Below are 55,690 nucleotides of genomic sequence, written 5' to 3'. Positions count from 1 at the left end.
GCGGCATCGCGTTCCGCTTCGACAAGACGCCAGAGAGCTACGAGGCCGGCCTGCATCTGTGTGGTGCGATGCTCTGGCTCCGCAGCATCGCACCACATTCATGATCTGAACTCCAGACAGGACCTAGTGCGGTGACCGGAAAGGTTCACCGGGTCGCGGCGCCCGGCACGGCACCTCGCGGCGTTGTCGGACCGGGCAAGTACGTCCAGTACGAGCCTCGGCCCTCCGCCTTGCGATGCACCGCAGCGGACACCGCGACCCGGCAAACCTTCCCGGCCACAGCACTAGCTGCCGGTGATGCTCGGCGCGCCCGTCTCGATGTGGCCCGTGTAGCGGCGCGACCAGCTGCCGTCGGAGTCGGCGAGGAGCGTGAAGTCGTACCAGCCGTTCTGGTAGGCGACGGCGTTGAAGTAGTCCTCGCGCGAGGAGTTCGCCGGCACGGTGTACGTCCACGGGCCGTCCGTGCGGTAGGCGTTCGCACGGATCGTGAAGGTGACCGGCGAGGCGGAGGTGTTCGTCATCTTGAGGTAGAGCGCCGTCTTGCCGGTGCCCGGCTCCACCGCGAAGCGGGCCGCGACCTCGATCGCCTTGCCCGCCTTCGAGGCGTCCCCGATGAAGCGCCGCAGGAAGCGGTTCGGCCCGTACATCGAGATGTCGTACTTGCCGGAGCCGCTGCCGGTGCCGATGTTGAAGTAGTCCGCCGAGGTGGCGCCGGCGTCCACCGTGTACTGCCAGGCGGCCGTGTCCCGGTACTGGTGCGGGTGGATCGAGAAGTGCGCCGCCCGCTTCGCCTCGGTGCCCGTGTTCGTCATCGAGAACCAGGCGAGGATCTTGCCGGCCGCCCCGAACTCGAAGCGGTCCAGGTTGCCGTTGACCTGGTACGGAAGGGCCCGCGCGGGCCGGTTCCCGGGCTCCTGCACCGGCTGCGCGTTGTCCTGCGGCACCGGGTTGGAGAGCGGGCCGCAGGTCGCCTGGCCGATGACCTTGGCCGTGGACGGGAGGCCGGCGGGAACCCCGTAGACCGGGTGCGCGAAGTCGAAGACGCCCGTCAGGTCGCCGGTGACCTTGCGGCGCCACGCGCTGATGTTCGGACAGGTGGCCGGGGTGCCGAGCGAGGCCGTCCACGTCTCCATGAAGCGCAGCACCGAGGTGTGGTCGAAGACCTCGGAGCTCACCCAGCCGCCGCGGGTCCACGGCGACATCACGATCATCGGGACGCGGAAGCCGAGCCCGATCGGGACGCCGTCGATGTACTCGCCGGGGGTGCCGGGCGGGGCGACCGGCGGCGGGACGTGGTCGAAGAAGCCGTCGTTCTCGTCGTAGTTGAGGAAGAGGACGGTGGAGTCGAAGACCTCCGGGTTCGCCGAGAGAGCGCGGTAGACCAGGTCGACGAAGTGCGCGCCGTCACCGGGCGGGGCGTACGGGTGCTCGGAGAAGGCCTCGTTCGCCACGACCCAGGAGACCTGGGGCAGGGTGCCCGCGACGACGTCCGCGCGGATGGCGGCGGCGATGTCGTCGGGGGTGGAGCCGGTGACCTTGGGGACGGAGCCCATGCCGCGGTCCCGCAGCGGGTTGCCGGGGGCGGCGTCCGTGAACTTCTTGAAGTAGGCGAGCCCGTTGTCCCCGTAGTTGTCCTGGGCGTTCTGGTACACCTTCCAGCTCATGCCGGCCCGCTGGAGGGCCTCGGCGTACGTCTCCCAGGTCAGCCCGGACTCGTCGCCGCCGTCCTTGCTGCCCGCGTCGACCTTGCCGCTCCACAGGAAGGTGCGGTTGGGGCCGGTCGCGCTCAGGGTGGAGCAGAAGTAGGCGTCGCAGACCGTGTAGTTGTCGGCGATGCCGTAGTGGAACGGTATGTCGCCGCGGTCGAGGTACCCGAGGGTGCGGGTGTTGCCGACGCCGGTGACGAAGTTGTCCAGGCGGCCCTTGTTCCAGGCCGCGTGCTGCGAGTTCCAGCTGTGCGGGAGGTCGCCGTTGCACTGGGCGAGGGTCTCGCCGTCCACCCCGCCCACCGGCGGGGTGGAGCTGAGCTTCCACGGGTACTGGCGGCCGCCCCAGTTGGGCTGGTTGAACATGCCCCAGCCGCCCGGGATGTTACCGGCGGCGCGGTCGCCGAAGCCGCGGACACCCTTCAGCTTGCCGAAGTAGTGGTCGAAGCTGCGGTTCTCCTGCATCAGGATCACCACGTGCTTCACGTCGGTGATCGTGCCGGACGCGGCCGCGGCGGCCGCCGAGGCCGGCGCGATCGCGGGCAGGGCGGCACCTGCCATCAGCCCGGCACCGATTCCCACGAATCCCCTGCGGCTGAGAGGTGTCACTGGCTACTCGCCTCCAACTCAAGTGCCCCGCTGGCACATTGACCGCAAGAGTGGCGGCAGCCGCGTCAAAGGTCTACATCCGTGCGGTAAGAACTCGGTGAACATCCGGTCGGCCGGATTCAGTCGTTGATTCGTACGAGCGCTTTGCCCAGGTTGTCCCCCCGGAGCATGCCCCGGAAGGCGTCCACCGTGTGAGCAAATCCCTGCACAACGGTGGTGTCGGTACCAATCCGGCCGCTGCGCAGGTGCGGGACGAGGAAGTCCTCCAGCTCGTCCTGCATATTGGTGTGATTGCGAACCAATACCCCTTCCAGGCGCGGCGACTTGCGTACGACCTCGAAGAGGTTGCGGGGCGCCGCGGGGAAGCGGTCGCCGTTGTACATCGAGATCTCGCCGACCCAGGCGATCCGCCCGTACTCGCGCAGCACGTCGATCGCGCCCTCCAGGTGGTCCCCGCCGACGCTGTCCACGTAGACGTCGATCCCGTCGGGCGCGGCCTGTGCGAGCTGCTCGCCGACCGGCCCGTCGGCGAGGCCCGGGTCGCGGGAGGCGCGGGACGACGGGATGGTGCTGACCATGGTCGGGCGCGGGCTCGGCATGGCGATTCTCCCGGAGCTGTCGCTGAGGGAGGCGCGAGCGGACGTCGAGATCACCGATCTGGGCCCCTCGGGGCCTGTGAGGCAGGTGGGATACGTCACCACGCCGGAATCGGCTGCCACCCTCGCCGTCAGGGCTCTGAGCAGGGAGCTTCGGTCCTCCAAGGCCTGAAGTGGAGCCACGAACGGAGGCCTTCCGAGGGGTTTCGCGTCTCAGATAGTAGGAAGTCCGAGTAATTGCGGAGACATACAGCGGGAGCTGGCTTACGTTGTAGAAGCCGAACGTCTCGCCGATCCGGCGAATGGCGGTCGAGAGCGCGCGCCCCATGGCAGGCAACCCCTGTCGCGCACCGCTCCCCGCCTCTTCCGGCGCCTTGAAGGAACCCCTCATCCGTGGCCCCGCCACGCCGTGATCTCAAGGAGTCGATCACCATGACGCACACCGCTTCCACCACCGCCCGCCGCGTCCGCCGCTCCGCCGCCGCGGACGTCGACCGGAAGAACGCCGCCGCCGCCCTGCAGCGTGCGCTGGACCGCCGCGACAACGGCGGCTCCACCGGGCACTGACCTGCCGCCACCTGCAGTTGAGCGCTCCCCGGCCCGGACATCTTGCGTCCACATGATGGACGCAAGATGTCTGAGGGGTGGGACAAGGAGTACGGTTCCACCATGTCGACCAGCATCAATCTCGCAGTGATCCCCGGTGATGGCATCGGCCAGGAAGTCGTGGCTCAGGGCCTCAAGGTCCTTACCGCGGTCCTGCCCCAGGATGTGAAGCTGGAGACCCAGGAATACGACCTCGGCGCCCAGCGCTGGCACCGCACCGGTGAAACCCTCCCGGAGGCGGAGCTCGAGGCCCTCAAGCACCACGACGCGATCCTGCTGGGCGCCATCGGCGACCCCTCGGTCCCGTCGGGCGTCCTGGAGCGCGGTCTGCTGCTGAAGCTCCGCTTCGCCTTCGACCACTTCATCAACCTGCGCCCGTCGAAGCTCTTCCCCAACACGGCCACCCCGCTCGCCGGCCGTCCGGAGATCGACTTCGTCGTGGTCCGCGAGGGCACCGAAGGCCCGTACACCGGCAACGGCGGCAGCCTGCGCACCGGTACCCCGGCCGAGGTGGCCACCGAGGTCAGCATCAACACGGCCTACGGTGTCGAGCGCGTGGTCCGCGACGCGTACGAGCGTGCCAACGGCCGCCCGCGCAAGAAGCTGACGCTGGTCCACAAGAACAACGTCCTCGTGTACGCCGGTCACCTGTGGAAGAACATCTTCGACAAGGTCGGCCAGGAGTACCCCGAGGTCACCACCGACTACCTGCACGTCGATGCCGCGACGATCTTCTTCGTCACCCAGCCCGAGCGCTTCGACGTCATCGTCACGGACAACCTCTTCGGTGACATCCTCACCGACCTGGCCGCCGCCGTGACCGGCGGAATCGGTCTGGCCGCCTCGGGCAACATCAACCCGACCGGCGCCTTCCCGTCCATGTTCGAGCCCGTCCACGGCTCGGCCCCGGACATCGCCGGCACCGGCAAGGCCGACCCGACCGCGACGATCCTCTCGGTCGCCCTCCTGCTGCGCCACCTCGGCTACGAGGACCAGGCCGTCCGCATCGAGGACGCGGTCTGCGCCGACCTGGCCGAGCGCGACGGCACCTTCCGCTCCACCGACGCGATCGGCGACGCCCTCGCCGCTCGAGTAGCCGGCTGACCCGGTAGCCCCAGTTCAAGGAAGCCGCCGGGTCGCGATCACCGCACCCGGCGGCTTTTCCTGTGCGGCCCCGGGTGTCACCATCTCTCCTGGGCCGCAATCACCCCGTTTCACCGAAGCCCCCTCCCGCGCGATAATCGAACGCGAGGCCGCGGAATACGGGGAAGCTCGGACGTCCTAGTACGCCGTGAGCGCGGTCCGCCATACACAACCGGTGAAGGACAAGCACTCATGACGACGCCCACGATCGAGCTGAAGCCCTCCTCGAACCCCCTGTCCGCCGCGGAGCGCGAAGCGATCCTGACGAACCCCGGTTTCGGCCGCCACTTCACGGACCACATGGTCACGGTCAAGTGGACCGAGGGCCGCGGTTGGCACGACGCCGAGCTGGTCCCCTACGCGCCCCTGTCGATGGACCCGGCGAACATGACCCTGCACTACGCGCAGACGATCTTCGAGGGGCTCAAGGCCTACAAGCAGCCCGACGGCACCGTCGCGACCTTCCGTCCGCAGGCGAACGCCGAGCGCTTCCAGGCCTCCGCCCGCCGCATGGCGATGCCGGAGCTGCCGACCGAGCTGTTCATCGAGGCCTGCGACGCGCTCATCAAGCAGGACCGCGCCTGGGTGCCGGACTCCGGCGAGGCCTCGCTCTACCTGCGGCCGTTCATGTTCGCCTCGGAGGTCGGCCTCGGCGTCCGCCCGGCCAACGAGTTCCTCTTCATCGTCATCGCCTCGCCCGCCGGCGCGTACTTCCCCGGCGGGGTCAAGCCCGTCTCCGTCTGGCTCTCCGAGGAGTACGTGCGCGCGGTCAAGGGCGGCACCGGCGCCGCGAAGACCGGCGGCAACTACGCCGCCTCGCTCGTCGCGCAGGCTCAGGCCGCCGAGCACGGCTGCGACCAGGTGGTCTGGCTCGACGCCGTCGAGCACCGCTGGATCGAGGAGATGGGCGGGATGAACCTCTACTTCGTCTACGGCCAGGAAGGCGAAGCGCAGCGGATCGTCACCCCCGAGCTCACCGGCTCGCTCCTCCCCGGCATCACCCGCGACTCCCTCCTCACCATCGCCCGCGACCTCGGCTACACCGCCGAGGAAGGCCGGATCACCACCGAGGACTGGAAGCGCGACAACGAGAACGGCACGCTGACCGAGGTCTTCGCCTGCGGTACCGCCGCCGTGATCACCCCCGTCGGCTCCGTCAAGTCGGAGCGCGCCAACTGGACCCAGGGCAACGGCGAGCCCGGCGAGGTCACCATGAAGCTCCGCAAGGCGCTGCTGGACCTCCAGACCGGCCACAACGCCGACACCCACGGCTGGATGCACCCGCTCGGCTAGAACCCGCAAGCCGTACGCACGAAGGCCCGCGCCCCTGCGAGGAGGGGGCGCGGGCCTTCGTGCGTACGGGGGAGTCCTACGCGGCGACCGGCTCCTCGGCGGCGGCGGGCGCCGGGGCGGGGGCGGTGCGGGCGGTCAGTGCCGTGTAGACCAGGCCGCCGGCGAGGCCGGACAGGACGAAGGAGCAGTCCACGCCACCGGTCAGGGCCAGCAGGGGGCCCTCGTAGAACGGGGTGGTCACGGCGAGCAGGCCGACGCCCGCGCCGATCACCCAGGAGAGGGTGGCGGCCACGTTCCAGCCGCCGCGGTACCAGTAGATCCCACCCACCGAGCGGCGGTTGAAGACCTGGAGGGCGTCGGCGTCGTACCGGCCGCGGCAGCGGACGTAGCCGATGAGGGTGACCACGGCCCACGGGGTGCCGATCGCGGTCAGCAGCAGCACGAACGAGGTCATCGCGGACTGCACGTCCCACGAGAAGGAGCCGATGAACACGAAGGCGGTGGCGACGGCCGCGGCGATCACGGTGGCCTTGGTCCGGGTGGCCTTGGGGATGATGGCGTCGAGGTCGAGGCCCATGGAGTAGAGCATCAGCCCGGCGTTGCCCACCGAACCGGCCGCGGCGGCGGCGAGCAGCGGGACCAGGTACCAGAACGGCGCGGCCTCGACCAGCGGCCCGGCGTACTCGGCGCCGGCTTTGGCGGCGAGCGCGGTGTAGGTGCCGAACAGCTGCGGGATCAGGAGGCCGATCAGCAGGCCGAAGCAGGTGGCCCAGAAGACCTTGCGGGAGCTGTGCTTCGTGGGGGAGACGTAGCGGGTGTAGTCGCCGAGCAGGGTGATGAAGGCGACGGGCCCGCTGAGCCCGGCTGCGACGGCGGCAAGCAGCCAGGTCGGCCAGAAGGAGCCCAGCAGATAGGTGTCCACGGGCGCGGCGGCGGTGAAGTCCGGGGCGTAGGCGTATATGCCGACGGCCAGCAGCACCACCATGCCGATGGAGAGCACCTTGCTCATGCGCAGCAGCAGTCGGTAGCCGAAGACGGCTCCGACGACGGTGCACGCGGCGAGTACGCCGTACATCACGGCCCGGGAGAGGCCGGTGTCCGGCAGTCCGGTGAGCCGGGACAGGGTGCCGACCATCACGTCGCCGCCTATCCACAGGGTCAGCGCGGTGTAGCCGAGCGAGAGCAGCAGGCCGACCACCGAGCCGACGAGCCGGCCGCGGACGCCGAACTGGGCGCCGCTGGAGGTGGACAGGTTGGTCCCCGTGCGCAGGGAGACGAGCGCCAGCGGCGCGGTGAAGGCGATGCCGACGAGGGTGCCGGTCACGATGGCGGTGACCGACGGCCACAGTCCCAGTCCGAAGGACGGGGGCAGCCAGCCGAAGACGATCACACCGAGGCAGAGATTGGAGCCGAGGAGGATCGAGATCAGGTCACGGGGACCGCTCGTCCGCTCCTCCTCCGGGATGGTGTCGACTCCGCGCTGTTCGATGGGCATAGGGGGACTCCCTTGGCAGGGCGGGGGGTGGCAATGCATTGTTTGAGCGACACTCAATGTGGCCTAAGCCCTGGTCTCAGGTCAATGCTTCATTGCCAGGAAATGAAGAGTTAGAGTGATGCTCTAACCCATCGACTCAAAGGGTGGTGGATCGGCGTGCGGCTGACCCCTACGGAGCGCGACCGGCTGCTTCTCCGCAGCGCTGCGGAACTGGCCAGGGCCCGGCGGGCCCGCGGACTGAGGCTCAACGTCCCGGAGGCCACCGCGCTCATCGCGGACACGGTCTGCGAGGCCGCCCGCGACGGCAAACGACTGGCCGAGGCCATCGAGGAGGCCAGCTCCGTGCTGGGCCCCGCCGATGTGCTGCCCGGCGTCAGTGATGTGGTCACCGAGGTGCACGTGGAGGCCGTCTTCGACGACGGATCCCGCCTCGCGGTGGTCTCGTCCCCGATCCGGGGCGCCGCCGGCCTGGGCGAGGACGCCCCGGGCGCGGTCGTACCCGGCCCCGGAGCGCCCCAGCCGGAGCCCACGGTCCACCTGCACGTGCGCAACACCGCCCCGGTCCCGGTGAGCGTCACCTCCCACTTCCACTTCTTCGAGGCCAACCCGCGCCTCGACTTCGACCGCGCGGCGGCGTACGGAATGCGCCTGTGCGTACCGGCCGGCTCGTCCGTCCGGTTCGACCCGCACGGCGAGGGGGAAGTCGGCCTCGTCCCCATCGGCGGGGACCGCATCGCGATCGGGTTCGCGGGGCTGGTCGACGGACCCCTGGACGCCCCGGGCGCCAAATCGCTCGCGCTGGAGCGGGCGGCGGCGTGCGGTTACCTGGGCGCCGCCCAGGACGGGCAGACCCCGGTCACTTCGGCCTCCCCCGTCACCCCGGCCTCCCCGGGCACCCCTGCGACCCCGGCCGGCCAGACCGACGCCAACGACCGCCCGGAAGGGACGACCGCATGAGCCGGCAGACCCCCCACACCGACCACAGCGCGCACTGCGCACCCGGCAGCCGGCACATCGACCCGCACGAGTACGCCTCCGTCTTCGGCCCCCGGGCCGGGGACCGGGTCCGGCTCGGCGACTCCGGGCTGACCGTCCGTGTGGAGTCGGACTCGCAGAAGCCCGGGGACGAGTTCCTGGCCGGTTTCGGCAAGACGGCGCGCGACGGACTGCACCTCAAAGCCGCCGCCGTCCGCGACACCTGCGACGTGGTGATCAGCAACGTGCTGGTCATCGACGCCGTCCTCGGCATCCGCAAGGTCTCCATCGGCATCCGTGAGGGCCGCATCCACGCGATCGGCCGGGCCGGCAACCCGGACACCCTCGACGGGGTCGACGTCGTGGTCGGCACGGGCACGAGCATCGTCTCCGGCGAGGGCATGATCGCCACCGCCGGCGCCGTGGACACCCACGTGCACCTGCTCTCCCCGCGCATCATGGAGGCTTCGCTGGCGTCCGGGGTCACCACGATCATCGGGCAGGAGTTCGGCCCGGTCTGGGGCGTCGGCGTCAACTCCCCGTGGGCGCTGAAGCACGCCTTCAACGCCTTCGACGCCTGGCCCGTCAACATCGGGTTCCTGGCCCGGGGTTCCTCCTCGGACCCGGCCCCGCTGATCGAGGCCCTCGCCGAGGGCGGCGCCTCGGGCTTCAAGGTCCACGAGGACATGGGCGCCCACACCCGTGCCCTGGACACCGCCCTGCGCGTGGCCGAGGAGTACGACGTACAGGTCGCCCTGCACAGCGACGGGCTCAACGAATGCCTCTCGGTCGAGGACACCCTGCGGGTGCTCGACGGCCGTACCATCCACGCCTTCCACATCGAGGGCTGCGGTGGCGGCCACGTCCCCAACGTCCTGAAGATGGCGGGCGTGCCGAACGTCATCGGCTCCTCCACCAACCCGACGCTGCCCTTCGGCCGCGACGCGGTCGCCGAGCACTACGGCATGATCGTCTCCGTCCACGACCTCAAGCCGGACCTGCCCGGAGACGCGGCCATGGCCCGCGACCGGATCCGCGCCGGCACGATGGGGGCCGAGGACGTCCTGCACGACCTCGGCGCGATCGGGATCACCTCCTCCGACGCCCAGGGCATGGGCCGCGCCGGCGAGACCATCCGCCGCACCTTCGCCATGGCCGCCAAGATGAAGGGCGAGCTGGGACCGCTGGCCGGCGACGGCGAGGGCGACGACAACGCCCGCGTGCTGCGCTACATGGCCAAGCTGACCATCAACCCGGCCATCGCCCACGGCCTGGCCCACGAGATCGGCTCCATCGAGGTCGGCAAGCTCGCCGACATCGTGCTCTGGCGCCCCCAGTTCTTCGGCGCCAAGCCGCAGCTGGTCCTCAAGTCCGGCTTCCCGGCCTACGGGGTCACCGGCGACCCCAACGCCGCCACCGACACCTGTGAACCGCTGGTCCTCGGACCGCAGTTCGGCTCCTACGGGGCCACGGCAGCCGATATCTCCGTCGCCTTCGTATCGGCCGCCGCGGCAGCCCTCGGCAGCGACGAGATGCCGACCCGCAGGCGCCGGGTCGCCGTCCGCGGCACCCGGGGCATCGGGCCGGGGGACCTCCTCCTGAACTCCCGGGTGGGCGCGGTCGATGTGGACGCGCGCAGCGGACTCGTCTCCCTCGACGGGGAGCCGCTGCGTTCCGAAGCCGCCGATTCGGTCTCCCTCAACCGCCTGTACTTCTTGTAAGTCAGCACAGCCCGTAAGGACCTCCTGCCATGACCGCACAGCCCGTGAACGCCGGATTCCGGATGCCCGCCGAGTGGATGCCCCACGAGCGCACCTGGATGGCCTGGCCCAGCCTGAACCCCACCTTCACCAACGAGCAGGAGCTCGCCGAAGCCCGCCAGGCCTGGGGCGCCGTCGCCCGCGCGGTCCGCGCGTACGAGCCCGTGACCCTCGTGGTCTCGCCCGGGGACGGGGACAGCGCCCGCGCGATCGTCGGCGAAGACGTAGAGCTGGTCGAGCGCGCGCTCGACGACGCCTGGATGCGTGACATCGGTCCGACCTTCGTCACCAACGACGCCGGCGAGCTGGCCGCCGTCGACTGGACCTTCAACGGCTGGGGCGCCCAGGACTGGGCCCGCTGGGACCACGACTCGCAGATCGCCCGGCAGATCTCCGGCATCCTCGGGACCCGCACCTACAGCACCCCGCTGGTCAACGAGGGCGGCGCCCTCCACGTCGACGGCGAGGGCACCGTGCTCCTCACCGACACCGTGCAGCTCGGAAAGGGCCGCAACCCCGACTGGTCGCGCGAGCAGGTCGAGGCCGAGATCCACGCCCACCTGGGCACCACCAAGGCGATCTGGCTCCCGTACGGCCTGGCCGGCGACTACGGCACCTACGGCACCCAGGGCCACGTGGACATCGTCGCCGCCTTCGCCCGGCCCGGCGTGGTCATGGTCCACAGCCAGCCCGACCCGGCCCACCCGGACCACGAGCGCGGCAGGACCATCGCCGCCATCCTGCGCGCGTCCACCGATGCCCGGGGCCGGCAGCTGGAGGTCGTGGAGATCCCGGCGCCGACCGTGCTGGAAGAGGACGGGGAGTGGGTGGACTACTCCTACATCAACCACTACCTGTGCAACGGCGGCGTGGTTCTGTGCGCCTTCGACGACCCGCGCGACGAGGAGGCGGCGGAGATCTTCCGCGGTCTGTTCCCCGAGCGGACCGTGACGCTCGTCGACGCACGTACGATTTTCGCCGGGGGTGGCGGTATCCACTGCATCACCCAGCAGCAGCCGAAGGTCTGAGCCCGCGAGGGCGGCCGGGACGAGGAGTGGGCCATGGTGGCGGGTGAAGTACGCGCCGCGCGCAAGAACGCGCCGCCGCGCGAGGACGTACTGGTCGCCGCCATGGCCACCATCGCCGAACGCGGCCTCGACGGCCTGACCATGGCGGGCCTGGGCCGCCAGGTCGGCATGAGCAGCGGCCACCTCCTCTACTACTTCCGCACCAAGGACGAGCTCCTGCTGCAGACCCTGGAGTGGAGCGAGGCGGCGCTCGGCACCCGGCGCCGCGCCCTGCTGTCCCGCCGGGGCCCGGCGCGCGAGCGGCTGCAGGCGTACGTGGACCTGTACGTGCCCGAGGGCCCCCGGGACCCGCACTGGACGCTGTGGCTGGAGGTCTGGAACCGCTCGCAGAACGCCGGACAGGGGGAGCGGGACCGGCAGGGGGCCATCGAGGGCGCCTGGCACCGTGACCTGGTGGCCCTGCTTGCCGAGGGCATCTCGCGCGGAGAGTTCCGCACGGTCGATCCGGACCGCTTCGCGGCGCGGCTGCGGGCGCTGCTCGACGGGTTCAGCATCCAGGTCGCCGTGGGCCTGCCCGGGATAGGGCGGGGCGACATCCTGGGGCACGTCTCGGAATTCCTCGACGAGGCGCTCGTATCGTGAGACGTGCGTCCACATCCGCGGCCCGCTGTGTCAGACTGCCGACGTGCCTGCTCAGCTCATGATTATGGACAGCAGCGCGCCGGTCCCCAGTGGCCGCTGAGCCGCGAAAGAACTTCGCGGAAGCGGCCACCGTGCCTCGGACCCGCGCGCAGACCTCTCGCACCCGCGAGAGGTTTTTTCGTTTTCCGGACCAGATCATGCCGGAGCGGACAGCGCGCGATGATGGGGGCAGTGACGGCGGCCTGCCCCTCGGGCGGGTATCCGGAACCATTCATCCGACAGGAGTCAGATCAGCATGACGACGACAGAGGCGACCGAGCCGACTGCGCCGGCTTCGGGCCCCGGCCCCGATGACGGGTTCCACGTCTTCGACACGACCCTGCGCGACGGCGCGCAGCGTGAGGGCATCAACCTCACGGTGGCGGACAAGCTGACGATCGCCCGGCACCTGGACGACTTCGGGGTGGGGTTCATCGAGGGCGGCTGGCCCGGCGCCAACCCCCGCGACACGGAGTTCTTCGCCCGTGCCCGCGCGGAGATCGACTTCAAGCACGCCCAGCTCGTGGCCTTCGGCGCCACCCGCCGGGCGAACGGTTCGGCCGCCACCGACCCGCAGGTCCGCGCACTGCTGGAGTCCGGCGCCCCGGTGATCACCCTGGTCGCCAAGTCGCACGACCGGCACGTCGAGCTCGCCCTGCGCACCACCCTCGAGGAGAACCTGGAGATGGTCCGCGACACCGTCGCGTACCTCGTCTCCCAGGGCCGCCGGGTCTTCGTCGACTGCGAGCACTTCTTCGACGGCTACCGGGCCAATGCCGAGTACGCGAAGTCCGTCGTACGCGCCGCCCACGAGGCCGGCGCCGACGTCGTGGTCCTCTGCGACACCAACGGCGGCATGCTGCCCGCGCAGATCACCGCGACCGTCGCGACCGTGCTGGCCGACACCGGTGCGCGCCTGGGCATCCACACCCAGGACGACACCGGCTGCGCCGTCGCCAACACGCTGGCCGCCGTCGACGCCGGCGCCACCCACGTCCAGTGCACCGCGAACGGCTACGGCGAGCGGGTCGGCAACGCCAACCTCTTCCCGGTCGTCGCCGCGCTGGAGATCAAGTACGGCCGCACGGTCCTCCCGGTGGGCGCCCTCGCCGAGATGACCCGGATCTCGCACGCCATCGCGGAGGTCGTCAACCTCACCCCCTCCACGCACCAGCCCTACGTCGGCGTCTCCGCCTTCGCGCACAAGGCGGGCCTGCACGCCTCGGCCATCAAGGTCGACCCGGACCTGTACCAGCACATCGACCCCGAGCGGGTCGGAAACACCATGCGGATGCTCGTCTCCGACATGGCCGGCCGGGCCTCCATCGAGCTCAAGGGCAAGGAGCTCGGGGTCGACCTCGGCGGGGACCGCGCGCTGGTCTCCCGGGTGGTGGAGCGGGTCAAGGAGCGGGAGCTCCAGGGCTACACGTACGAGGCCGCCGACGCCTCCTTCGAGCTGCTGCTGCGCGCCGAGGTGGAGGGCCGGGCGCGCAAGTACTTCCGCATCGAGTCCTGGCGGGCCATCGTCGAGGACCGCCCCGACGGCACGCACGCCAACGAGGCCACGGTGAAGCTGTGGGCCAAGGGTGAGCGGATCGTCGCCACGGCGGAGGGCAACGGCCCGGTCAACGCACTGGACCGCGCCCTGCGGGTCGCGCTCGAGGGCTTCTACCCCCAGCTCGCGAAGTTCGAGCTGATCGACTACAAGGTCCGCATCCTGGAGGGCAAGCACGGCACGGAGTCCACGACCCGCGTGCTGATCTCCACGACGGACGGCACCCGCGAATGGAACACGGTCGGCGTCGCCCAGAACGTCATCGCGGCCTCCTGGCAGGCGCTGGAAGACGCCTTCACCTTCGGCCTCCTGCGCGCGGGCGTGGAGCCGGCGGAGTAGGTCGCCGGCGCCGTCTCGCCGTGCTCCGGCGGGGTGAGACGGCGGGGGCATTGGCTCATTGGCCCTTATGTCCCACTCACACAGGATTCCACCCGTTCGGGTAGCGTCATGGATATGAGGACCAGGCTTATATCCATACGTTCTGGATCGCTGCTGGCCGCTCTGCTGCTGGCCCTGTCCGCGACCGCTCTGCTGGTCGCCCCGCAGGCGCCGGCGGCCGACGGGACCACCATCGTGGCCCAGGCCCTCAAGAAGGGCCCGGTCTACGTCGATCCGCGAGCCGAGGCGCAGCTGACACCCGCGCAGGCGCAGGCGCTCGCGAAGAAGATCACGGATGCCGGGAAACCGGTGTTCGTGGCCGTGCTGCCGGCCACCGCCGAGTTCCCGGCGGCCAGTGTGCTCAAGACGATCCGTACACAGACCGGCATCACCGGGCTCTACGCGATCCGGCTCGGGGACGGTTTCAACGCCGGCGCCGACCGGGCGGTCATGCCGAACAACGCGGTCCGCAACCTGGTCGACGCCGTCAAGGCGGGCGGCCCCGCCGACGCGAGCACCGAGCTCAACAACTTCGTGGACCAGGCCCTCGCCCAGGCCAAGGGCAAGGCACCGGCCTCCTGGGGCACCACGAGCGGGGACAGCGGCGCCCCGGTGGGCGCCCTGATCGGGCTCGGTGTGGTGGCCGCCGTCGGCGGGGGCGGGGCGTACGCACTGGTCAAGCGCAACCGCAAGAAGAAGGAAGAGCTGCGCCGGGAGTCCGTCGCGCGGCTGGGCGTGGTCGTCGACGAGGACATCACGGCCTTCGGCGAGGAGCTGGAGCGCCTCGACTTCCACCCCGGTGAGCCCGGCGCCGACGACGCCATGCGCGCGGACTACGAGCAGGGCCTCGACTCCTACGAGAAGGCCAAGCAGATCATGGCCTCCGTCCGGCATCCGGAGGAGGTCAAGGGAGTCACCCAGGCGCTGGAGGACGGCCGCTACGCGCTGGCCAGTCTGGACGCCCGCAGGCAGGGCCGGCCGCTGCCCGAGCGCCGCTCGCCCTGCTTCTTCGACCCGCGCCACGGGCCGAGCACCGAGGACGCCGCCTGGGCCCCGGCGGGCGGGGCCGCCCGTACCGTCCCGGTCTGCGCGGCGGACGCCGTCCGGCTGCGCGACGGCCAGGACCCGGCGGTCCGCACCGTCGACACCGAGCACGGTCCGCGCCCCTACTACGACGCCGGCCCGGCGTACGGTCCCTGGGCCGGCGGCTACTTCGGCGGCGGCATCCTGCCCGGCCTGCTCATGGGCACGATGCTCGGTTCGATGATGTCCAGCCCGGCCTACGCCTCGGACTTCGGCGGCGGCAACGGCTTCGACGGAGGCGGCTTCGACGGGGGCGACGTCTCCGGTGCCGACTTCAACCCCTCCGACTTCGGCGGCGGTGACTTCGGCGGCGGGGGTGGCGGAGGCTTCGACGGCGGCGGGTTCGGCGGGGGCGACTTCTGAGCCGCCCCCGGACCCGACCCCGGCGTCCGAACCCTTGTCAGGTCCCAGGTCCCAGGTCCCAGAACCCAGGCCCTGATTCGCCCTGAGCCCGACCTCGGCCCCGGCCGGGGTCAGGCCTGCTTGATCGCCGAGATGTCGAATGTCAGCTTCACCTTGTCGCTGACCATCACGCCGCCGGTCTCCAGGGCCGCGTTCCAGGTCAGACCCCAGTCGGAGCGCAGGATCTCGGCCGAGCCCTCGAACCCGACGCGCTCGTTGCCGTAGACGTCGGTGGCCGAACCGCCGAACTCCAGGTCGATGGAGAGCGGGCGCGTGACGGCCTTGATGGTCAGCTCGCCGGTGATGCGGTACTTGTCGCCGCCGAGCTGCTCCGCCTCGGTGGAGCGGAAGGTCATCAGCGGGAAGGTCTCGGTGTCGAAGAAGTCACCGGAGCGCAGGTGGCCGTCGCGGTCGCCGATGCCGGTGTCGACGGAGGCGATCTTCACGTCGATGGAGGCGGTGGAGCGGGACGGGTCCGCGCCGTCCAGGTGGAGGGTGCCCTCGTGGTCGGCGAAGGCGCCGCGCACGTTGGTGACCATCGCGTGGCGGACGGTGAAGCCGATGCTGCTGTGGGAGGCGTCGATGACGTAGTCACCGGTGAGCGCGGCGAGGGCGGGGTCCACGTCGAGCGTGGCGACGGCGGTCGCGGCGTCGGTGGTGTCCTGGGCACGGCGGGTGAAGAGACCCATGGCTTCTCCTTGGTAGGGGTGCCGCTCGATGTCCGGCACTCGTTGAACTTTCAACAAGAACGACGCTAGACCCATTCCGTTCAAATTTCAACCTCTGAGATTCTTGCGCCCGTCTTGGCGTGGCCTTGGCGGCGGCTTGGCGGGGGTTTTGTGGGATACCCACAAAGGACCATGGTCCTGGCTGGTGGTCCCGGCTACGCCCCCTGTGGTTCTGTCCGGCCCGGACAGCGGAACACACTCGACACTGTGTGGATTCGACGGAGGGTTTTTCCGGTCCGGCTTCGTAAGGTCATTACATGACCGTTGTGGACCAGATTCCGAGCGAGCCGACGGACGCCCGCGGGCGCGTGGCCGAGCTGCACGACCTGCGCGAGCAGGCGCGGCGCGGGCCGAGTGACCGGGCGACCGAAGCCCAGCACGCCAAGGGCAAGCTCACCGCCCGTGAGCGCATCGCGCTGCTGCTCGACGAAGGTTCCTTCAAGGAGGTCGAGCAGCTGCGGCGCCACCGTGCGACCGGCTTCGGCCTGGAGGCCAAGAAGCCCTACACCGACGGTGTCATCACCGGCTGGGGCACGGTCGAGGGCCGCACGGTCTTCGTCTACGCGCACGACTTCCGGATCTTCGGCGGTGCCCTGGGCGAGGCCCACGCCACGAAGATCCACAAGATCATGGACATGGCCATCGCGGCCGGTGCCCCGCTGGTCTCCCTCAACGACGGCGCGGGCGCCCGTATCCAGGAGGGCGTCTCCGCCCTCGCCGGCTACGGCGGCATCTTCCAGCGCAACACCAAGGCCTCGGGTGTCATCCCGCAGATCTCGGTGATGCTGGGCCCCTGCGCCGGCGGCGCCGCGTACTCGCCGGCGCTGACGGACTTCGTCTTCATGGTCCGTGAGACCTCGCAGATGTTCATCACCGGCCCGGACGTGGTCCGCGCGGTGACGGGCGAGGAGATCACCCAGAACGGCCTCGGCGGCGCCGACGTGCACGCCGAGACCTCGGGCGTCGCGCACTTCGCGTACGACGACGAGGAGACGTGCATCTCCGAGGTCCGCTACCTCATCACGATGCTCCCCTCCAACAACCGCGAGAACCCGCCGGTCCACGAGACCAGCGACCCCGCCGACCGCCGCTCCGACGTCCTGCTGGACCTCGTGCCGGCCGACGGCAACCGCCCGTACGACATGCTCAAGGTCATCGAGGAGCTCGTCGACGAAGGCGACGTCCTGGAGATCCACGAGCGTTGGGCCCGCAACATCATCTGCGCCCTCGCGCGGATGGACGGCCAGGTCGTGGGCATCGTCGCCAACCAGCCCGGGCACCTCGCCGGGGTCCTGGACATCCACGCCTCCGAGAAGGCGGCGCGCTTCGTCCAGCTGTGCGATGCCTTCAACATTCCGATCATCACGCTCCTGGACGTTCCCGGCTTCCTGCCGGGCGTCGACCAGGAGCACGGCGGCATCATCCGCCACGGCGCCAAGCTCCTGTACGCGTACTGCAACGCCACGGTCCCGCGGATCTCGCTGATCCTGCGCAAGGCCTACGGCGGCGCGTACATCGTCATGGACTCCCAGTCCATCGGCGCCGACCTCACCTACGCCTGGCCCACCAACGAGATCGCGGTGATGGGCGCCGAGGGCGCCGCCAACGTGATCTTCCGCAAGCAGATCGCGGACGCCGAGGACCCCGAGGCGATGCGCGCGCGCATGGTCAAGGAGTACAAGGCCGAGCTGATGCACCCGTACTACGCGGCCGAGCGGGGTCTCGTCGACGACGTCATCGACCCCGCCGAAACCCGAGAGGTGCTCGTCGCCGCCCTCTCGATGCTCCGCAACAAGCACGCCGATCTGCCGTCGCGCAAGCACGGCAACCCGCCGCAGTAGACGTCGAAGGAGAACTGCCACCGATGAGCAATGCCACTGCCACCCTGCTGAAGGTCGAGAAGGGCAACGCCGAGCCCGAGGAACTGGCCGCGATCACCGCGATCCTCCTCGCCCGCGCCGCCGCCACCCCCGAGGGCGTCACGGCCGTCGCCGTCCGCTCCCAGGCCGGCTGGCGCCGCCTCGAGCGCACCCCCGGCTTCCGCGGCCCCCGCAGCTGGCAGGGCTAGTACCCGAAGCCCCGTAGGCGCCACGCGAAAAGCCCCCCGCACTCCTTCGAGTGCGGGGGGCTTTTCGCGCAGAACGGGGACGGCTACCGCAGGCGGGCCATGAGGGCGTGCTCGACGAGCGTGATGAGCGCGCTCTTGGCGTCCGCGCGGTGGCGGGCGTCGGTGGTGATGATGGGTGCGTCGGGGCCGATCTGCAGGGCCTCGCGGACTTCCTCCGGGGTGTACGGCTGGTGCCCCTCGAAGCCGTTGAGCGCCACGACGAAGGGCAGGCCGCTGTTCTCGAAGTAGTCGACGGCGGGGAAGCAGTCGGCGAGACGGCGGGTGTCGACGAGCACCACGGCGCCGATGGCGCCGCGCACCAGGTCGTCCCACATGAACCAGAAGCGGTCCTGACCGGGGGTACCGAAGAGGTACAGGATCAGGTCCTGGTCCAGGGTGATGCGGCCGAAGTCCATGGCGACCGTGGTGGTCGTCTTGTCCCCCGTGTGGGTGAGGTCGTCGATGCCGGCGGAGGCGCTCGTCATGACGGCTTCGGTGCGCAGCGGGTTGATCTCGGAGACGGCGCCCACGAACGTGGTCTTGCCCACGCCGAAGCCGCCCGCCACCACGATCTTCGCGGAGGTGGTGGAGCGAGCAGGAGCCGCTCCGCCGTTAGAGCTTGCGAAGTCCACTGAGCACCCTTTCGAGCAGTGTCACATCTGGCTGGCCGCCGGCGGACTCGTCGCCGCCGGGCTGGTGGATGGCTACGAGGCCCGCCTCCGCCAGGTCGGCGACGAGGATGCGGGCGACGCCAAGAGGAATGGAGAGAAGTGCCGAGATCTCCGCGACGGATTTGATCTCCTGGCACAGGATGCAGATGCGCTGGTGCTCGGGCAACTGCCCTTGCAGGCGCGAGGGATCGGCCGTGGTGCTGACCAGTGCCTCGATGGCGAGCTGGTAGCGCGGCCGGGTCCGGCCGCCGGTCATCGCGTACGGGCGCACCAGCGGGTTGTGCGCCTGCGGAGCCGGCGGACGCCCGCCGCGCTGGGACTGCTGCGGGGACCGGTAGGACGACTGCCCGGTCTGCTGCGGCCGGTCGTACGGCTGCTGCGGCTGCTGCGGCTGCTGGTAGGGCTGCCGCTGGTAGGGCTGCCCGGCCGGGTCGTGCTCCGGCGAGGGCCGGTTGCTGGGAGTGGAAGGGAAGTTGAAGCGGTTCTGGTCGTGTCCACCCTGCGGCTGCTGCGCGCCGCCATAGGGATGTCCTCCGGGTGTTGTCACGTTTCCTCCTCCGACTCCAAGTACGCGGTACTCCCTGTGGAACCGCGCCACCGCACCCTATGGTGCAGTGACGCGAAACGCACTGCCTGTCTGCTAGTTGAGAAGTCCGCCCTGAAGTTCCGCGCGGAGGTCCGGGGTGAGGACGCTGCCGGCGCGGTCGACGAGGAGGGCCATCTCGTAACCCACGAGGCCGATGTCGCACTCGGGGTGTGCGAGGACCGCGAGGGAGGATCCGTCGGAGACGGACATGAGGAAGAGGAATCCGCGGTCCATCTCCACAACGGTCTGGTTGACGGCGCCGCCCTCGAAGATGCGGGAGGCACCCGCGGTGAGGGAGGTCAGGCCGGAGGCCACCGCGGCGAGCTGATCGGCCCGGTCGCGGGGGAAGCCTTCGGACATAGCCAGAAGGAGGCCGTCGGCGGATACCACCACCGTGTGGGACACCCCGGGGGTGTTGTCCACGAAGTTGGTGATCAACCAGTTCAGGTTTTGCGCCGCCTGGCTCATCGCGCTCACACTAACGCTCCTGGTCATAGCTGTTACTTGACTGCTCGGATCCCGCGTTGCGGCCCTGTTCGACACCGCGTCGCAGGTTGCTCAACCTGCCACGGACGTCCTCCGGAGCCCGGGAGACCTGGGGGCCGCCCTGCGGAGTCGTCTCCGCGGCGCCCTCGACCAGGTTGGCCTTGGGCACCCGCCGAGGGAGACCGGAAGTGGTGACCCCGCCCGCCTTCGGCTCGCGGAGTTTGGCGGCCTGCTGCCAGCGCTCGTCGTTGTTCGAGCGCCAGTCGTCAGGGCCTACCGGTTCCACGGGGGCCTGCTCCACTGCGGCGGGCTGCTGCTGACGCGGCGGCCGCTGCTCGAAGAGGGATCCGGTGGACTCCGTTTCCTGCTGTCCCGGCCGCTGCTGCGGCTGGCTGCCGCGTCGCGGCAGGCCCGCCCCGGTCACCTTGTGGCCAGCGTCGGCAGTGGCGCCCGGACGGTCGAAGCCTACGCGCTCCGGGGCCGGTTCGGGAGCGGCCGGTGATTCCGATTCGGTCCCGTAATCCTGCTGGTAGGAGCCCGTGTAGGTGTTCTGCTGGGGCCACTCGGCCGCTGTGGAACGGGAATCGTACCCGGTGTCGTAAGCCGGGAGATCTTGTCGCTGATCCGTGTACTCGGCTTCCGGATAGGCGTACTCCTGCTGGGTGTACGCGTCGTATCCCTGCCCGCTCTGAGCGGATTCGTAACCGGGGTCGTAGCTCTGCGCGGGCTGCTGCTCGTAGCCCTGGTAGGGCTGGTACGCGTGCTCCGGCTGCGGTTCCGGATACTCCGCCGCAGGCTCGTCGTACCCGGGCTGCGCCTGCGGGTAGCCGACCTGCGCCTCCAGCGCGGCCCGGCGCTCCTCGCGGCCCAGGGACCGCACTACCGGGTCGGCGGCGGGCTCGTCGTAGCCCGGCTGGTCGGCCCGGTGGACCTCGTAGCGGGAGTCGTCGAAGCCGAGCTCGGCGGCAGTGCGCAGCGGAGCCGGCTGCTGCGACTGCTGGCGCGGGATCATCGAGGAGACCGTGAAGTCGTCGGCGGGTACCACCTCGCCACCGCCACCGCGGGTGATGGCGTCCGGGAGCATGACCAGCGAGGTGGTGCCGGCCGCCTCGCCCGAGGGGCGGAGCTGGACGCGGATGCCGTGCCGGTCGGCCAGCCGGCCGACCACGAACAGACCCATGCGCTGGGAGATGGCCGCGTCCACGGTCGGCGGGTTGGCCAGCTTGTGGTTGATGTCCGCGAAGTCCTCGGCCGTCAGGCCGATTCCCTTGTCGTGGATCTCGACCATGACCCGGCCGTCGGGCAGACGCGTCGCGTTGACCCGGACCTTGGTCTGGGGGGAGGAGAAGGTGGTGGCGTTCTCCAGCAGCTCGGCGAGCAGGTGCACGAGGTCGGTCACGGCCTGGCCGTGGATCTCGGCCTCGGAGACGCCCGACATCTCGACGCGCTCGTACTGCTCCACCTCGGAGGAGGCGGCGCGCAGGACGTCGACGAGGGGGACCGGCTGGTCCCAGCGGCGGCCCGGTTCCTCACCCGCGAGGATGAGCAGGTTCTCGCCGTTGCGGCGCATACGGGTGGCGAGGTGGTCCAGCCGGAAGAGGTTCTCCAGCTGGTCCGGATCGGCCTCGTTGTTCTCCAGCTCGGTGATCAGGGTCAGCTGGCCCTCGATCAGCGACTGGTTGCGCATGGAGAGGTTCGTGAAGATCGCGTTGACGTTGCCTCGCAGGAGGGCCTGCTCGGCAGCGAGCCGGACGGCCTCCCGGTGGACCTGGTCGAAGGCGCGGGCGACCTCGCCGATCTCGTCCTGGGAGTCGATCGGGATCGGCACCACCCGGGTGTCGACCTTGCCCGGGTCGGTGCGCGAGAGCTGGTCGACGAGCATCGGCAGGCGCTGCTCGGCGATGTCGAAGGCGGCGCCGCGCAGGCGACGCATCGCCTTGCTCATCTGGCGGGCCATCATGCCGGCCAGGATGAAGGCGGCGAGCAGGGCCACGACCACGATGGCGCCGGTCAGGAAGGCGTCGTTGCGGGCCTCGTCGGAGACGGCACCGGCATCCTTGACGGCCTTGCCGAGGAGTTCCTTCTCGAGCTCGTTGTAGCCCTCGAACTTGGCGGTGGCCGCGGCCTGCCAGGCCTGCGGGGTGGTACCGCCCAGCGCGAGCTTGGCGGGCTTGTCGCCGCCGGCTATCGCCTCGGTCATACCGGTGAGCGCCGAGTTGTTGACCACGGGCGGGGCACGGAAGACGGTGCCCGCCTCCTCGGCCTCCTGCTTGGCGGTGACGAGCTTGTTGGCGCCCTCCTGCGACTTCACGCTCATGATGTCGCGCAGGCGGGCGACGTCCGCGTCGGTGCCGGCGGCGACGTACTCGCCGATGGCTATCTCTTCGAGGTACGCGTACGAGGAGAAGGCGACGAGCTGGGCCTTGCGGATGTCCTCGTTCTCGTTCGGCCGGACCAGCAGGTGCGTGCCGACGGAGCGCTGCAGCGAGTTCGCGGCCTTGGAGAGTTCGAGCGCGTAGACCATGCGGCCGTACGAGGTCACGTTGCCGGTGCCGAGACCCAGTTCGTTGGAGAACTGCATGAGGTAGTGCTGGACCAGCACATAGCCCTCTTCGGTCGGGATCGGGCCCAACGCCTTGGGGAGGGCCTTCTTCGGCGTCTCCAGCTGCGGCAGGTAGGCCGTCTTGCGGACCTGCTCCAGCTTCGGCTCCTCCTGGCGGAAGAGCTCCAGGCGGCGTTCCAGACCCTGGCCCGCGGGCAGGTCCTTCGTGGCCTCGGCGAACTTCGCCGCGGCCGCGTCGGTGACGGAGTACGCCTTCAGGACGGGCTCGGACTCCCGCTGGCCCTTGAGCAGGGGTTCGGCCGTCAGGTCGCGCTCGTTGAGGAGCGCCTGGCCGTACTCGGCGGCGGCCTGGACGATGCCGGCGGTCTTCTCGGCGTCCTTGGCCTCGTTCCAGGTGTCGATGGAGCCCTTCACCTGGAAGCCGCCCATCACCAGTCCGACGAGGACCGGGACGAGCAGGATGGCGTTCAGACGGGTCGGTACGCGCCAGTTGCGGGGCGAGAACCTGCTGGTGCTGCCGCTGCTCACGGGTGGGTCCACGGGTACGTCAAAGGATGACGCGGCCGCGCGCGGCGGCGGGGTGAAGTTGCCGCGCGCGGGTTCATCCGCGGGGCTCGAGTTGCTTCGCCTCACTCGACCAACAACCTCTCGGCGGTGCTACTAGCTAGTTCGTTGAATTCCAGCACGGTTAACGGCCGTGTTCCAAACAGTTGAAATCAGCCATTCCTAGAGCCTTATGCCCCACATAAAACGGACATAAAGAGCTTCCTGCGGCAAAAACGGGGCCAGTTGTGAGCGCAGCGGCACCGGACGAACGCACCGTGTCGCCAACTTCCGGCAATTCTCTGTCGAAACGTTATGAACGAAGGGGGCGGGCCGTGTCGCATGACACAGCCCGCCCCCCAAAAACCAGCCGGTGAAACCCCTGTTGCGCAGAGCCCCTACTTGAGTCGCGCCATGAGGGCGTGCTCGACGAGCGTGATGAGCGCGCTCTTGGCGTCCGCGCGGTGGCGGGCGTCGGTGGTGATGATGGGTGCGTCGGGGCCGATCTGCAGGGCCTCGCGGACTTCCTCCGGGGTGTACGGCTGGTGCCCCTCGAAGCCGTTGAGCGCCACGACGAAGGGCAGGCCGCTGTTCTCGAAGTAGTCCACGGCCGGGAAGCAGTCGGCCAGGCGCCGCGTGTCGACCAGGACGATCGCCCCGATCGCGCCGCGCACCAGGTCGTCCCACATGAACCAGAAGCGGTCCTGACCGGGGGTACCGAAGAGGTACAGGATCAGGTCCTGGTCCAGGGTGATGCGGCCGAAGTCCATGGCGACCGTGGTGGTCGTCTTGTCCCCGGTGTGGGTCAGGTCGTCGATGCCCGCGCTCGCGGACGTCATGACGGCTTCGGTGCGCAGCGGGTTGATCTCGGAGACGGCGCCCACGAACGTGGTCTTGCCCACGCCGAAGCCGCCCGCCACCACGATCTTCGCGGAGGTGGTGGAGCGAGCGGGAGCCGCCGCCCCACCGTTAGAGCTTGCGAAGTCCACTGAGAACCCTCTCGAGCAGCGTTACATCCGGCGTTCCGCCGGCCTCTCCATTGCCCGGCTGGTGGATGGCCACCATGCCGGCCTCCGCCAGGTCGGCGACGAGGATCCTGGCCACGCCGAGCGGCATGTTCAGTAGTGCGGAGACCTCCGCGACCGACTTGACCTCACGGCAGAGGGTGCAGATGCGCTGGTGCTCCGGGAGCAGCCCGGAGAGGTGCATCGGGTCGGCCGTGGTGCTGACCAGTGCCTCGATGGCGAGCTGGTAGCGCGGTCGGGTCCGGCCGCCGGTCATCGCGTACGGACGAACCAGCGGCTGGTCGCCTTCCGAGTACGAGTCTCCGTAATGATCGGAATAGGCGGGGGGCGGGGTCATTGATCCTCCGGGCTGGACAGCAAAGGTCAGCGTGCCGTCTGACGGGGCGGCCGGTGGGGGGACGGTATGACGGCCTGGCGGTGGTACTGGGTTCCGGGGCCGCGGCCCCGGTCCCCCGACCGGCAGTACCGTCCGGCCGGGAGAGCGGCAGTCAGATGAGCAGGCTTCCCTGAAGTTCCGCGCGGAGGTCCGGGGTGAGGACGCTGCCGGCGCGGTCGACGAGGAGGGCCATCTCGTAGCCCACGAGGCCGATGTCGCAGTCGGGGTGTGCGAGGACCGCGAGGGAGGATCCGTCGGAGACGGACATGAGGAAGAGGAATCCGCGGTCCATCTCCACAACGGTCTGGTTGACGGCGCCGCCCTCGAAGATGCGGGAGGCACCCGCGGTGAGGGAGGTCAGGCCGGAGGCCACCGCGGCGAGCTGGTCGGCCCGGTCGCGGGGGAAGCCTTCGGACATAGCCAGAAGGAGGCCGTCGGCGGATACCACCACCGTGTGGGACACCCCGGGGGTGTTGTCCACGAAGTTGGTGATCAACCAGTTCAGGTTCTGTGCAGCCTGGCTCATCGAACTCAACTATCGCTCCTGCTGGTATGTGGGGTCGACGGGGTAACTGCCGGTGGCCGGGCCGGTGGTGCCGGCCTGCCGACCCTGCTGGATACCGCGTCGGAGGTTGGTGAGACGGCCTCGGACGTCGTCCGGGGCTCGTGATACCTGGGGACCGGCCTGTGCTTCGGCCTGCTGCTGCGCGGTGCCGGCCACGAGGTTCGCCCGCGGGACCCGGCGGGGCAGACCCGACGTGGTGATGCCGCCGGCGGCGGGCTGGCGCACGCGCTCGGCCTGCCGCATCAGCTCGTCGTTCGGCGAGGAGCGCCAGCTGACGGTCGGCATGGCGCCGGTCGCCGTCGGCGCGGACTCGGCCGGAGCCTGCTCCTGGCCGCGCTGCGGCAGCTGGTGCTGCTGCGGGCGCTGCGGGGAGGGGGGAACCGGAGCGGGCGCCACCGGAGCGGACTGCTGCGCCTGCTGGGGTACGGCCGGTGCCTGCGAGGGGGGCTGGGCGCCCTCCTGGCGGAACCAGTTCGACTCCAGCGTGTCGAAGATCGGGCTGCGGCCCTCACCGGCGCTCGGACCGGCCGGCGGCAGGGCCTCCGGACGGGGCGCCTGCGGCAGCCGCGGAGCCTCCGAGCGCGCAGGCGGTACGGGGGCGTAGCCGCCCTGGGGCTGCGGGGCCTGGCCGGGCTGGGCGTAGCCGCCGACACCGGGGCCGCCGGGCCTCTGGGTCTGGAGGTCCTGGCGGGGGAACTGGCCCGTGGAGGCGGGGTCACCGAGATCGGGGCGGGGGAACTGGCCGGTGGCGCCGCTGTCGTAGCCGCCGCCGTTGCCGCCGGCCTGGGGGGCCGGGGCGTTGAAGTCGGGGCGGGGGAACTCGGACGTGGAACCGGGGCCCGACAGCTCGTCGTGGCCGCGCGGTACGTCGTGCCCGCGCTGGCCCGTGCCCCAGCTGGTGGTCTGCGGTATCGCGGCGGGTCCGCCACCCGCGCCCGGGAGCTCCGGACGGGGCGCGCCACCGCGCGGGGGAAGCTGCGGCCGGGGGCCGCGCGCGGCCGGAGGTCCGGCCTGCTGCTGTGCCTGCGGCTGCTGCGGAGCCTGCTGCTGGGGCTGCTGTGCCTGCTGCGGGCGCTCGAAGCCGTTGCCCTGGGGGAAGCCGCCGGGACCGGACGCCGTGGGGCCGCCGGCCGGGCGGCCCTGGGGGCCGCCGAAGCCGCCGGGAGCACCGGGACCGGAGACCGGACCGCGGCCCGGCAGCGGCGCACCCGAGCCGAAGGCGCTCTGGGTCTGGCCGCCGGGGGCACCCTGCTGCTGGGGCCGTCCGCCCTGTGGGCCGGGGCCCTGGGGCTGGCCGCCGGGGGCGCCGTCGCGGCCCGGCAGGGCCGCGCGCTGGCTGCCGGCGGAAACCTGGCCGCGCTGCGGGCCGGCGCCGACCGTAGGACGTGCGCCGGGAGCGGGGATCGAGCCCTGCGCCTGTGCGCCGGGACCACCCTGGCCGGGTGCGCCGGGGCCGCCGGGGGCACCCTGGCCGCCCTGGCCGGACATCGGGGCCGGCTTCTTGCCACCCTGGGCGACGTCCACCGGGAGCATGACCAGGGCCGTCGTACCGCCCGAGTCGGAGGGGCGCAGCTGGATGCGGATGCCGTGTCGCAGGGACAGGCGGCCGACCACGAACAGGCCCATGCGGCGGGAGACGGAGACGTCCACGGTCGGCGGCGCGGCGAGCCGCTCGTTGATCGCGGCGAGGTCCTCGGGGGAGAGGCCGATACCGGTGTCGTGGATCTCGACGAGCACGCGGCCGTCGGGCAGTGCGTGCCCGGTGACCTTGACCTTGGTCTGCGGGGAGGAGAACGAGGTGGCGTTCTCCAGCAGCTCGGCGAGCAGGTGCACGAGGTCGTTGACCACGCGGCCGGCCACGTCGGTGCCGGGCACCGAGGAGAGTTCGATGCGCTCGTACTGCTCCACCTCGGACGCGGCGGCACGGAGTACGTCGACGAGCGGGACGGGGCGGGTCCACCGGCGGCCCGGCTCCTCGCCCGCGAGGACGAGGAGGTTTTCGCCGTTACGGCGCATGCGGGTCGCGAGGTGGTCGAGCTTGAAGAGCGAGGAGAGCTGGTCCGGGTCGGCCTCGCGCGACTCCAGCTCGGAGATGAGCGAGAGCTGGCGCTGGATGAGGCCCTGCGAACGGCGCGAGAGGTTGGTGAACATCGCGTTGACGTTGCCTCGCAGGAGGGCCTGCTCGGCGGCGAGGCGGACGGCCTCGCGGTGCACGTCGTCGAAGGCCGCGGCCACCTGGCCGATCTCGTCGCGGGTGTGCAGGCCGACGGACTCCACCGTCGTGTCCACGTCCTGCGGGTCCGACTCGGACAGCTGCTTGACGAGCTCGGGCAGCCGGTCCTGGGCGACGCGGGTCGCGGTGTCCTGGAGGCGGCGCAGGGAGCGGATCATCGAGCGGGCCATGACGAAGGCGCCGACGAGGGAGACACCGAGGACGAGGAGGATCAGCGCACCGTTGATGATGGCGTCGCGCTGCGACTCGTTCTTGAGCTCGCGGGCCTTTTCTTCCATGTCCTCGAGCAGCGTGAGCTCGATGACCTTCATGGCCTGGAGCTTCTGGTCGTCCGAGTCGTACCAGTCCATCCAGGAGCGGTTCTTCTCCTTGGCGAACTGGTCCTTGTTGCCGAGAACGCGGCGGGCGTAGGAGTCGGCGGTGCCGATCTCCTGGTTGCCGTCGCCGAGCGACGCGAGGAGCTCCTCGGGCTTGCCCTGGTAGAGCAGCTCGAAGGTGGTCTTCGCCTGGTCCTCGCCACGCTGCGCGGCGAGACCGTAGAGGCGGTCGTTCTCGGGGATGCTGCCGGGCTGGGAGATGTCCGCGGGGAGCGAGGCGGCGATGATCGCGCGCTGGATCGAGGCGTACTCCTTGGCGGAGGAGAACGCCGCCAGGGCGCGGGTGCGCTTGATCATCTCGGGGTTCGAGGTGGCCTGGGCCATGTCCTGCGAGAGCGAGAGCAGCGAGACGATCAGCGCGTTGTACTCGGTGACCGTCTGCTGGGCGCCGTTCTGGTACGCCTTCTTGCGGATTTCCTCGATGTTGGTCAGGCCGTGCGCGATCTGCAGGATGTTGTTGCGGATCGACTTGACCGTCTCGTCTTTGCCCTCCACGCTGTCGATCTTGTCCGTCGCGGCGGCAAAGGCCTCGGCGGCGGTGTCGGTCGTGTCGCGGGCGCCCTTCACGGCGCTGTTGGGCTTGCCCGACTTGTCGACGGACAACGGACCGGCGGAGTTGTCACGCTCGGCCTGGAGCATGGCGGCCAGGTTGGTGGCCTGCCGGGTGAGCGTCGTCAGCAGCTGCATGTGCTCCAGCTGCGCGATGTCGTTCATCGAGTCGTTGATGCGGAAGCCACCGAGGGCGGTGGCGGCGACGACCGGCAGGGTCAGCAGCGACACCAGTCGCGTGCTGATGCGCCAGTTCTGCATGGCGAGACGGGACCCGGACCCGACGTGGGTCTTGGGTATCGCCACGTCGCGGCCGGCCAAGTCCTCGTCGGCCTTGGACGAGCCCTTGAGCTTGGCCCGGCCCTTCGACTTCACCGGGGCGGAGCCGTCGGGGCCCCCGCCTTCGACAGCCGGCCCGCGGTTCTGGGCGTGCTGGGGCGAGGAGCCACGGTCGGTCCCGCCGCGCGGGTCCTGCTCCGGCGCGGCGTCCCCACGGCCCTGACGGGCCTGGGGAGACCCCTTGTCATCCCTCTTGAATCGTCCCTGCACTAGCGTCGCAACCTCTGGACCAGGCGTCCCGCCGGGCAACCGGTGGGACGGTGTCGAGTCGTGGGGCAATGCGCCCCATGGTGGTCGTCGGTGACCGGCGCGTCTCCCTCTCCGTTGCCGCCGCGCTCGGCGCTGTCTCGCGCCACCTGCGCGCCGGCTGATTCCCGCGGCGGTCCCGCGAATTCCAGCACAGAGGCGGATCTGCAACAAGGTGCGAGTCCAGGCCGGAAGATCGGTCACTTCTTGTGACAAGAGCGCTACCCCTGGTGCGGGCCAATTCATACGGAATCGGACTTACGCCGCCCAAACCTCGCCCCTGTCAAGCTGTCCTAGTCGCGATGATCGGGAGCGGAATGACGCATTCAGTGGCGCAATGTCCGTTTTTTCGGGTCGAATTGACTGACCGCTATGCCCGTAATGCCTGGTCGCTGGTGAGCAAACTCACATAGCCATGGCCATTACTTCCCGGTTCGGCGGGGGATTCAGATGTTTAGCCTTGAGCTTTACACGGCTGCCGCGGGCGACAAGCGGCACTCCGAAGGCATCCCGGCGGCACCCGCCGCCACCATCCGACCTAGTGAGCCGAGGGCTTCGCACTCCGATGAAGACGACGATGATGTTCCGCAACATAGCCAACCCGCGCCGCACCACCCTCGCGCACCTCAAGGACGCCGAGGAGCTGCAGGCCGTGCCGGTCCCGGAGCACACCGTCGAGCTGCCGGCCCAGACCGCGAACCCGCGCCGCACCATCCTCATGGACGCGCCCGTCGCCGTCGCTCTGTAGGCCCCCGGCGAAAAGCCGCGCGAAGCGTCGGCCCCCACCGCGTTAGCCTGGAGTCCGCAGACTCCAGCCAGCGGAAATACAGAGGGGCAGACGCAACACGTGCGCATCGCCAGGTTCTCGATCGACGGCAATGTCGCGTTCGGCGCGGTCGAGGGCAGTACTGCCCCCGGCGCCGAAGGTGAGCTCGTCCTCGACATCATCAAGGGCATCCCGTTCGCGGACTTCGAGCTCTCCGGCACGAAGGTTCCGCTGAACAAGGTCCGGCTGCTGCCGCCCGTGCTCCCGAACAAGGTCGTGGCCATCGGCCGCAACTACGCGGAGCACGCGGCGGAGCTGGGCAACGAGGTCCCGGACGCCCCGATCACCTTCTTCAAGCCCTCCACCTCGGTGGTCGGCCCGGGCGACCCGATCGCCTACCCCTCCTTCTCCCAGGACCTCCACCACGAGGCGGAGCTCGCCGTGGTCATCGGCCGCATGTGCCGAGAGGTCCCGCGCGAGCGCGTCAAGGAAGTCATCCTGGGCTACACCTGCGCCAATGACGTCACCGCGCGCGACGTCCAGCAGCGCGAGAAGCAGTGGGCCCGCGCCAAGGGCTTCGACAGCTCCTGCCCCCTCGGCCCGTGGATCGAGACCGATCTGGACCCGAGCGACCTGACCATCCAGTGCACCGTCAACGGCGAACAGCGCCAGCTCGGCCGCACCAGCGACATGGTCCGCTCCATCGAGGACCTGATCGTGCACATCACCGAGGCCATGACGCTGCTCCCGGGCGACGTCATCCTCACGGGGACACCGGCCGGAGTCGGCCCCCTGAACGTCGGCGACGAGGTCGCCGTCACCATCGAAGGCATCGGCACTCTCACCAACAAGGTGATCAAGCGTGGCTAACGCGACCCCCCGCGTACGTTTCTGTCCCTCCCCGACCGGCAACCCCCACGTGGGCCTGGTCCGTACGGCCCTGTTCAACTGGGCGTTCGCCCGCCACCACGGCGGTACGTTCGTCTTCCGCATCGAGGACACCGACGCGGCCCGCGACTCCGAGGAGTCCTACGACCAGCTGCTCGACTCGCTGCGCTGGCTCGGCTTCACCTGGGACGAGGGCCCCGAGGTCGGCGGCCCGCACGCCCCGTACCGCCAGTCCCAGCGCATGGACATCTACAAGGACGTCGCGCAGAAGCTCCAGGACGGCGGCTACGCCTACCACTGCTACTGCACCACCGAGGAGCTGGACGTCCGCCGCGACGCCGCCCGCGCCGCAGGCAAGGCCTCCGGCTACGACGGCCAGTGCCGCGACCTCTCCGACGGGCAGAAGGCCGCGTACGAGGCCGAGGGCCGCGCCTCGATCGTCCGCTTCCGGATGCCCGACCGGACGATCACCTTCACGGACCTGGTCCGCGGCGAGATCTCCGTCACCCCCGAGAACCTGCCGGACTTCGGCATCGTCCGGGCGAACGGCGCCCCGCTCTACACCCTCGTCAACCCGGTCGACGACGCGCTGATGGAGATCACCCACGTCCTGCGCGGCGAGGACCTGCTCTCCTCCACCCCGCGCCAGATCGCGCTCTACGGCGCCCTGATCGAGCTCGGCATCGCCAAGGCGGTCCCCGCCTTCGGGCACCTGCCGTACGTGATGGGCGAGGGCAACAAGAAGCTCTCCAAGCGCGACCCGGAGTCCTCGCTCAACCTCTACCGCGAGCGCGGCTTCCTCCCCGAGGGGCTGCTGAACTACCTCTCGCTGCTGGGCTGGTCCTTCTCCAAGGACCAGGACATCTTCTCGATCGAGGAGATGGTCGCGAAGTTCGACATCCCGGACGTCAACGCGAACCCGGCGCGCTTCGACCTGAAGAAGGCCGAGGCGATCAACGCCGACCACATCCGGCAGCTGGACCCCAAGGCCTTCGCGGACGCCTGCGCCCCGTGGCTCACGGCCCCGCACGCCAACTGGGCGCCCGAGGACTTCGACGCCGCGGCCTGGGAGCGCATCGCGCCGTACGCCCAGACCCGCGTCACGGTCCTGTCCGACATCACGGCCAACGTCGACTTCCTCTTCCTGAAGGAGCCGGTGGCGGACCAGGCGTCCTGGGACAAGGCGATGAAGGGCGAGCCGGCGGCCCTCCTGACCACGGCCCGCGAGAACCTGGCCGCCGCGGACTGGTCGGACCCCGAGTCCCTCAAGCAGGCCGTCCTGACCGCGGGCGAGGCCCACGGCCTCAAGCTCGGCAAGGCCCAGGCCCCGGTCCGTGTCGCCGTCACCGGCCGCACGGTCGGCCTTCCCCTCTTCGAGTCCCTCGAGATCCTGGGCAAGGACCGCTCCCTGTCCCGCATCGACGCGACCCTGGCCAGGCTCGCCACCGCGTAGGGAAGCAGGACCCGTACGTGCCCCGGGGGCGGCAGCCGCAAAGGGCTGCCGCCCCCGGGGCGTTCCGGCGTAGGGTCGGCCCATGCCGATTCGCGCGGTGCTCTGGGACATCGACGACACCCTGTTCGACTACACCGGGGCAGACCGGGCCGGGCTCGCGGCGCACCTGGTCACCGAGGGGCTCGCGGAGCGCTACGGCGCCCCGCCCGAGGCGCTCGCACTGTGGCGGCGGATCACCGACCGGCACTGGGCGCTGTTCGCGGCCGGGGAGGGGACCTTCCAGGGGCAGCGCCGCGACCGGGTGCGGGAGTTCCTCGGGGAGCCCCTGATGAGCGACGCAGGGGCCGACGACTGGTTCGGCCGGTACGTGGGGCACTACACGGCGGCCTGGGAGCTGTTCCCCGACGTGGTGCCCGTACTGGACGCCCTGGCGGGCGGCTACCGGCACGGGGTGCTCTCCAACTCCTCCGTGGCCAACCAGGACCCCAAGCTGCGCCACCTGGGCCTGCGCGACCGCTTCGAGGTGCTCGTGTGCGCCGTGGAGCTGGGCGTCAGCAAGCCCGAGGCCGGCGCCTTCCTCGCCGCGTGCGCCGAGATGGGGCTGGAGCCCGGGGAAGTGGTCTACGTGGGAGACCAGCCGGAGATCGACGCGCGCGGTGCCCGTGACGCCGGACTGACGGCGGTCTGGCTCGACCGCGACGGCGGGCGGGGGCCGGGGCCGGACGGAGTGCACCGGATCGCCGGACTCGACCGGCTCCCGCAGGTGCTGGCCGGGGATACCCGTTTTGGAGCACGGTCAGGCATCCGGTAATGTTCTTTCTGCGCCGCCCGCTCGTGTCGAAAGGCCGGGCCGGAGACGCTAACCGAACGAAAGTACCTCAGGGGCTTGCGTTTTGGTGGGCTATAGTGTAATTGGCAACACGAGAGTTTCTGGTTCTCTTATTCTAGGTTCGAGTCCTGGTAGCCCAGCGCAGTTCATGTAGTGACGCAGTGCTTGCCCCCGTTGTGTAGCGGCCTAGCACGCCGCCCTCTCAAGGCGGTAGCGCCGGTTCGAATCCGGTCGGGGGTACAGATCCTTCCCGCGAGATTTCCAGGGTCGCACCCGGATGTTTTGATGCAGGATCGCTAGGGCCCCCGTTGTGTAGCGGCCTAGCACGCCGCCCTCTCAAGGCGGTAGCGCCGGTTCGAATCCGGTCGGGGGTACGCAGTCTAGCTGGTCTAGACCTGTGGGCTATAGTGTAATTGGCAACACGAGAGTTTCTGGTTCTCTTATTCTAGGTTCGAGTCCTGGTAGCCCAGCGCAGTACAGCAGTGACAGCTAGCCCCCGTTGTGTAGCGGCCTAGCACGCCGCCCTCTCAAGGCGGTAGCGCCGGTTCGAATCCGGTCGGGGGTACGCATCGAAGAGGCCCTCCGCGTTCATCGCGGAGGGCCTCTTCGGCGTTTCCGGGGTCCCGCGGGGGCGGACGAGTGCGGGCCCGGCGGCGCGTGTGCGGACGTTGTGCGGCGTCTCACGCGCCCCCGGGCCCGGGGGAGTAGGAGTGGGGAAAAGGGATCAGCTGGAGCGGCGCAGGGCCTCGGTCAGCCGGGCGGCCGCGTCGATGACGGCCTGGGCGTGCATGCGCCCCGGGTGCCGGGTCAGCCGCTCGATCGGCCCGGAGACCGATACGGAGGCCACCACGCGGTTCGAGGGGCCGCGCACCGGCGCCGATACGGAGGCCACGCCGGGCTCCCGCTCCCCGATGGACTGCGCCCAGCTGCGGCGTCGTACGCCCGAGAGCGCCGTCGCCGTGAAGCGCGCGCCCTGCAGGCCGCGGTGGAGCCGCTCGGGCTCCTCCCAGGCCATCAGGATCTGCGCGGCCGAACCGGCCTTCATCGGGAGCGTGGAGCCCACCGGGACGGTGTCCCGCAGGCCCGACAGCCGCTCCGCGGCCGCTACGCAGATGCGCATGTCGCCCTGACGCCGGTAGAGCTGCGCGCTCTCTCCCGTAACGTCCCGGAGGTGGGTGAGCACCGGTCCGGCCGTGGCCAGCAGGCGGTCCTCGCCGGCCGCGGCGGCGAGCTCCGCCAGCCGCGGTCCGAGGATGAACCGGCCCTGCATGTCCCTCGCCACCATCCGGTGGTGTTCCAGTGCCACGGCAAGGCGATGTGCCGTGGGTCGTGCGAGCCCTGTCGCCGCGACCAGCCCGGCGAGGGTGGCCGGACCGGACTCCAGTGCGCTCAATACCAGAGCTGCCTTGTCGAGAACGCCGACGCCGCTAGAGTTGTCCATGAAACGATATTCGCGTCTCACACTGTGAAACGCAAGTTCAATTTTTCCAAGAAACAGCGAGTCTGTATGTGCGGGTCCACGAACCACTGGATCCGAGCCGTCGTCCGGGACGTGGGGTACGGACGGTCAGGCGCACAAGATCTCTATGAAGCGCCGGCACAACCGGCCGGCCGGAGGGAAAGCGATGGGTAGGACACTCGCGGAGAAGGTCTGGGACGACCATGTCGTCAGGCGCGTAGAGGGCGAGCCCGATCTCCTCTTCATCGATCTGCACCTGCTGCACGAGGTGACCAGCCCCCAGGCCTTCGAGGGCCTGCGCCAGGCCGGCCGCAAGGTACGCCGCCTGGACCTCACCATCGCGACCGAGGACCACAACACCCCCACCATCGACATCGACAAGCCGATCGCGGACCCGGTCTCCCGGACCCAGCTCGAGACGCTGCGCAAGAACTGCGCCGAGTTCGGTGTGCGCCTGCACTCGCTGGGCGACGTCGAGCAGGGTGTCGTCCACGTCGTGGGACCGCAGCTGGGCCTGACCCAGCCGGGCACCACCGTGGTCTGTGGTGACTCGCACACCTCCACGCACGGCGCTTTCGGCGCGCTGGCGTTCGGCATCGGCACCAGCCAGGTCGAGCACGTGCTGGCGACCCAGACGCTGCCGCTGGCCCGCCCCAAGACGATGGCGATCACCGTCACCGGCGCGCTGGCCGAGGGCGTCACCGCCAAGGACCTGATCCTGGCGATCATCGCCAAGATCGGCACCGGCGGCGGCCAGGGCTACATCCTGGAGTACCGCGGCGAGGCCGTCGAGAAGCTGTCGATGGAAGCCCGCATGACCATCTGCAACATGTCGATCGAGGCCGGCGCCCGCGCGGGAATGATCGCCCCCGACCAGACCACCTTCGACTACCTGGAGGGCCGCGACCACGCCCCCGTGGGCGAGGAGTGGGACGGGGCGGTCGCGTACTGGAAGACCCTGCGCACCGACGAGGACGCCGCCTTCGACGCCGAGGTGGTCATCGACGCCGGCGCGCTGACGCCGTTCGTCACCTGGGGCACCAACCCCGGCCAGGGCGCGCCCCTGTCGGGACACGTCCCCGACCCCGCTTCGTACGAGGACGCTTCGGAGCGCCACGCCGCCGAAAAGGCCCTGGAGTACATGGGGTTGACCGCCGGGCAGCCGCTGCGCGACATCAAGGTCGACACCGTCTTCGTAGGTTCCTGCACCAACGGCCGCATCGAGGACCTGCGCGCCGTCGCCGGGATCGTCGAGGGCCGCAAAGTCGCCGACGGCGTACGGATGCTGGTCGTCCCGGGCTCGGTCCGTGTCGCCCTGCAGGCGGTGGCGGAGGGCCTGGACAAGGTCTTCAAGGAGGCCGGCGCCGAATGGCGGCACGCGGGCTGCTCGATGTGTCTGGGCATGAACCCCGACCAACTGGCTCCCGGCGAGCGCTCCGCGTCCACCTCCAACCGCAACTTCGAGGGCCGGCAGGGCAAGGGCGGGCGCACCCACCTGGTCTCCCCGCAGGTGGCCGCGGCCACCGCGGTGCTGGGCCATCTGGCCTCGCCCGCCGACCTGTCCGACGCCAACGAGACCGCCGGAGTCTGAGAACCATGGAAGCCTTCACCACTCACACCGGCCGGGCCGTCCCGCTGCGCCGCAGCAACGTCGACACCGACCAGATCATCCCGGCCCACTGGCTGAAGAAGATCACCCGCGACGGCTTCGAGGACGGGCTCTTCGAGGCCTGGCGCAAGGACCCGGAGTTCATCACGAACCGCCCCGAGCGCGCGGACGCGAGCGTTCTGGTCGCCGGTCCCGACTTCGGCACCGGTTCCTCGCGCGAACACGCCGTCTGGGCCCTGCAGAACTTCGGCTTCAAGACGGTCATCTCCTCCCGCTTCGCCGACATCTTCCGCGGCAACTCGCTGAAGAACGGTCTGCTGACCGTCGTCCTGCCGCAGGAGACCGTCGAGAAGCTGTGGCAGCTGACCGAGGCCGACCCCACCGCCGAGATCACGGTCGACCTGGTCGACCGCCAGGTCCGAGCCGAAGGCCTCGTAGCGGAGTTCGAACTCGACGACAACGCCCGCTGGCGGCTGCTGGAGGGGCTGGACGACATCTCCCTCACCCTTCAGAACGAAGCGGACATCACCACGTACGAAAGCGTTCGGCCCACCCACAAGCCGCGCACGATTCGGGCGTGATTCCAGCCTGATCAGCGCTTATTCGCCTTAGGGTGATCAGATAGGCAACACTGTGCCCCCTGCCATCCGGCAGGGGGCACAGTCGTGTGTTGAGGCCCCGTGAGGCGACAACTCGCCCCAGATGGCACAATCTGTGCATGGAACGCGACAGTCAACTTGAGCTCTACGGACTTGTTGCCGACCGATTGAAAGAAGCACACACAAGGGTGCGCACGCTGCAAGTCCCGGAGGGCGTACGGATGGCGCTGTCCCGGAAGCTGTTGGTCGTCACCGCCGTGGCGAAGCATGATCTCGCCGACGCGGCAAGGCGCCTGGACAGGTTGATGAAGGACCTCGACGAGGGTCGATTCCCTGAAGGCGACTGATGCGAAGGAACTCCGTAACGGCCTACAACGTTGCGGCACTAGGGTGATAAGCCCGTTTCGTGTTTGATTTGCGGTATATATCCGCCTAACGTGCGAAATAAGCTTGAACACATTCGTTCTGGCGAAGTCTCCGAAGGGGAAGACGTTGAACAAGGCGCAGCTCGTAGAAGCGATTGCCGACAAGCTGGGCGGCCGTCAGCAGGCCGCGGACGCCGTCGACGCGGTACTGGACGCCATCGTCCGCTCGACCGTCGCGGGCGACCGGGTCTCGGTCACGGGCTTCGGCTCGTTCGAGAAGGTCGACCGTCCGGCCCGCTACGCCCGCAACCCCCAGACGGGTGAGCGCGTCCGGGTCAAGAAGACCTCGGTTCCCCGCTTCCGTGCGGGCCAGGGCTTCAAGGACCTGGTCAGTGGCACCAAGAAGCTGCCCAAGGGCGGCGAGGTATCGGTGAAGAAGGCGCCCAAGGGAAGCCTCACGGGTGGCTCTTCCGCCGCCTCCGCCACGGTGAAGAAGGCCGCGGCCAAGAAGGCCACCACCGCCAAGAAGGCCGCTGCCGCCGCCAAGACCACGGTCGCGAAGAAGACCACGGCCAAGAAGACCACCGCCACCGCCAAGAAGACGGTCGCCAAGACCGCCGTGGCGAAGAAGGCGGCCCCCGCCGCCAAGAAGGCCACGGTCAAGAAGGCTGCGGCCACGGCGAAGAAGACCACCGCCACCGCGAAGAAGACCGCCCCGGCGGCCAAGAAGGCCACCGCTGCGACGAAGGCGCCCGCCAAGAAGACGGCGACGCGCAAGGCCACCGCGAAGAAGACCACCGCCCGCAAGACCAAGTAGGGCACGAGTCACACACGCCGGGCCGGTTTCCCCAAGGCGGGGAAACCGGCCCGCGGTGCGTCGGGGCGGGCCGTCGGCGGTCCGCAGGCCCGGGGACCGGGAGGTCCGAGGGCTGCGATGTCCGGGGCCGAAAGGCCCGGTCTCAGAAGGTCTGCAGCGTGACCAGAGTGATCCGCAGGCCGGGACCCTCGCCGTCCGTCTCGATCCGGACCCGCTGCCCGGGGCGCAGCAGCCGCAGGCCGCCCGCGTCGAACGCCGGGGCCTCGAAGGGCACCGGGGTGCCGTCGTCCAGCAGCACACTGCCGCTGCGGGTCTGGGAGTCGTACGTGTACGCGGTCGCCTGCATGTGGGCACTGTATCGGGCCGTATGGCGCCCCACACCGAGGGTGAGGGCCGTACGCAGATCCGCAGCGGTGTCCACGTCCCGGCGGATGCTGTCTACGCCGACGAGTGTCATTTCCACCGCGCCCGAGGCCGAATGCCGGGCCCGCGAGGGGCCGCCGAACGAGGGCGCCAATTCCACGTCCGGAGCAGCGGAAAGCAAGGTCGTCCCGATTCCCGCCGCATCCGCCAGAAATGCCCTGGGAAATGCCGAAGCGGTTTCGAGCACGCGTAGCAATTCGGGCGGCCGCAGCGCCGGCAGGTCCGCGTTCATCGCGGCCACCGCCGCCCTCGGTCTGCCCGCCCGTATCTCCCGCGCCCCGTGGGCCAGCGCCGCGTTGAGCCCGGCGGCCGGATGGTCCGGCACGATCCGGGCGCCCAGCCGCGCCAGTTCCGGCCCGGCCGCCGGATCGTCCGTGACGACCACCACATCCGCGACCGCCGCGCAGGCCAGCGCCCCCGCGACGGTGTCCAGCGCGAACGCCAGGGCGAGCCCGGGACGAGAGGCTCCCACGGCCGCCGCGAGGCGGCTCTTGGCCACGGCGAGGGGCTTCAGCGGGACCACCAGACTCCAGACGGCGTTCGTGACGGACCCCTTCCCTCCGGCACGCTCGCGCGCCGCTCAGCCCATGTGCGGGTCATGGCCAGGTCATACGGAGCCCCATTGTCACCTCATGCCGGGCGGCCCGGGGCCTGGTCGGGGTGTCCGGGGCGTACGGTGTTCTCGACAGAGACCGGGCCTGGGGCGACACTTGTCCGGCTCCGGGGCGCCCAAGCCGCGCACCGGTCCTAGAGGAAGGTGTCCGAGTGTCCCGCCGCAGAATCGGCTTCTGGTACCGCCTTGCGGCAGCCATCGCGAAACCGCCGCTGGTAGTGCTCTTCAAGCGGGACTGGCGGGGAATGGAACACATTCCGGCCGAGGGCGGATTTATCACCGCCGTCAATCACAACTCGTATCTGGATCCGCTGTCCTACGCGCACTTCCAGTACAACACCGGCCGGGTGCCCCGATTGCTCGGCAAGGCCGCCCTCTTCGAGGTCCCCATTGTCGGCGCGATCCTGCGGGGCTCCGGGCAGATCCCCGTCTACCGGGAGTCCACCAACGCCCTGGACGCATTCCGGGCCGCCGTGGACGCGATCGAGCGGGGCGAATGCGTGGCCTTTTACCCGGAAGGCACCCTCACCCGGGACCCCGACATGTGGCCGATGGCCGGCAAGACCGGCGCCGCCCGCGTGGCACTCATGACCAGGGCCCCCGTCATTCCGGTGGCCCAGTGGGGCGCGAATCTCGCGATGCCGCCCTACGCCAAGGAGAACAAGCTCAGCCTGTTCCCGCGCAAAACCCTCCAGGTCCTCGCCGGGCCGCCTGTGGACCTCGCCGGTTACTACGGCCTGGAACCCACTCCGGACGTGCTCAGGGAGGTCACGGAAACCATCATGGCGGCCGTCACCGAGCTGCTGGAGGAACTGCGGGGCGAGAGCGCGCCCCCGCAGCCGTACGACCATCGCAAGGCCAGGGCGGAACAGCGGCGCAAGGCCGCGGGGGAGGGCAACAAGTGACACGTCCCGTGAAGGCAGCCGTATTCGGAACGGGCTCCTGGGGCACGGCCTTCGCCATGGTGCTCGCCGACGCGGGCTGCGAGGTGGTCCTGTGGGGCCGCCGGCGCGAGCTCGTCGACGCCATCAACGGCGGCCGGACCAACCCGGACTACTTCCCCGACATCGAACTCCCCGCGAACATCCGCGCCACCACCGACCCGGCCGAGGCCGCGGCCGGCGCCGACTTCACGGTCCTCGCCATCCCCTCGCAGACCCTGCGCGGCAACCTCGCCGCCTGGGCCCCGCTGCTGGCGCCCGACACGGTCCTCGTCTCCCTGATGAAGGGCGTCGAACTGGGCACCGCCAAGCGGATGAGCGAGGTCATCGAGGAGGTGGCCAAGGTCCCCGCCGACCGGGTCGCCGTCGTCACCGGCCCCAACCTGGCCCGCGAGATCGCCGCCCGGCAGCCCGCCGCCTCCGTGGTCGCCTGTGTGGACGAAGCCGTCGCCCAGCGCCTCCAGGCCGCCTGCCACACCCCGTACTTCCGCCCGTACACGAGCACCGACGTCATCGGCTGCGAGCTCGGCGGCGCCGTCAAGAACGTCATCGGCCTCGCCGTCGGCATCGCGGACGGCATGGGCCTCGGCGACAACACCAAGGGCTCGCTCATCACCCGCGGACTCGCCGAAGCCACCCGCCTGGGCCTGGCGATGGGCGCCGACCCGCTCACCTTCTCCGGCCTCGCGGGCCTCGGCGACCTCGTCGCCACCTGCTCCTCGCCGCTCTCCCGGAACCACACCTTCGGCACCAACCTCGGCCGCGGGATGACCCTGGAGGAGACCATCGCGGTCACCAAGCAGACCGCCGAGGGTGTCAAGTCCTGCCAGTCCGTGGCCGATCTGGCCCGCCGCCACGGGGTCGACATGCCGATCACCGACACGGTCGTCGACATCGTCCACCACGGCAAGCCGACCCTGGTCGCGCTCAAGGAACTCATGGGGCGCAGCGCCAAACCGGAACGGCGCTGACTGCTTTCCGGACGCGCGAGCGGGTATTCTCGTCGCGATATGAGCAGCGAGAACCTCCCCCAGACCCCTGAGCAGCAGGGCCGCAAGCCCCGTGTGGCCGTCGTGTTCGGCGGCCGCAGCTCGGAACACGCCATCTCGGTCGTCACCGCGGGCGCCGTCCTGCGCTCCATCGACCGCTCCAAGTACGAGGTCCTGCCCATCGGCATCACCACGGACGGCCGATGGGCACTGACCGCCGACGAGCCCGCCCGGATGGCCATCTCCGGCGGCAAGCTCCCCAACGTGGGGGAGCTCGCCGACTCCGAGGACGGCGCCGTCGTGCTCTCCGTCGACCCGGCCAGCCGCGAGGTCGTCTACACCGAGCCGGGCGCCGTTCCCAAGGCACTGGGCGAGGTAGACGTCGTCTTCCCCGTCCTGCACGGCCCGTACGGCGAGGACGGCACCCTGCAGGGCCTCCTGGAGCTCTCCGGCATCCCGTACGTCGGCTCGGGCGTCCTCGCCTCGGCCGTCGGCCAGGACAAGGACTACATGAAGCGGGTCTTCACGTCCTTCGGGCTGCGCGTGGGCCCGTACGTGACCATCCGCCCCCGCGAGTGGGAGAACGACCGCGAGGGCGCCCTCGCCCGCATCGCGGACTTCGCCGGCGAGCACGGCTGGCCGCTGTTCATCAAGCCCGCCCGGGCCGGATCCTCGATCGGCATCACCAAGGTCGACGAGCCCTCCGCCCTGGAGGCCGCGATCCGCGAGGCCCGCCGCCACGACCCGAAGATCATCGTGGAGGCGCTGCTGCGCGGCCGCGAGATCGAGTGCGGGGTCCTGGAGTTCGAGGACGGACCACGCGCGAGCGTGCCCGCCGAGATCCCGCCGGTCTCCAGCCACGACTTCTACGACTTCGAGGCGAAGTACATCGACTCCGCCTCCGGACTCGTGCCCGCCCCGCTCACCCCGGAGCAGACCGCCGAGGTCCAGAAGCTCGCGATCGAGGCCTTCGACGCCGCGTCCTGCGAGGGCCTGGTGCGTGCCGACTTCTTCCTCACCGAGGACGGCACCTTCGTCATCAACGAGATCAACACCATGCCGGGCTTCACACCGATCTCCATGTACCCGCGCATGTGGCAGGAGTCGGGCGTCGAGTACCCGGAGCTGGTGGACCGCCTGATCCAGGCAGCCCTGCGCCGGTCCACCGGACTGCGCTGACCGCCCGGGCACGCAGCCCCGTACACGCACAAGGACCGCCCGCCGGAATCCCGGCGGGCGGTCCTTGCGAGCGGAGCGCGGCCTCGTACGGGGCCGTGGGGCTCAGTACGAGGAGATGCCCTCCGGCACGGTCCTGGCGATCGCCGCGGACAGGCCGACCAGCATCTGCGCATCCGTGGCATGCTCCTTGTCGACCCGGATCTCCGTGTACGCCAGCCGCATCACGGTGGTGAACCGGAAACCGCCGCCGTCGGCGTTGGCGAGCCTCTCGATCAGCCAGCCCACACCGTTGATCTCACCGCCGTCCTGCGTCGGATCCAGCATCTTGGGGGGCTGGGGGATCCCGCACCGCAGTACGATCGCCGAGCCGCCCCACGCGGCGGTCAGGTCGGACTCCGGTTCGGTCCTGGTCCGGGCCAGACCCTGGACCGTCCCGGGAAGTTCCTCGTGCAGCGCCGCACAGAACCCGGCGACGTCGGTGGGCGGAGCGGACGGCGGAACCACCCGGGCCTCGGAATCACCCGGAGAACACCCCGTGAGGGCCGCCGAGGCGGCCACCGCGGTCAGTGCGGCGAGCAGCGAGAAGGGCCGGCGGTGTCGAGACATCACCGGCCAAGAGTAGACGGGGGCTACAGATGGACCACCGGGCAGGTCAAGGTGCGGGTGATCCCCTCCACCTGCTGGACCTTGGCCACGACCATGCGGCCGAGCTCGTCCACGGTGTCGGCCTGGGCGCGCACGATCACGTCGTACGGGCCGGTCACGTCCTCGGCCTGGATCACCCCCGCGATCTGCGCGATGGACTCGGCGACGGACGACGCCTTGCCCACCTCGGTCTGAATGAGGATGTACGCCTGTACCACGGAACCTCCAGGGCGGCCACGAGGATCATTTCCCCTACCCTTCGGGTGGGCCCGGGGATGACGGGTGGGCCCGGGGAAGAAGGGACGCCACGGTACCGCGTCGCCGACCGCCGCGGGGAGACCCGCGGGTCCGGCTCCACGAGGAGCGGGGCGTACGAAGAGCAGAAGTTGACGTATCTGTTGACGGTACCCAGAGCTGTGACGGCTCGCGACCGCAAGCGGACTGGGCAAGAAGGGGCACAGCGATGAAGGGCACTGTGGGCGAGCTGGGGGAGTTCGGGCTCATTCGGGAGCTCACCTCACGGCTCACCACCACCCCGGCGGTCCGGGTCGGCCCGGGCGACGACGCCGCGGTGGTGTCGGCCCCCGACCGGCGGGTCGTGGCGAGCACGGACATCCTGCTGGAAGGCAGGCACTTCCGGCGCGACTGGTCCACCGCCTACGACGTCGGCCGCAAGGCCGCCGCGCAGAACCTCGCCGACATCGCCGCCATGGGCGCGGTGCCGACCGCACTGCTGCTCGGCCTCGTCGTACCGGCCGAGCTGCCGGCGACCTGGCCCACCGAGCTGATGGACGGCATCCGCGACGAATGCCAGGTCGCCGGCGCTGCCGTGGTCGGCGGCGACGTGGTCCGCGGGGACATCATCACCGTGGCCATCACCGCCCTCGGCGACCTGCGCAACCACGAACCCGTCCTGCGCTCCGGCGCCCAGCCCGGCGACGTCGTGGCCGTGACCGGCTGGCTCGGCTGGTCCGCCGCCGGGTTCGCCGTGCTCTCGCGCGGCTTCCGCTCGCCGCGGGCCTTCGTAGAGGCCCACCGGCGCCCCGAACCGCCCTACCACGCCGGTCCCGCGGCCGCCGGACTCGGCGCCACCGCCATGACCGACGTCAGCGACGGCCTGATCGCGGACCTCGGGCACATCGCCGAGGCCAGCAAGGTACGGATCGACCTGCGCTCGGCGGCCGTCGACATCCCGACGCAGATGCACGACATCGGGCAGGCCGTCGGCGTGGACCCGCTCCAGTGGGTCCTCACCGGGGGAGAGGACCACGCCATCGTGGCCACCTTCCCGCCCGACGTGAAGCTCCCGGCCCGCTGGAAGGTCATCGGCGAGGTGCAGAACCGCTCCGCGCTGCCCCAGGTGACCGTCGACGGCGCCCCCTGGAACAGCACCGGCGGCTGGGACCACTTCGGCGGGGACGCGGCCGCGGAGGACACCCCCCGATGAGCGGCCCCCCTCAGGCACGGCAGCACCCGCCGCTGTGCCTGACCGTCGCCGGATCCGACTCCGGCGGCGGCGCGGGCATCCAGGCCGACCTCAAGACGATGCTGGCGCTCGGGGTCCACGGGATGAGCGTGGTGACCGCTGTGACCGCGCAGAACTCGCTGGGCGTCAAAGGCGTCTGGGAACTGCCCGCGGAGGCCGTCAAGGGCCAGTACAGGGCCGTGGTGGACGATATCGGCGTCCAGGCCGTGAAGACGGGAATGCTGTCCTCCGCCGCCCTGGTGGAGACCGTGGCCGAGCTGCTCGCCTGGACCGACGCCCCGGCCGTCGTGGACCCGGTCGGCGTCTCCAAGCACGGCGACGCGCTGCTCGCCGCCACCGCCCTGGACGCCGTACGGGGAGAACTGCTGCCCCGGGCCACCGTGGCCACGCCGAACCTGGACGAGGTGACCCAGCTCACCGGAGTCGTCGTGGAGACCGAGGACGACATGCGCCGTGCCGCCGACGCGGTCCTCGCGTACGGCCCCGCCTGGGCGCTGATCAAAGGCGGCCACCTCACCGCCCACGGGGACGAGGCCGTGGACCTCCTGACCGACGGCGCCGACGAACTCTGGCTGCGCGCCCCCCGGTACGACAACCGGCACACGCACGGCACCGGCTGCACGCTCGCCAGCGCGATCGCGGCCGGCCTGGCCAAGGGGCGGACCGTCCCGGCAGCCGTCACCGAGGCCAAGGAGTACGTCACCGGCGCCATCGCCGCCGGTTTCGCACTGGGCGCGGGCATCGGCCCGGTGGACCACGCGTGGCGGTGGCGCTGAGGCCGTGGCCGAGGCAGGGCGCCCGAACGCCCGCAGGGCCCGTCCCACCCCGTGAACTCACGGGATGGGACGGGCCCTGCGGGATCGATCAGGTAAAGCAAGAGGCCGGTCCACCAGGTGGACCGGCCTTCTCAGCAACCGGAAAGGGCTGCGCTACGACGAAAGGCGTCAGCGCGAGACCTTGCCGGCCTTGATGCACGAGGTGCAGGCGTTGAGGCGCTTCGGCGTCCCATTGACCACGGCACGGACGCGCTGGATGTTCGGGTTCCAGCGACGCGAGGTGCGGCGGTGCGAGTGGGAAATGCTGTTGCCGAAGCTCGGCCCCTTGGCGCAAACGTCGCAGTTGGCAGCCACAGGTCACTCCAAAGACTTCAGATGCACTTACAGTGAATCCCGGCGCACCGGTATCAGAGATCTGAAGTGGTTTGCCGGGGGGATGGCCCGACTCTCATCGGGCAACCGGAGCAGCATACAACGCCTGCCTCGGTCCAAGAAAACTACCACGGCCACGGCCGCCCCCGCCCCGGGGTCCCGCCGCCCCGGCAGTCCTTCGTTACCCTGCGGTGAACCCTGGCCCGCACAAGGAGGAACGCCCGGTGGCGCACGAGCCTCAGCCGTACCCCCTGAACGCCGAAGCGGTACGCACCTGGAGCTCGCTGGCCCTGGCCGCACTGGGCCGGGCCCGCGAGGACATCGACGCCATCAACGTCTATCCCGTCGCGGACGCGGACACCGGCACCAACCTCTACCTGACCGCCGAATCGGCCGACCGGGAGCTCGCGGACCTCCTCGCCGAAGTGACGGACGGCACAGCGGAAACCTCCCTCCCCCAGGCCGTACGGGCCTTCGCGCACGGCGCCCTGATAGGCGCCCGGGGCAACTCCGGGACGATCCTCGCGCAGCTCCTGCGCGGAGTGGCCGACGTACTCGGCGACGAGCCCGCCGGGCGCGATCCCGCCCGGCTCCTCGCGCAGGCGCTGACCCGGGCCGCCGAGGAGGCCTACCGGGCCGTCGCGCACCCGGTGGAGGGCACCATGCTCACCGTCGCCACCGCCGCCGCGCGGGCCGCCGAGGCCGCCGCCGGGACCGCCGCCGACGTGGCCGGGGCCGCCTACGACGGCGCCCGCGCGGCCCTCGCCGAAACCCCGGGGCAGCTGGCCGCGCTGGGGCGGGCCGGAGTGGTCGACGCCGGGGGCTGCGGACTGGTCGCCGTACTCGGGGCCCTGTGGCAGGCGCTGTCCGGGCGGGAACCGGCCCCCGAACCGATCCGCGGCCGGGCCGTGCCCGTACCGACCTCGCCGGAGCCCTGCGCCGAGGAGCACGGCGGACCCGCCTACGAGGTGATCTACCTGCTGGAGGCCGCGGAGACGGAGGTCGACCGGCTGCGCGCCCGGCTCGACTCGCTCGGCGACTCCCTGGTGGTGGTCGGCGGCGACGGGCTGTGGAACGTCCACGTCCACGTCGACGACCCCGGCGCGGCCGTGGAGGCCGCGGTGGCCGCGGGGCGGCCGTACCGGATCCGCATCACGCACTTCGGCGACGAACGCCGCCGGGCCCGCGGCGAGCGCTCCCAGCGGGCCGTCGTCGCCGTCGTCCAGGGCGAGGGGCTGGCCGGACTGTGCGGGGAGGCGGGAGCCACCACCGTGCTCGCCCGGCCCGGCGAACCGCCGGCCGTCGCCGAACTCGCCGACGCCATCCGCGAGGCGCACGCCCGCGAGGTCGTCCTGCTCCCGAACTGCGCCGAACTGCGGGCCGTCGCCGCGTCCGCCGCGCAGCGGGCGCGCGCCGACGGCGTACGGGTCGCCGTGATCCCCACCCGCTCCGAGGTCCAGGGCCTGGCCGCGCTCGCCGTCCACGACCCGGACGGCACCTTCGACGAGGACGTGGTCGCCATGACGGCCGCCGCCGGAGCCACCCGCTACGGCGAACTCGCCATCGCCGAACGGCAGTCCTTCACCTCGGCCGGCATCTGCCAGGCGGGCGACGTGCTCGGGCTCATCGACGGCGACGTGGCCGTCATCGGAACGGGCCTGGCGCAGACCGCCGAAGCGGTCCTGGCCCGGATGCTCGGATCCGGCGGCGAACTGGTCACCCTGGTCCTGGGCCCCGAGGCGCCCGAGGAGCTGGCCGGACGGCTGGAGGCGTACGTCCAGCACGGCCACCTCGCCGTCGACACCGTGACCTACCAGGGCGGCCGCTGGTCCGCTCCGCTGCTCATCGGGGTGGAATAAGGGCCCGGCCGGAGAAGTGTCTCCGGCCGGCGTCCCACGGTCCTGCTCTCACACCACCGGTCATCCGGCCGCAGCCGGCGCCATGGTGTGCAGTGACTCCTCCGCCCGAAGAGCGGCTTCTCACCAGGCTCCAACAAACCTGGTGACGGCCAAGCCCTGACCGCCGCCCGAAGGCAGGGCTCGATCGTAGTGCGCCGATGCGTGTCTTCGCCGACTCTTGGCCGGTCATCACCCGCAGGGGGGAAGATGGGCCACGTGCCCGCGCTCGACGAAGACCTCAAGAAGACCCTCGGCCCCGCCACCGCCAAGGTGCTGGCCGAGCAGCTCGGCCTGCACACGGCCCTGGACCTGCTCCACCACTACCCCCGGCGGTACGCGGAGCGGGGCGAACTGACCTCGCTGGCCGAACTCGCCGACCAGATCGACGAACACGTCACGGTGGTCGCGCAGGTCGCCGACGCGCGCCTGCTGACGTACCACGGCAGCCGGGGCGGCGGAAAGCGCCTGGAAGTCACCATCACCGACGGCAGCGGACGGCTCCAGCTCGTCTTCTTCGGGTCGGGCGTCCACAAACCGCACAAGGAACTGCTGCCCGGCAGCCGCGCGATGTTCGCGGGCAAGGTCGGGATGTTCAACCACAAGCTCCAGCTCGCCCACCCCGCCTACGAGCCTCTCGGCGCGGACGCCTCCGACCGGGACGCGGCCACCGCCTTCGCGAGCCAGCTCATCCCGATCTACCCGGCCTGCGCGAAGCTGGAATCCTGGAAGATCGCCAAATGCGTGGACGCGGTGCTCCCCACGGCCCAGGAGGTCGTCGACCCGCTGCCCGGCGCCCTGCGCGAGGGCCGCGGACTGGTCCCGCTCACCGAGGCCCTGCTCAAGATCCACCGACCGGTCACCAAGGCCGACATCGAGGACGCCCGCGGGCGCCTCAAGTGGGACGAGGCCTTCGTCCTCCAGGTCGCCCTGGCCCGCCGCCGGCACGCCGACTCCCAGCTCCCGGCCGTACCCCGCCGCCCCACCCCCGGCGGCCTCCTCGAATCCTTCGACGCCAAGCTCCCCTTCACCCTCACCGAAGGCCAGCAGTCCGTCTCGAAGGAGATCTTCGACGACCTCGCCACCGACCACCCCATGCACCGCCTCCTCCAGGGCGAGGTCGGCAGCGGGAAGACGATGGTCGCCCTGCGGGCCATGCTCGCCGTCGTCGACTCCGGCGGACAGGCCGCCATGCTCGCCCCCACCGAGGTGCTCGCACAGCAGCACCACCGCTCCATCACCGAGATGATGGGCGAGCTCGCCGAGGGCGGGATGCTCGGCGGCTCCGACCGGGGCACCAAGGTGGTCCTGCTCACCGGCTCGATGGGAGTGCCCGCCCGCCGGCGCGCACTGCTGGACCTGATCACCGGCGAGGCCGGGGTCGTGATCGGCACGCACGCGCTGATCGAGGACAAGGTGCAGTTCCACGACCTCGGCCTGGTCGTCGTCGACGAGCAGCACCGCTTCGGCGTGGAACAGCGCGACGCCCTGCGCTCCAAGGGCAAACAGCCCCCGCACCTGCTCGTCATGACCGCCACCCCGATCCCGCGCACGGTCGCCATGACCGTCTTCGGTGATCTGGAGACCTCCGTACTGGACCAGCTGCCGGCCGGCCGCTCCCCGATCGCCACCCACGTGGTGCCCGCCAAGGACAAGCCGCACTTCCTGGCCCGGGCCTGGGAACGGGTCCGCGAGGAAGTGGAGAACGGCCACCAGGCGTACGTGGTGTGCCCGCGCATCGGCGACGGGGACGACGACCCCAAGAACGGCAAGAACGGCAAGGGCGGCAAGACCCCCAAGGCCGCCAAGAAGGCGACGGCCGAGGAGGACGGCGACAAACGGCCCCCGCTCGCCGTGCTGGACATCGCCGAACAGCTCACCCGGGGCCCCCTCGCCGGACTGTCCGTGGAGGTGCTGCACGGGCGGATGGACCCGGCCGACAAGGACGACGTCATGCGCCGCTTCACCGCGGGCGAGGTCAAGGTGATGGTGGCCACCACCGTCATCGAGGTCGGCGTGAACGTCCCGAACTCCACCGTCATGGTCATCATGGACGCCGACCGCTTCGGCGTCTCCCAGCTCCACCAGCTGCGCGGCCGCGTCGGCCGCGGTTCCGCCCCCGGGCTGTGCCTGCTGGTCAGCGAGATGCACGAGGCCAGCCCCGCCCGCGCCCGGCTCGCCGCCGTCGCCGCCACCCTGGACGGCTTCGAGCTCTCCCGCATCGACCTGGAACAGCGCCGCGAGGGCGACGTGCTCGGCCAGGCACAGTCCGGGGTCCGCTCCTCGCTGCGGATGCTCGCGGTCATCGAGGACGAGGAGGTCATCACCCAGGCCCGGGAGGAGGCCACCCGCGTGGTCGCCGCAGACCCCGAGCTCACGGAGCTGCCGGGCCTGCGGACCGCCCTGGAGGCCCTGCTGGACACCGAGCGCGAGCAGTACCTGGAGAAGGGGTGACGGGTACGGCCTATCGTTGAAGGCCCGCACCATCCTCCACCCCGCTCACCGAAGGACCCCAGATGACCCGCGTGATCGCCGGAAGCGCCGGCGGGCGACGCCTCGTCGTACCGCCCGGCACCGGCACCCGCCCGACCTCGGACCGGATGCGCGAAGGCCTCTTCTCCACCTGGGAGTCGCTGCACGGAGTCGAGGGCGCCCGGGTCCTCGACCTCTACGCCGGTTCCGGCGCCGTCGGCCTGGAGGCGCTCTCCCGCGGCGCCGGCCACGCGCTGCTGGTCGAGCCCGACGCCAAGGCCGCCAAGGCCATCCGGGACAACATCACCTCGATCGGCCTGCCCGGCGCCGAATTCCGGGCCGGCCGGGCCGAGCAGCTCGCGGCCGTCCCCGCGCAGGGGGACCCGTACGACGTGGTCTTCCTGGACCCGCCGTACGAGGTGGAGCACGCCGAACTGAGCGAGATCCTCCTCACACTCCGGTCCAATGGCTGGCTCACCGACGACGCGCTCGTCACCGTGGAGCGCAGGACGCGGAGCGGGGCCTTCCCGTGGCCGGACGGCTTCGAGCCGCTGCGGTCCAGGAAGTACGGCGAGGGCACCCTTTGGTACGGTCGCGCCGCCTCCGTCAGCGAAGAGTCATGAAGCCCGCACCCGGGAACGAGGGAATGCAGTTGCGCCGCGCAGTCTGTCCGGGGTCGTTCGACCCCATCACCAACGGACACCTCGACATCATCGGCCGGGCCTCCCGGCTCTACGACGTGGTCCACGTCGCCGTGATGATCAACCAGTCCAAGCAGGGACTCTTCACCGTCGAGGAGCGGATCGAGCTGATCCGCGAGGCGACCGCCGGCTACGGAAACATCGAGGTCGAGTCCTTCCACGGGCTCCTCGTCGACTTCTGCAAGCAGCGGGAGATCCCGGCCATCGTCAAGGGTCTGCGCGCCGTCAGCGACTTCGACTACGAGTTGCAGATGGCTCAGATGAACATGGGCCTGTCGGGCGTCGAGACGCTCTTCGTCCCCACCAACCCGACCTACAGCTTCCTGTCCTCCTCCCTGGTCAAGGAAGTGGCGACCTGGGGCGGCGACGTCGCCCACCTGCTGCCCGCGCACGTGCACGCCGCGCTGCTGGAGCGCCTGGCCCAGCGCTGACACCGGCCGCCGACGCCCCTGACCTGCCGTCAGCCGGTGTCGGCCCCCGGCCCGGTGGCCTTACAGTCGTCCCGTCCGTCTCGGGAACCGCCCGGGGCCGAGAGAGTGCGAGCACCCATGGACGTGCAGAAGAAGCTCGACGAGATCGTCGCGGCCGTCGGCAGCGCCCGGTCCATGCCCATGTCGGCCTCGTGCGTGATCAACCGCGCCGAGCTGCTCGCGCAGCTCGAAGAAGTCCGCAAGGCTTTGCCGGGCTCGCTCGCACAGGCCCAGGAGCTCATCGGCGGCCGGGAACAGATGGTCGAGGAGGCCCGCCGGGAGGCCGACCGGATCATCGAGTCGGCGCACGCCCAGCGCGGTTCGCTGATCTCCGACACCGAGGTCGCGCGGCGCTCCCAGAACGAGGCGGACCGGATCCTGGCGGAGGCCAACCGGGAGGCGGAGGAGGTCCGGGCCGAGGCCGACGACTACGTCGACAGCAAGCTCGCGAACTTCGAGGTCGTACTCAGCAAGACCATCGGCTCGGTGGACCGCGGCCGCGAGAAGCTGCTGGGCCGCGGGCCCGGGCTGGACGACCAGGGCTACCCGGACGCCGAGGCGCCCGAGCGCAGCCACGACCCGCAGACGCAGCGCGAGCAGGCGGACGCCTACGTGGACACCAAGCTGGCCACCTTCGAAGCGGTGCTCTCCAAAACCCTGGAGGCCGTCGGCCGCGGCCGGCAGAAGCTCCTGGGCCGCGTGGCCACCGACGACCTCGGCGCGCACATGGCCGCCCAGGACGCGGCCGGGCTCCAGCAGTCGCGCTCCCAGAGCGACGCGGACTTCCTGGCTGGGCTGGCCGAGCCGCAGGCGCCGCTGATCCCCGCACAGGCGCACCCGGAGCCGGCGTACGACGCCTACCCCGGAGCGAGCACCGGCTCCACTGGAGAGGCTTACGCCGCGCACTATCCGGGGCAGCCCGTCCAGCAGGACGCGTACGCGTACCAGGACCCGTACGGCAACTACCAGCAGGTGCAGCAGCCCGACCCCTACGCGGCTTCCTACGAGCAGCAGCCCGACCCGTACGGCGGCTACCAGCAGCAGCAGCCCGTACCGGACCAGCAGGCCGCTCTCGACGAGACCAGCTTCTTCGACACGAGCATGATCAATCTGGACCAGCTGCGCCAGTACGAACAGGGCCGCTGAGTTCCCTGGGGAACCGGATTGGGCGCAGAGCGAAGCGGCGGGTATCCTGGCTCTTCGGTCGCGCGTATGCACCGCGATCAATGCTGCCCTTGAGTGGCGGAAATCTTGATCTTCAGCAGTCTCCAGTGATTTTGTGAAAGCGGGAACAGCCCTGAACACCCACCTCGACCACCGCAACCCCCTCGTGTTCGATACGCACGAGCTGGGTCGGCGTCCTGGTGCCATGCTGCGGCTGTCCCGTGAGATCGCGGCGCCGGCGGACCTCGGTCTCGCCGGTGTCATCGGAGTGCCGGAAGGCAGTCGGCTGAACCTCAAGCTCCGCCTGGAGTCGGTCATGGAAGGGGTGCTTGTCACAGGCACCGCTCGTGGATCGGCCACCGGGGAGTGCGTAAGGTGTCTGGAGGCCGTCGAGCGTGAGCTCAAGGCGGAGTTCCAGGAGATGTTCTCGTACCCTGACGCCGACGACCGGAACCGCTCGAAGGCGGAGCCGGCCGACGACGCCGAGGACGACGAGGACACGCTCTTTATCGAGGACGGCTTGTTCGACCTCGAATCCGTGCTGCGCGACGTGGTGGTGCTCGCACTGCCGCTGCAGCCGGTGTGCCGGGAGGACTGTCTCGGACTGTGCCCCGATTGCGGGCTCAGCCTGAACGACGACCCGGACCACCACCATGACGCCGTCGATATCCGTTGGGCGGCATTGCAGGGACTCGTCTCCGATCAGGGCGTCGAGAAGGACAACATGAGCGGCACTGTCTCTGACGGAGTTCAGGGCGCCGCCGAGAAGCAGGAGAAGTAGCCGTGGCTGTTCCGAAGCGGAAGATGTCGCGCAGCAACACGCGCCACCGCCGGTCGCAGTGGAAGGCTGCGGTCCCCACCCTGGTTTCGTGCGAGCGTTGCCAGGAGCCGAAGCTCCAGCACATTGCGTGCCCGAGCTGCGGCACCTACAACAAGCGTCAGGTCCTCGAGGTCTGAGCGGCTGGTGAGAGGCGCAATGTCTGAGCTGTCCAACGCTGAGAAGCAGGCAGACAGTAAGAACGCGGCCTCGTCCCACGTGCTTCTGGAAGGGCGGCTCGGGTATCGACTCGAGTCCGCCCTTCTGGTGCGTGCGCTGACCCACCGCTCGTACGCGTACGAGAACGGCGGTCTGCCCACCAACGAACGGCTGGAGTTCCTCGGGGACTCCGTGCTGGGCCTGGTGGTCACGGACACGCTGTACACGACCCACCCCGACCTGCCGGAAGGCCAATTGGCCAAACTGCGGGCCGCGGTAGTCAACTCGCGCGCACTTGCCGAAGTCAGCCGCGGGCTCGAACTCGGTCTCTTCATCCGGCTCGGCCGGGGCGAAGAGGGCACGGGTGGCCGGGACAAGGCCTCCATCCTCGCCGACACCCTTGAAGCGGTGATCGGCGCGGTCTACCTCGATCGGGGCCTCGACGCGGCCTCGGAGCTGGTTCACCGGCTCTTTGACCCGCTCATCGAGAAGTCCTCGAACCTCGGCGCCGGCCTGGACTGGAAAACCAGTCTCCAGGAGCTCACGGCCGCCGAAGGTCTTGGCGTGCCGGAATACCTGGTCTCCGAGACCGGCCCGGACCATCAGAAGACCTTCACCGCCGCCGCGCGCGTCGGTGCTGTCTCCTATGGCACCGGTGTCGGGCGCAGCAAGAAGGAAGCGGAACAGCAGGCGGCCGAGTCCGCGTGGCGCGGTATCCGTACCGCGGCGGACGAGCGGATCGCGGCGCAAGCCGCGGGCGTGGCCAATCCGGCTCCGGCCGGAGCAGCGGTGCCGGCTTCGGCCGAGGCCGCGGCTGAAGACGACGGGGCGCCGACTCCCGCCGATCCGACGCCCGAAGCCTGACGCGTCCTTCCGGATTTTTCCCGCCCGCCCCCGCGACAGCGAGGGCGGGCGGACCCGTTTCCGGCCCCGGCCGGGGGGCCGGTACGCTCGCCGGGAGCTTCACCACCGCACCCTTCCGGAGGTCCCCGTGCCCGAGCTGCCCGAAGTCGAAGTGGTGCGGCGCGGCCTGGAACGCTGGGTGGCCGGGCGGACCGTCACGGCCGTCGAGGTGCTGCATCCGCGCGCCGTACGCCGGCACGCGGGCGGCGGCGCCGATTTCGCCGCGCGGCTCACGGGGGAGACCTTCGGGGTACCGAGGCGGCGCGGCAAGTACCTGTGGCTGCCGCTGGAGGAGCGGGAGCACTCCGTGCTCGGGCACCTCGGGATGAGCGGGCAGCTCCTCGTGCAGCCCGAAGGGGCCCCCGACGAGAAGCACCTGCGCATCCGGGTGCGGTTCGCGGACGACGCCGGGACCGAGCTGCGCTTCGTCGACCAGCGGACCTTCGGCGGACTGTCGCTGCACCCTTGTGCCCCCGACAGCGCGGAGGGGCTGCCCGACGTCATCGCGCACATCGCGCGGGACCCCCTGGACCCGCTCTTCGACGAGGCGGCCTACCATCTGGCGCTGCGGGCCAAGCGCACCACGGTGAAGCGGGCACTGCTCGACCAGTCGCTGATCAGCGGGGTCGGCAACATCTACGCGGACGAGTCGCTCTGGCGCGCCAAGCTGCACTACGAGCGCCCCACGGCCACGCTCACGCGCCCCCGGAGCACGGAACTCCTCGGCCATGTCCGGGACGTCATGAACGAGGCCCTGGCCGTCGGCGGCACCAGCTTCGACAGCCTCTACGTCAACGTCAACGGCGAATCCGGCTACTTCGACCGCTCCCTCGACGCCTACGGGCGGGAGGACGAGCCCTGCAGGCGCTGCGGGACTCCCATGCGGCGCCGGCCGTGGATGAACCGGTCGAGCTACTTCTGCCCGCGCTGCCAGCGGTCTTCGCGCGTGGCGTCGTAGGCGGACCGGGAAGAGAGCACCGCGGGCATGCTGCCCTCGAGCAGCCCGATGAGCGCGTCCACGCGCTGCGCGATCTCCACGCCGAGCGCGGTCAGTTCGTAGTCGACGCGGGGCGGGTTGGTCGGCTGGGCCTCCCGGTTGACGATGCCGTCGCGCTCCAGCGCGTGCAGGGTCTGGGAGAGCATCTTCTCGCTGATGCCGTCCACCCGGCGGCGCAGCTCGTTGAATCGGCAGGGCCCCTTGTGCAGGGCGCCCACCGTGAGGCTGCCCCAGCGACCCGTGACGTGTTCGAGCGCCTCGCGGGACGGGCACACGCGAGCGAACACATCGAAGGTCGCGGAGGCCTGTTCGGGCGCGCCGTCGCCCTCGGCTTCGCCGCACGGTGGAGTCTGCATGGTTTCAGCCTACTACTAGGCAGCGCCAGCCATTCAGGTTGCGCTTTCAAAAAGTTAGTGGTTACCTCGTTGTTGTTACGCCACGCCGCACAACGCCGTGACCCACCACGGTGTTTTCCGAGGGAGACCCGTCTTGTCCGGTATCACGTACACCCCCGTTGTCTCGATCGCCTACCACTCCGGCTACGGCCACACCGCGGTGATCGCCGACGCGGTCAAGGCCGGTGCCATCGACGCCGACGCGACCGTGCACCTGATCAAGGTCGACGAGATCGACGACGCGCAGTGGGAGCTGCTCACCGCGTCCGATGCCATCGTCTTCGGCGCTCCCACCTACATGGGCACCGCCTCCGGCGCCTTCCACGTCTTCGCCGAGGCCACCTCCAAGATCTGGTTCACGGCCGGCTGGCAGGACAAGGTCGCCGCGGGCTTCACCAACTCCGGCTCCAAGTCCGGCGACAAGGGCAACACCCTCGACTACTTCCAGACGCTGGCCTCGCAGCACGGCATGAACTGGGTGAACCTGGGTCTGAAGCCGGGCTGGAACTCCAGCACCGGTTCCGAGAACGACCTGAACCGCCTCGGCTTCTTCGACGGCGCCGCCGCCCAGTCCAACGGCGACCAGAGTGCCGAGTTCGTCCACAAGGCCGACATCGCCACCGCCGAGCACCTCGGCCGCCGCGTCGCCGACCAGACCCGCGTCCTGCTCGCCGGCCGCGCGACCCTCTCCGTCGCGGTCTGATCCACGGCCCGAGTGCCGGGCGCTGCCGCCCGGCACGGGCGCGGCCGGGGCCCAACGGGCGGGGGCACGGTCCTGCGCGGCGGAAATCCGCCGCGCAGGAC

The 55,690-nt window shown here is 70.4% G+C and carries 49 protein-coding genes, 5 tRNA genes and 4 pseudogenes; 40 read left to right on the top strand and 18 right to left on the bottom strand.

All coding sequences use genetic code 11. The features are described from left to right. Nucleotides 1–284: 284 nt before the first annotated feature. A complete protein-coding gene (locus OTB20_RS33695) occupies nt 285–2,315 on the bottom strand; it encodes a phosphocholine-specific phospholipase C (RefSeq protein ID WP_267823416.1) in 2,031 nt (676 codons plus the stop codon). A 119-nt stretch (nt 2,316–2,434) separates the two neighbouring features. Beyond that, nucleotides 2,435–2,842, bottom strand: a pseudogene (locus OTB20_RS33690) (zinc-binding dehydrogenase); the annotation flags it as partial. A gap of 19 nt (nt 2,843–2,861) precedes the next feature. On the opposite strand from OTB20_RS33690, the pseudogene OTB20_RS33685 reads away from it, so the two are divergent. The 4 genes and pseudogenes from OTB20_RS33685 to OTB20_RS33670 all read left to right on the top strand — a co-directional run. Beyond that, nucleotides 2,862–3,083 (top strand): annotated as a pseudogene (locus tag OTB20_RS33685) (LysR substrate-binding domain-containing protein); the annotation flags it as partial. 260 nt (nt 3,084–3,343) lie between these two features. After that, entirely contained in the window at nt 3,344–3,478 is a 135-nt protein-coding gene (locus OTB20_RS33680; RefSeq protein WP_267753587.1) for a hypothetical protein, read from the top strand. Nucleotides 3,479–3,580: 102 nt separating this feature from the next. Continuing rightward, nucleotides 3,581–4,621 (top strand): 3-isopropylmalate dehydrogenase, encoded by a 1,041-nt coding sequence (locus OTB20_RS33675; protein WP_267823414.1) that lies wholly within the window; start codon nt 3,581–3,583, stop codon nt 4,619–4,621. Nucleotides 4,622–4,852: 231 nt separating this feature from the next. Further along, entirely contained in the window at nt 4,853–5,953 is a 1,101-nt protein-coding gene (locus OTB20_RS33670) for a branched-chain amino acid aminotransferase (protein WP_267823412.1), read from the top strand. Nucleotides 5,954–6,029: 76 nt separating this feature from the next. Here OTB20_RS33670 and OTB20_RS33665 read toward each other — a convergent pair whose 3' ends face one another. Continuing rightward, the gene (locus OTB20_RS33665; protein WP_267823410.1) at nt 6,030–7,448 is read right to left on the bottom strand and encodes a cytosine permease; all 1,419 of its coding nucleotides are present in this window, start codon (nt 7,446–7,448) and stop codon (nt 6,030–6,032) included. A gap of 156 nt (nt 7,449–7,604) precedes the next feature. Here OTB20_RS33665 and ureA point away from each other — a divergent pair, with 156 nt between their 5' ends. From ureA to OTB20_RS33635, 6 genes are all read left to right on the top strand, one after another. Beyond that, nucleotides 7,605–8,405, top strand: coding sequence for an urease subunit gamma (gene ureA / locus OTB20_RS33660; protein ID WP_267823409.1), 801 nt, complete (start codon nt 7,605–7,607; stop codon nt 8,403–8,405). After that, nucleotides 8,402–10,144 carry an urease subunit alpha gene (locus tag OTB20_RS33655; protein ID WP_267823407.1) on the top strand — a complete coding sequence of 581 codons (1,743 nt, stop codon included), beginning with the start codon at nt 8,402–8,404 and terminating at the stop codon, nt 10,142–10,144. The genes ureA and OTB20_RS33655 overlap by 4 nt, the downstream gene beginning before the upstream one ends. 29 nt (nt 10,145–10,173) lie before the next feature. Then, nucleotides 10,174–11,211, top strand: a complete 1,038-nt coding sequence (locus tag OTB20_RS33650) for an agmatine deiminase family protein (protein WP_267823405.1) — start codon at nt 10,174–10,176, stop codon at nt 11,209–11,211. Nucleotides 11,212–11,244: 33 nt separating this feature from the next. Continuing rightward, nucleotides 11,245–11,853: a TetR/AcrR family transcriptional regulator gene (locus tag OTB20_RS33645; RefSeq protein WP_267823403.1), complete on the top strand. Its 609-nt coding sequence runs from the start codon at nt 11,245–11,247 to the stop codon at nt 11,851–11,853. A 295-nt stretch (nt 11,854–12,148) separates the two neighbouring features. After that, nucleotides 12,149–13,786 (top strand): citramalate synthase, encoded by a 1,638-nt coding sequence (gene cimA, locus OTB20_RS33640; protein WP_267823401.1) that lies wholly within the window; start codon nt 12,149–12,151, stop codon nt 13,784–13,786. A gap of 114 nt (nt 13,787–13,900) precedes the next feature. Continuing rightward, complete coding sequence (locus tag OTB20_RS33635; protein ID WP_267823399.1) at nt 13,901–15,271, top strand: hypothetical protein; 1,371 nt, start codon at nt 13,901–13,903, stop codon at nt 15,269–15,271. Nucleotides 15,272–15,381: 110 nt separating this feature from the next. Here OTB20_RS33635 and OTB20_RS33630 read toward each other — a convergent pair whose 3' ends face one another. Beyond that, complete coding sequence (locus OTB20_RS33630; protein WP_267823397.1) at nt 15,382–15,999, bottom strand: YceI family protein; 618 nt, start codon at nt 15,997–15,999, stop codon at nt 15,382–15,384. A 296-nt stretch (nt 16,000–16,295) separates the two neighbouring features. Between OTB20_RS33630 and OTB20_RS33625 the strand changes: the two genes are divergently transcribed. Together OTB20_RS33625 and OTB20_RS33620 are read left to right on the top strand one after the other, a co-directional pair. After that, a complete protein-coding gene (locus tag OTB20_RS33625; RefSeq protein WP_267753574.1) occupies nt 16,296–17,879 on the top strand; it encodes an acyl-CoA carboxylase subunit beta in 1,584 nt (527 codons plus the stop codon). A gap of 23 nt (nt 17,880–17,902) precedes the next feature. After that, the gene (locus OTB20_RS33620) at nt 17,903–18,106 is read left to right on the top strand and encodes an acyl-CoA carboxylase subunit epsilon (protein WP_267823395.1); all 204 of its coding nucleotides are present in this window, start codon (nt 17,903–17,905) and stop codon (nt 18,104–18,106) included. Nucleotides 18,107–18,189: 83 nt separating this feature from the next. On the opposite strand, the gene OTB20_RS33615 is transcribed toward OTB20_RS33620, so the two are convergent. The 8 genes from OTB20_RS33615 to OTB20_RS33580 form a co-directional block, all read right to left on the bottom strand. Beyond that, a complete protein-coding gene (locus tag OTB20_RS33615; protein ID WP_267753571.1) occupies nt 18,190–18,777 on the bottom strand; it encodes a GTP-binding protein in 588 nt (195 codons plus the stop codon). Further along, nucleotides 18,758–19,363, bottom strand: coding sequence for a DUF742 domain-containing protein (locus tag OTB20_RS33610; protein WP_267823393.1), 606 nt, complete (start codon nt 19,361–19,363; stop codon nt 18,758–18,760). The genes OTB20_RS33615 and OTB20_RS33610 overlap by 20 nt, the downstream gene beginning before the upstream one ends. A gap of 93 nt (nt 19,364–19,456) precedes the next feature. Further along, nucleotides 19,457–19,870 (bottom strand): roadblock/LC7 domain-containing protein, encoded by a 414-nt coding sequence (locus OTB20_RS33605; protein ID WP_243337850.1) that lies wholly within the window; start codon nt 19,868–19,870, stop codon nt 19,457–19,459. Between the two features lie 10 nt (nt 19,871–19,880). Next, nucleotides 19,881–23,084, bottom strand: coding sequence for a nitrate- and nitrite sensing domain-containing protein (locus tag OTB20_RS33600; protein WP_267823391.1), 3,204 nt, complete (start codon nt 23,082–23,084; stop codon nt 19,881–19,883). 308 nt (nt 23,085–23,392) lie between these two features. Continuing rightward, nucleotides 23,393–23,983 (bottom strand): GTP-binding protein, encoded by a 591-nt coding sequence (locus tag OTB20_RS33595; protein ID WP_267753566.1) that lies wholly within the window; start codon nt 23,981–23,983, stop codon nt 23,393–23,395. Beyond that, the gene (locus OTB20_RS33590) at nt 23,964–24,356 is read right to left on the bottom strand and encodes a DUF742 domain-containing protein (RefSeq protein WP_267753565.1); all 393 of its coding nucleotides are present in this window, start codon (nt 24,354–24,356) and stop codon (nt 23,964–23,966) included. The genes OTB20_RS33595 and OTB20_RS33590 overlap by 20 nt, the downstream gene beginning before the upstream one ends. A 151-nt stretch (nt 24,357–24,507) precedes the next feature. Then, on the bottom strand, nt 24,508–24,921 hold the full coding sequence (locus OTB20_RS33585) for a roadblock/LC7 domain-containing protein (RefSeq protein WP_266672658.1): 414 nt from the start codon (nt 24,919–24,921) through the stop codon (nt 24,508–24,510). A 9-nt stretch (nt 24,922–24,930) separates the two neighbouring features. Continuing rightward, nucleotides 24,931–28,668, bottom strand: coding sequence for a nitrate- and nitrite sensing domain-containing protein (locus OTB20_RS33580; RefSeq protein ID WP_267823388.1), 3,738 nt, complete (start codon nt 28,666–28,668; stop codon nt 24,931–24,933). Nucleotides 28,669–29,269: 601 nt separating this feature from the next. Here OTB20_RS33580 and OTB20_RS33575 point away from each other — a divergent pair. From OTB20_RS33575 to OTB20_RS33535, 9 genes are all read left to right on the top strand, one after another. Further along, nucleotides 29,270–29,452, top strand: a complete 183-nt coding sequence (locus OTB20_RS33575; protein WP_267753560.1) for a hypothetical protein — start codon at nt 29,270–29,272, stop codon at nt 29,450–29,452. Between the two features lie 99 nt (nt 29,453–29,551). After that, nucleotides 29,552–30,340: a fumarylacetoacetate hydrolase family protein gene (locus OTB20_RS33570; RefSeq protein WP_267823386.1), complete on the top strand. Its 789-nt coding sequence runs from the start codon at nt 29,552–29,554 to the stop codon at nt 30,338–30,340. Then, nucleotides 30,333–31,811: a glutamate--tRNA ligase gene (gene gltX, locus OTB20_RS33565; protein ID WP_267823385.1), complete on the top strand. Its 1,479-nt coding sequence runs from the start codon at nt 30,333–30,335 to the stop codon at nt 31,809–31,811. The genes OTB20_RS33570 and gltX overlap by 8 nt, the downstream gene beginning before the upstream one ends. A gap of 82 nt (nt 31,812–31,893) precedes the next feature. Then, nucleotides 31,894–32,622 carry an HAD family hydrolase gene (locus OTB20_RS33560; protein WP_267823384.1) on the top strand — a complete coding sequence of 243 codons (729 nt, stop codon included), beginning with the start codon at nt 31,894–31,896 and terminating at the stop codon, nt 32,620–32,622. Between the two features lie 86 nt (nt 32,623–32,708). After that, nucleotides 32,709–32,780: transfer RNA gene (locus OTB20_RS33555), tRNA-Gln, on the top strand. 27 nt (nt 32,781–32,807) lie between these two features. Further along, nucleotides 32,808–32,880: transfer RNA gene (locus OTB20_RS33550), tRNA-Glu, on the top strand. A gap of 61 nt (nt 32,881–32,941) precedes the next feature. Continuing rightward, nucleotides 32,942–33,014 (top strand) — tRNA-Glu (locus OTB20_RS33545). A gap of 24 nt (nt 33,015–33,038) precedes the next feature. Then, nucleotides 33,039–33,110: transfer RNA gene (locus OTB20_RS33540), tRNA-Gln, on the top strand. Nucleotides 33,111–33,132: 22 nt separating this feature from the next. Continuing rightward, nucleotides 33,133–33,205 (top strand) — tRNA-Glu (locus tag OTB20_RS33535). 159 nt (nt 33,206–33,364) lie between these two features. On the opposite strand, the gene ndgR is transcribed toward OTB20_RS33535, so the two are convergent. Continuing rightward, nucleotides 33,365–34,081: an IclR family transcriptional regulator NdgR gene (ndgR, locus tag OTB20_RS33530; RefSeq protein WP_267823383.1), complete on the bottom strand. Its 717-nt coding sequence runs from the start codon at nt 34,079–34,081 to the stop codon at nt 33,365–33,367. Between the two features lie 184 nt (nt 34,082–34,265). Between ndgR and leuC the strand changes: the two genes are divergently transcribed. The 4 genes from leuC (at nt 34,266) to OTB20_RS33510 (ending at nt 37,489) form a co-directional block, all read left to right on the top strand. Beyond that, nucleotides 34,266–35,690 carry a 3-isopropylmalate dehydratase large subunit gene (gene leuC / locus OTB20_RS33525; RefSeq protein WP_267823381.1) on the top strand — a complete coding sequence of 475 codons (1,425 nt, stop codon included), beginning with the start codon at nt 34,266–34,268 and terminating at the stop codon, nt 35,688–35,690. A gap of 5 nt (nt 35,691–35,695) precedes the next feature. Beyond that, entirely contained in the window at nt 35,696–36,289 is a 594-nt protein-coding gene (leuD, locus tag OTB20_RS33520) for a 3-isopropylmalate dehydratase small subunit (RefSeq protein WP_267753550.1), read from the top strand. A 137-nt stretch (nt 36,290–36,426) separates the two neighbouring features. Continuing rightward, on the top strand, nt 36,427–36,654 hold the full coding sequence (locus OTB20_RS33515) for a hypothetical protein (RefSeq protein WP_243337737.1): 228 nt from the start codon (nt 36,427–36,429) through the stop codon (nt 36,652–36,654). Between the two features lie 145 nt (nt 36,655–36,799). Continuing rightward, nucleotides 36,800–37,489: an HU family DNA-binding protein gene (locus OTB20_RS33510; RefSeq protein WP_267823379.1), complete on the top strand. Its 690-nt coding sequence runs from the start codon at nt 36,800–36,802 to the stop codon at nt 37,487–37,489. Between the two features lie 343 nt (nt 37,490–37,832). Here the strand turns inward: OTB20_RS33510 and cofC are convergent. Then, a pseudogene (gene cofC / locus OTB20_RS33505) lies at nt 37,833–38,438 on the bottom strand (2-phospho-L-lactate guanylyltransferase); the annotation flags it as partial. A gap of 239 nt (nt 38,439–38,677) precedes the next feature. Here cofC and OTB20_RS33500 point away from each other — a divergent pair. From OTB20_RS33500 to OTB20_RS33490, 3 genes are read left to right on the top strand one after another with little or no spacing between them, the layout of a single operon-like run. Then, nucleotides 38,678–39,430 (top strand): lysophospholipid acyltransferase family protein, encoded by a 753-nt coding sequence (locus OTB20_RS33500; protein WP_267823377.1) that lies wholly within the window; start codon nt 38,678–38,680, stop codon nt 39,428–39,430. Continuing rightward, on the top strand, nt 39,427–40,437 hold the full coding sequence (locus OTB20_RS33495; RefSeq protein WP_267823375.1) for an NAD(P)H-dependent glycerol-3-phosphate dehydrogenase: 1,011 nt from the start codon (nt 39,427–39,429) through the stop codon (nt 40,435–40,437). Before OTB20_RS33500 ends, OTB20_RS33495 begins: the two co-directional genes overlap by 4 nt. Nucleotides 40,438–40,476: 39 nt before the next feature. Further along, the gene (locus OTB20_RS33490) at nt 40,477–41,634 is read left to right on the top strand and encodes a D-alanine--D-alanine ligase family protein (RefSeq protein ID WP_267823374.1); all 1,158 of its coding nucleotides are present in this window, start codon (nt 40,477–40,479) and stop codon (nt 41,632–41,634) included. Nucleotides 41,635–41,736: 102 nt separating this feature from the next. Here the strand turns inward: OTB20_RS33490 and OTB20_RS33485 are convergent, their stop codons facing one another. After that, nucleotides 41,737–42,240, bottom strand: a complete 504-nt coding sequence (locus OTB20_RS33485; RefSeq protein WP_267823420.1) for a DUF3515 domain-containing protein — start codon at nt 42,238–42,240, stop codon at nt 41,737–41,739. Nucleotides 42,241–42,263: 23 nt separating this feature from the next. Then, nucleotides 42,264–42,497 (bottom strand): Lrp/AsnC ligand binding domain-containing protein, encoded by a 234-nt coding sequence (locus OTB20_RS33480; RefSeq protein WP_267753541.1) that lies wholly within the window; start codon nt 42,495–42,497, stop codon nt 42,264–42,266. A gap of 245 nt (nt 42,498–42,742) precedes the next feature. On the opposite strand from OTB20_RS33480, the gene OTB20_RS33475 reads away from it, so the two are divergent. After that, the gene (locus OTB20_RS33475) at nt 42,743–43,726 is read left to right on the top strand and encodes a thiamine-phosphate kinase (protein ID WP_267753540.1); all 984 of its coding nucleotides are present in this window, start codon (nt 42,743–42,745) and stop codon (nt 43,724–43,726) included. Continuing rightward, nucleotides 43,723–44,541 carry a bifunctional hydroxymethylpyrimidine kinase/phosphomethylpyrimidine kinase gene (thiD, locus tag OTB20_RS33470; protein WP_267823372.1) on the top strand — a complete coding sequence of 273 codons (819 nt, stop codon included), beginning with the start codon at nt 43,723–43,725 and terminating at the stop codon, nt 44,539–44,541. The genes OTB20_RS33475 and thiD overlap by 4 nt, the downstream gene beginning before the upstream one ends. Nucleotides 44,542–44,709: 168 nt before the next feature. On the opposite strand, the gene rpmB is transcribed toward thiD, so the two are convergent. Beyond that, entirely contained in the window at nt 44,710–44,895 is a 186-nt protein-coding gene (rpmB, locus tag OTB20_RS33465) for a 50S ribosomal protein L28 (protein WP_073911113.1), read from the bottom strand. 242 nt (nt 44,896–45,137) lie between these two features. On the opposite strand from rpmB, the gene OTB20_RS33460 reads away from it, so the two are divergent. The 9 genes and pseudogenes from OTB20_RS33460 to mutM all read left to right on the top strand — a co-directional run bounded on the left by OTB20_RS33460 (nt 45,138) and on the right by mutM (nt 54,452). Then, nucleotides 45,138–46,772 (top strand): DAK2 domain-containing protein, encoded by a 1,635-nt coding sequence (locus OTB20_RS33460; protein WP_267823370.1) that lies wholly within the window; start codon nt 45,138–45,140, stop codon nt 46,770–46,772. A gap of 246 nt (nt 46,773–47,018) precedes the next feature. Next, nucleotides 47,019–49,262, top strand: a complete 2,244-nt coding sequence (gene recG / locus OTB20_RS33455) for an ATP-dependent DNA helicase RecG (protein ID WP_267823369.1) — start codon at nt 47,019–47,021, stop codon at nt 49,260–49,262. A 53-nt stretch (nt 49,263–49,315) separates the two neighbouring features. Then, a pseudogene (gene rsmD / locus OTB20_RS33450) lies at nt 49,316–49,903 on the top strand (16S rRNA (guanine(966)-N(2))-methyltransferase RsmD); the annotation flags it as partial. Nucleotides 49,904–49,932: 29 nt separating this feature from the next. Next, nucleotides 49,933–50,412 (top strand): pantetheine-phosphate adenylyltransferase, encoded by a 480-nt coding sequence (gene coaD / locus OTB20_RS33445; protein WP_267823418.1) that lies wholly within the window; start codon nt 49,933–49,935, stop codon nt 50,410–50,412. A 117-nt stretch (nt 50,413–50,529) separates the two neighbouring features. Continuing rightward, a complete protein-coding gene (locus tag OTB20_RS33440) occupies nt 50,530–51,597 on the top strand; it encodes a DivIVA domain-containing protein (RefSeq protein ID WP_267823367.1) in 1,068 nt (355 codons plus the stop codon). A 151-nt stretch (nt 51,598–51,748) separates the two neighbouring features. After that, nucleotides 51,749–52,396, top strand: coding sequence for a DUF177 domain-containing protein (locus OTB20_RS33435; protein ID WP_324289286.1), 648 nt, complete (start codon nt 51,749–51,751; stop codon nt 52,394–52,396). A 2-nt stretch (nt 52,397–52,398) separates the two neighbouring features. Continuing rightward, the gene (gene rpmF / locus OTB20_RS33430; protein ID WP_003965982.1) at nt 52,399–52,572 is read left to right on the top strand and encodes a 50S ribosomal protein L32; all 174 of its coding nucleotides are present in this window, start codon (nt 52,399–52,401) and stop codon (nt 52,570–52,572) included. Nucleotides 52,573–52,591: 19 nt separating this feature from the next. Beyond that, a complete protein-coding gene (rnc, locus tag OTB20_RS33425) occupies nt 52,592–53,455 on the top strand; it encodes a ribonuclease III (RefSeq protein WP_267823365.1) in 864 nt (287 codons plus the stop codon). Nucleotides 53,456–53,582: 127 nt separating this feature from the next. Continuing rightward, complete coding sequence (mutM, locus tag OTB20_RS33420; RefSeq protein ID WP_267823364.1) at nt 53,583–54,452, top strand: bifunctional DNA-formamidopyrimidine glycosylase/DNA-(apurinic or apyrimidinic site) lyase; 870 nt, start codon at nt 53,583–53,585, stop codon at nt 54,450–54,452. Here mutM and OTB20_RS33415 read toward each other — a convergent pair. Beyond that, nucleotides 54,407–54,847: a winged helix-turn-helix transcriptional regulator gene (locus tag OTB20_RS33415; RefSeq protein WP_267823363.1), complete on the bottom strand. Its 441-nt coding sequence runs from the start codon at nt 54,845–54,847 to the stop codon at nt 54,407–54,409. The two genes, mutM and OTB20_RS33415, sit on opposite strands and share 46 nt — an antisense overlap. 133 nt (nt 54,848–54,980) lie before the next feature. On the opposite strand from OTB20_RS33415, the gene OTB20_RS33410 reads away from it, so the two are divergent. Beyond that, the gene (locus OTB20_RS33410; protein WP_267823361.1) at nt 54,981–55,589 is read left to right on the top strand and encodes a flavodoxin family protein; all 609 of its coding nucleotides are present in this window, start codon (nt 54,981–54,983) and stop codon (nt 55,587–55,589) included. The last annotated feature ends 101 nt before the right edge of the window (nt 55,590–55,690 follow it).

Origin of the sequence: Streptomyces sp. H27-H1 (assembly GCF_026627445.1) — a bacterium.
Classification (GTDB): domain Bacteria; phylum Actinomycetota; class Actinomycetes; order Streptomycetales; family Streptomycetaceae; genus Streptomyces.
This window is presented reverse-complemented; position numbering and strand designations above follow the sequence as displayed.

What these genes read in the sequence shown, in the direction of transcription:
- OTB20_RS33575 (WP_267753560.1), top strand. Translation starts at nt 29,270, where the DNA reads ATGAAGACGACGATGATGTTCCGCAACATAGCCAACCCGCGCCGCACC.
- OTB20_RS33485 (WP_267823420.1), bottom strand. Translation starts at nt 42,240, where the DNA reads ATGTCTCGACACCGCCGGCCCTTCTCGCTGCTCGCCGCACTGACCGCG.
- leuC (WP_267823381.1), top strand. Translation starts at nt 34,266, where the DNA reads ATGGGTAGGACACTCGCGGAGAAGGTCTGGGACGACCATGTCGTCAGG.
- rnc (WP_267823365.1), top strand. Translation starts at nt 52,592, where the DNA reads ATGTCTGAGCTGTCCAACGCTGAGAAGCAGGCAGACAGTAAGAACGCG.
- OTB20_RS33650 (WP_267823405.1), top strand. Translation starts at nt 10,174, where the DNA reads ATGACCGCACAGCCCGTGAACGCCGGATTCCGGATGCCCGCCGAGTGG.
- thiD (WP_267823372.1), top strand. Translation starts at nt 43,723, where the DNA reads ATGAGCGGCCCCCCTCAGGCACGGCAGCACCCGCCGCTGTGCCTGACC.
- leuD (WP_267753550.1), top strand. Translation starts at nt 35,696, where the DNA reads ATGGAAGCCTTCACCACTCACACCGGCCGGGCCGTCCCGCTGCGCCGC.
- OTB20_RS33605 (WP_243337850.1), bottom strand. Translation starts at nt 19,870, where the DNA reads ATGAGCCAGGCGGCGCAAAACCTGAACTGGTTGATCACCAACTTCGTG.
- ndgR (WP_267823383.1), bottom strand. Translation starts at nt 34,081, where the DNA reads ATGGACAACTCTAGCGGCGTCGGCGTTCTCGACAAGGCAGCTCTGGTA.
- OTB20_RS33630 (WP_267823397.1), bottom strand. Translation starts at nt 15,999, where the DNA reads ATGGGTCTCTTCACCCGCCGTGCCCAGGACACCACCGACGCCGCGACC.
- OTB20_RS33645 (WP_267823403.1), top strand. Translation starts at nt 11,245, where the DNA reads ATGGTGGCGGGTGAAGTACGCGCCGCGCGCAAGAACGCGCCGCCGCGC.
- OTB20_RS33680 (WP_267753587.1), top strand. Translation starts at nt 3,344, where the DNA reads ATGACGCACACCGCTTCCACCACCGCCCGCCGCGTCCGCCGCTCCGCC.
- OTB20_RS33620 (WP_267823395.1), top strand. Translation starts at nt 17,903, where the DNA reads ATGAGCAATGCCACTGCCACCCTGCTGAAGGTCGAGAAGGGCAACGCC.
- OTB20_RS33590 (WP_267753565.1), bottom strand. Translation starts at nt 24,356, where the DNA reads ATGACCCCGCCCCCCGCCTATTCCGATCATTACGGAGACTCGTACTCG.
- OTB20_RS33585 (WP_266672658.1), bottom strand. Translation starts at nt 24,921, where the DNA reads ATGAGCCAGGCTGCACAGAACCTGAACTGGTTGATCACCAACTTCGTG.
- recG (WP_267823369.1), top strand. Translation starts at nt 47,019, where the DNA reads ATGGGCCACGTGCCCGCGCTCGACGAAGACCTCAAGAAGACCCTCGGC.
- OTB20_RS33670 (WP_267823412.1), top strand. Translation starts at nt 4,853, where the DNA reads ATGACGACGCCCACGATCGAGCTGAAGCCCTCCTCGAACCCCCTGTCC.
- OTB20_RS33440 (WP_267823367.1), top strand. Translation starts at nt 50,530, where the DNA reads ATGGACGTGCAGAAGAAGCTCGACGAGATCGTCGCGGCCGTCGGCAGC.
- cimA (WP_267823401.1), top strand. Translation starts at nt 12,149, where the DNA reads ATGACGACGACAGAGGCGACCGAGCCGACTGCGCCGGCTTCGGGCCCC.
- OTB20_RS33515 (WP_243337737.1), top strand. Translation starts at nt 36,427, where the DNA reads ATGGAACGCGACAGTCAACTTGAGCTCTACGGACTTGTTGCCGACCGA.
- OTB20_RS33625 (WP_267753574.1), top strand. Translation starts at nt 16,296, where the DNA reads ATGACCGTTGTGGACCAGATTCCGAGCGAGCCGACGGACGCCCGCGGG.
- OTB20_RS33665 (WP_267823410.1), bottom strand. Translation starts at nt 7,448, where the DNA reads ATGCCCATCGAACAGCGCGGAGTCGACACCATCCCGGAGGAGGAGCGG.
- OTB20_RS33475 (WP_267753540.1), top strand. Translation starts at nt 42,743, where the DNA reads ATGAAGGGCACTGTGGGCGAGCTGGGGGAGTTCGGGCTCATTCGGGAG.
- OTB20_RS33415 (WP_267823363.1), bottom strand. Translation starts at nt 54,847, where the DNA reads ATGCAGACTCCACCGTGCGGCGAAGCCGAGGGCGACGGCGCGCCCGAA.
- OTB20_RS33635 (WP_267823399.1), top strand. Translation starts at nt 13,901, where the DNA reads ATGAGGACCAGGCTTATATCCATACGTTCTGGATCGCTGCTGGCCGCT.
- OTB20_RS33675 (WP_267823414.1), top strand. Translation starts at nt 3,581, where the DNA reads ATGTCGACCAGCATCAATCTCGCAGTGATCCCCGGTGATGGCATCGGC.
- OTB20_RS33490 (WP_267823374.1), top strand. Translation starts at nt 40,477, where the DNA reads ATGAGCAGCGAGAACCTCCCCCAGACCCCTGAGCAGCAGGGCCGCAAG.
- OTB20_RS33655 (WP_267823407.1), top strand. Translation starts at nt 8,402, where the DNA reads ATGAGCCGGCAGACCCCCCACACCGACCACAGCGCGCACTGCGCACCC.
- OTB20_RS33560 (WP_267823384.1), top strand. Translation starts at nt 31,894, where the DNA reads ATGCCGATTCGCGCGGTGCTCTGGGACATCGACGACACCCTGTTCGAC.